Raw genomic sequence first — 56,691 nt, forward strand, 5'->3', positions numbered from 1 at the left:
CACCGCCGCTGGGTCGTGTCCGCAAAGTCACGCCTGCGCCGCGACGCCCGCCCTGCGGGCGAACGACGCGACTTTGCGAACACGACCCAGGGCACGCCCCGTCGCGACAGCCGTCGCGGAGGACATCGACCTCGGCCCGGACGAGGGGGGTAGAGGAGGGCACATCATGGCCATGCTGCGTGAGCGGAAGGAGTACCGCGACAAGATCATGCGGGCGCTGTACCAAGCCGCTGAGGGCAATCGCCTCCTGGGCGTCGACGGGGCGGAGCTCCGCGAGGACCTCGGCATCCCTGAACAGGATCTGGCCGCCGCCTGTACGTATCTGGCGGGCGAAGGCTGGGTCGTCGTCGACTGGGGGAGGGGCAACACGCCCGAAATGATCACGCTGACGCACCTGGGGATCCAACAGATGGAGACAGAGGAGGAAAGCGCCCCTCCCCGCGAAGGACGGGCGACCTCCTGACCGGCTCCGGCAGATGGGCGACCTCCTGACCGGCTCCGGCACCACGCCGACCACGGGCCGCTGCCCGACGCGTCCACAGGTCGAGCCGGTACCTCTGCCCCGTCACCCGCGTCCGTCCGGCGACACAGCTTCTCCGTCGAGCTGACGGCAGCAACGTGGCGAGTTAGCCGACCGCGGCCGCGTCCGCACCACGGCGGGTCCCGGCGACCGGGAGACCGAGGTCTCACGGCCGTCGGGACCCGCCGGTCCGCCGCGCGCGGGCGCACGGCCGACGGCCGCCGTCATCCCCCGCCCCGATCACCAGTAGTGGCGTCGACCGGCGACGGCGTGTCCCATCGCGCCGAGGATCCACAGGACGGCTCCGATGACCAACAGGATGATCCCGATGGTCCACAGGATGGAGATGCCGGTGAGGAAGCCGACGACAAGCAGAATGACGCCCAGGATGATCATGATTTCTCCTTAGCAGGTGCCGACTCCCTCGCGAACTGCGGCAGACCGCGAGGACATCGGTCGGGGGATGGTCGGTCTCCTCCTCACTCCACGCGGTGTGGTCTGTGGCGGGTGACCCGCAGGCGGACCTCGGTGGGCGGGTCAGGGAGGCCGGTGGACCGACGAGCGGTGCTGAGCGGGCCTTCGCAGAGGGCACCGAGAGTGGCGCCGGGCGCGCCCTCGGGGGTGAGTGTGAGCCTGATGCGGGTGCTGTGGCGGGCCGGTCGGCCGGTGATCTGTACGGCCGCGTCATCGACACCTGGCAGGGCGCCGGCCTCGGCCGCAATCGCGTCACTGAGTGCGCGGTCGCGCAGTTCGACGCCCTCCTGCGGTGGTGTGCCGCCGACAGGCAGGGGGCCGGGGCGGCGTCGGCTCAGCTGGGCGAGCAGCCACCACAGGGCGAGCAGGGCGGCGAGGACGAGGGCGGCGATGACCGCCGGCCACCACCAGCCCTGGCTGCTCCAGCGGGCCCGGTCGGCCGGGCCGAGCAGGACGTCGTCCGGGGTGGTCAGGGGCCAGCCCGCGGGCGGGATCAGGCCGTGTCGCCGGTAGAGGTCGAGTCCGGCGAAGAGGACGAGCAGCCCGCCGCCGAGCAGAACCAGTCCGGCAAGGGCCAGCAGACTGCGGTTGGTCGCGGATCGCGGCTTCATGGTGCGGCCTCCAGGTGGTCCGGTTGTCGGTCAGCCGGTGCGTCGCCGCACCCGTACGACGACACGGGGAGGACGGGAGAGGGCCAGCCGGTCGCGTTCCTCGCCGAGGACGGCGGTGAGGTCGTCCTTCACCCGCTGGGGGTCGCGGAAGCGGACGTCCGCGCGGGCCCTGATGCGGCGGCGTCCGACGAGGACACGCGCCGCGCCGACTCCGGGGACCCGCATCGCGGCGTCACGCAGCAGCCCGGCGGCGCCGTCGCGGTCCAGGTGGGCACGCAGCCGGGGGCACCCGGCGGGGGTGCGCAGGGGCAGCCAGCGGCGCTGACCGGGGGTGAGGGCCAGGACGGTCAGCCAGACCCCCACGGCGGCGGCCACGGCGGCTCCCGTCAGCATCCACACGTCGTCCACCGGGCGGGTGGCCAGATCGTCGGTCAGATGCCGTCGCCAGGCCGCCGCCGGACGTCCCGCCCGTACGGCGACGACGTCGACCAGCGCCGCGACCGCGGCCACGAGGATCACAGCGGCGACCAGCGCCGCCGTGAGGCGACGCGTGGACCACGCGCGGTGGGTTCGGTACCCGCTGTCGCGCCCACCGGGAGGAAGGTCCGAGGTGGACGTGTCGCGCTCGGGCGGGCCGGGCTCCTTCGTCAGCGGCACGGCGCCCCGGTGCGCGGTCGATGCGGGGGTGCGGCCCGGAGGACCGGTATCGGATGTCATCGCGATCGCCCTTCCTGTCCGGCGTGCCCGGCGATCCGGCCCGCGTCGCCGCTCACCGGACCCGCCCCCGGCTCACGTCGGCGGCGGTCACCAGCCGCCGGACGGTGAGGAGGACCTCTCCCACCCGCAGCCCGGTCAACTCGGCGACCCGTTCCGCCACGTCCTGCTGGATCCGCTCGCAGACCCGGGGGACGTCGGTCGGGTAGGGCAGGTCCATGGTCAGGTGCAGGCGCACCGATCCGGTACGGACCGCGGCGGAGGCACTGGGCGCCGCCGCGGCGCCCCGATCGGGCGGGACGGCGGCGCGCCGGGACTGGGCCGTGCGTGCGGCCTGGGCGGCGATACGTGCGACCACCCTGTCCGGAATGACGGTGGCGCCCCGTTCGGCCGGGGGCGGCAGCCCGGCGGCCGGCGCCGGCGGGCTCGAGCCCTCGCCCGGGGGAGCGGGCCGGGTACTCACCGCTGCCTCCGTGTCCGGAGGTCGAGGTCACCCTGGACGACGAGGCCGACGACCAGCCCCGCCGCGCCCAGGACGAGCACCAGCAGAAAAGCCCAGAAGCCGCCGAAGTAGCCGGCGAAGCCCAGGGCCATACCGGCTGCGAGGCCCGTCGTAGCTGTGTTCATCTCGCACTCACCCGTCCCGCCTACGCACGCCACCGTGCGCGCGATCGCCCGCGCCCGCTCGGTGCGCGGTGGTGGATCACCTCACGCGGCCCTCGTCCGGTTCGGCCTCTTCCTCCTCGTCGGGCAGGTGGATGTCGCCGACGGCGATGTTCACCTCGACGACCTCCAGGCCCGTCATCCGCTCCACGGCGCTGATGACATTGGTGCGCACGTCGCCGGCGACGTCGACGATGGAGACGCCGTACTCGACGACGACGTCCAGGTCGACCGCGGCCTGCCGCTCACCCACCTCGACCTTCACTCCTCGCGTGACGGCCCCGCCTCCGCCCGCGCCGGGCACGCGTTCGCGCATGGCGCCGAAGGCACGGGCCATTCCCGCGCCGAGGCTGTGGATGCCCGGTACCTCGCGGGCCGCCATGCCCGCGATCTTGGCCACCACACCGTCCGCGATGGTGGTCTTCCCCCGTGTCTCGGCCGGAGCCCCCGCCCCGGTGCGGCCCTTGAGCGCGCTCACGCCCGCCTCGGGCCGGCCGCCCCCGCCGACGCTGGTGATGTTGTCCGTCATGGCGGTCGCCTCGATCGGTCGCTGGGACACCGGTGCGGTGCCTTCTAGACGTTGGACATATCGGACGCCCCATTCATCACGGACATTGAGTGTGACGTGCATCACACATGACGCGTCGGGTACCCGGCCGGTCCGAGCCTTGTGTGGGGTCGCCATGATCGAAAGCGCTGTCTCCCCGTCGCCGGGCCGCGACCTGACAGGGCGCGACCTGCCGGGGCGCGACCTGCCGGACGGCCTGCTGGCCGTACGGGCGGCCGAGGGGGACGAGGAGTCCTTCGCCGTTCTCGTCCAGCGGCACGGCCGGCCTCTCCTCGCCCTGGCCCACTGCATGCTCGGCAATCCCCAGGACGCCGAGGAGGCGGTTCAGGACGCCTTCGTCAGTGCCTGGCGGCGACTGCCGGAATACCGCCACAGCGCGGAGTTCCGTACCTGGATCTACCGGATCACCGTCAACCGCTGCCTGACCATGCGCCGTCGCCGGCCGCCGCCCCTTTCGCTGGACGCCGTCGCCGAGCCCGCGGCGGGAGACGCCTGGAGCCAGCCCGCCCGGTCCGCCGAGCAGGAGGCGGCCACCGCCGCGCTGTCCCGCGCACTCGGCGATCTCGACGCCGGACAGCGACTCTGCTGGATCCTGCGAGAGGTGCAGGGCTTGTCCTACAAGGAGATCTCCCATGTGACGCGGACCAGCGAACCCACGGTGCGCGGCAGACTGTTCCGGGCGCGCCGGTCCCTGCAGGAGGCGATGGGCCCATGGCGCTAGACGACCCGCACGCGTGGCCCCACGGACCTCTCGGAGCCCACGGGACCGTTTCCGAGCCGGGTGCCGCCGACGTCCCCCCGTTCGCGGGTGACGAGGCCCTGCCCTGCGGCCGGCTGCTCAGCCGGGTCTGGGAACGGACCCGGGACGCGTCGCCGGCCGCGGACCCGCACACCCTCTCCTGCCCTCACTGCCGCGAGGCGGCCGAAGGGCTGGCCGCGGTGGACGCGGCCAGCCGAGGGCTGCGCTTCGAGGACACGCCCGGCCCCCGCGCACTCACCGACCGCGTCATGAACATCGTCAGGGCAGAGGTACGGCTCGGGCGGCTGCTGCCCCTCGCCGACCCGGACCGGGAGCTGCGCATCGCCGAGAGCGCCGCGGCGAAGGTACTCCGGCGGGCCGCGGACACGGTCCCCGGTGCCAGGGCCGCGACGTGCAGGCTCGCACTCGTGGGCGAAGGCGCCGACGTGCGGGTGACCATGACCCTGGCCGCCGCCCTCGACCGCCCCCTGCCCGACCGGGTCCGCCAGGTGCGCCGATCGGTCCTGCACTCGGCCGGACAGGACCTGGGTCTGGCCGTGACCGCCGTCGACATCGCCGTGATCGACGTCCTGGAGCCGGAGCCGGAGCCGCTCCCGCGTCCCGGCCTCCCGACCGTCGGCGGCACGTGATGACCGTCGTCGGCGCGACCACACTTCCCGGTGCCGCGGTCGAGGCGGCCCTCGCGGTTCCCGGCGTGGTGGGCCTGCAACCCCGTCTGTCCCATCGCCTGGCGGCAGCCGCGGAGTCCGCGCGGCCGGGTGCCCCGCCGCACCGGACGCCCGAGGCAGGCGTCCGCGCGTGCCGGTCGCCGGACGGTTCGGGATGGCACATCGAGGTGCGCTGCGTCCTGTCCGGGGGCCGGCGGGCGCTGGACGTCGCCCGGAACGTCCACGACCGGGTGGCGGAGGCCGTCATCTCCCACCTCGCCGCCCTCGATGCCGTGGAACGGGTCACCGTCGAAGTCACCGTGACCGGAATCGCCGCCCGGCTCGACGTGGGGTGAACGAGAGGATCTCGGCGGGGCGCGCTCGGCGCCGCCGGGTTCCCGCCGGGCGCCGGCCGTGGCGCGCGGAGCGCGGCGGGCGAGGGCGGCCGGACGAAAAGGACCGCACCCGGACCGTCATGGACGCCGTGCTCGGCGGCCTGCGGACCGGGTGCGGCCAGGGAGACGCTGCAATGAAAGAACAAGCAGGTCAGAGGGCGTAAAAGGAGATCACGCCTTCTTGGTCTCCCAGAAGATCTTGTCGATCTGCGCGATGTAGTCCAGCGCCTTCTGGCCCGTCGCCGGGTCGGTGGACGCCTTGGCGGCCGAGAGGGCCTTCAGGGTGTCGTTGACCAGCTGGTGCAGCTCCGGGTACTTCTCGAAGTGCGGGGGCTTGAAGTAGTCGCTCCACAGCACGGAGACGTGGTGCTTCGCCAGCTCGGCGCGCTGCTCCTTGATGACGGTGGCACGCGCCTGGAAGTGCGGGTCGTCATTGCCGGCCATCTTCTCCTGGACGGCCTTCACCGACTCCGCCTCGATGCGGGCCTGGGCCGGGTCGTACACGCCGCAGGGCAGGTCGCAGTGCGCGCTGACCTTGACCTTGGGGGCAAACAGGCGGGAAAGCATGGAGCATTCCTTCCTCGTGATCGTCTTCTCAGGTGCGACATTACTCCCTGAGGGACCTGTTTTCGTGAGTGCCCCCTAGGGCTTAGGACAAAAGTCCAGGGTCACACTGGGACTGGTGGAGGAACGGACCGGGGAGGTGCCGGGATGCCGGAGCTGTCGCAGGAGAGCGAGCGGGGGAGGACCGGGGCGCCCTTCGGGCTGGCCGAGGTGACGGGTCCGTCCATGGTGCCCACGCTGCATCACGGGGACCGGCTGCTCCTGCAGTACGGGGCGGCGGTCCGGCCGGGGGACGTCGTGGTGCTGCGGCACCCCTTCCAGCAGGACCTGCTCGTCGTCAAGCGTGCCGCCGAGCGGCGCGAGGGCGGCTGGTGGGTGCTCGGGGACAACCCCTACGCCGGTGGCGACAGCACCGACTACGGAGTGGTGCCCGACGAACTGGTCCTGGGCAGGGCGAGGCTGCGGTACCGGCCGCCGCGGCCGGGTCAGCGTTCGCCGCTGGCGCTCGCTCGCTGGGCGTTCTCCGCGGTGCGGCCGCTGTTCGCCGACCGGTCGGCCTCCAGGCGTTTGCGGGCCCGGTAGGCGGCCACGTTGGCGCGGGTCGCGCAGCGGTCGGAGCAGTAGCGCCGGGATCGGTTCGTGGAGGTGTCGAGGTAGGCGTTGCGGCACGGGGCCGCCTGGCACAGGCCCAGCCGGTCGACGCCGTACTCGGTCAGGTGGAAGGCGAGGCCCATCGCCGCGATGGCCGCGTAGCCGGCGGTGGCGTTGGAGGGGTGGTCGGCCAGGTGCATGTGCCACAGCGGGCGGCCGTCCTCGTCGCGGTGGTCGTGGCCGGAGATCTGCGGGCTGACCGGGAACTCCAGCAGCAGTGAGTTGAGGAGGTCGACCGCCAGGGTCTCGTCGCCCTCGTCGGCCGCCTCGAAGACCGAACGCAGCCGGGCCCGCACCGAGCGGAAGCGGGTGACGTCGGCGTCGGCGGCCCGGCGGGCCGCCGAGGCGTTGGCGCCGAAGAGGTCGCGGACGGCCTCGACCGACGTCAGGGAGTCCTTGCCCCGGACCGGCTCCTCGCTGTTGACGAGACGTACGGCGTAATCCGAGTAATAGGCCAGTTCCACTTGTAGTCCTTACGGAGGCGCTCTATGGTCGTGTCTGCGGTCGGGTAACAGCCGGTCGTGCTTCCAGGGTATTACGCGTGCGTGAGGAGACGGGGCTTCCATGACCACCAGTACCAGTACCAGTAGCGGAACCGACTGGGCCGCCTGGCAGGAGAGCTGGGACCGGCAGCAGGAGTGGTACATGCCGGACCGCGAGGAGCGGTTCCGGATCATGCTCGACATGGTGGAGGCGCTCGTCGGCACCGCGCCGCGCGTCCTCGACCTCGCCTGCGGCACCGGCACCATCACCGCCCGGCTGCTGGCCCGCTTCCCCGACGCCACCAGCACCGGGGTCGACCTCGACCCGGCCCTGCTCGCCATCGCCCGCGGCACCTTCGAAGGCGACGACCGCGTCTCCTTCGTCACCGCCGACCTCAAGGACCCCGACTGGGCGGCTCGGCTGCCGTACGACTCCTACGACGCGGTGCTGACCGCCACGGCCCTGCACTGGCTGCACAGCGAACCCCTCGCGGCACTCTACGGACGGCTCGCGGAGCTGGTGCGCGCCGGTGGTGTGTTCATGAACGCGGACCACATGATCGACGAGAGCACCCCGCGGATCAACGCGGCCGAACGCGCCCTGCGGCACGCCCGCATGGATCAGGCCAAGCGGGACGGCGCGCTGGACTGGGCCGACTGGTGGCGGGTGGCCGCCGAGGACCCGGTCCTGGCCGAGCCGACCGCCCGCCGCTTCGAGATCTACGGCGAGCACGCCGACGGCGACATGCCGTCCCCGGCGTGGCACGCGCGCGTACTGCGCGAGAAGGGCTTCGACGAGGCCCGCCCGGTGTGGAGCTCGCCCTCGGACACGCTGCTGCTCGCGGTGAGGTGAGGCCATGCCGAACGGCGGAAGAGGGGCGGTACGGAGAATTCCGTACCGCCCCTCTTCCGGTGAGACTCCGCCGAGTCTCAGAGCACCTTGGACAGGAACGACTGGGTCCGCTCGTGCTGGGGGTTGGTCAGGACGTCGCGTGGATGGCCGGATTCGACCACCACGCCTCCGTCCATGAACACCAGGCTGTCGCCCACCTCGCGGGCGAAGCCCATCTCGTGGGTGACGACGACCATCGTCATGCCGGACTCGGCGAGGTCGCGCATGACGTCAAGGACGTCACCGACCAGCTCCGGGTCGAGGGCCGAGGTCGGCTCGTCGAACAGCATCAGCTTCGGGTCCATGGCCAGCGCCCGGGCGATCGCCACCCGCTGCTGCTGGCCACCGGAGAGCTGCGAGGGGTAGTTCCCGGCCTTGTCGGCGAGGCCCACCCGCTCCAGGAGCTGCATCGCACGCTCCTTGGCCTGGGCCCTGCCGACGCCCTTGACCTGGACCGGCGCCTCGATGACGTTCTCCGCCGCCGTCATGTGCGGGAACAGGTTGAAGCGCTGGAAGACCATGCCGATGTCCCGGCGCTTGAGCGCGACCTCGCTGTCCTTCAGCTCGTACAGCTTCTCGCCCTTCTGGCGGTAGCCGACCAGCTCGCCGTCCACGTAGAGACGGCCCGCGTTGATCTTCTCCAGGTGGTTGATGCACCTCAGGAAGGTCGACTTGCCGGAGCCGGAGGGGCCGATGAGGCAGAACACCTCACCCTGCTTGACCTCCAGGTCGATGCCCTTGAGCACCTCCACGTGGCCGAAGGACTTGTGAACGCCCTCCGCCTTGACCATCGAGGCCGTTCCCGTGGGGACGGCGTCACTCTTGCTCAGCTTGTCGGTCATGCGCCCACCGCTCCCCTCGGGCCGCCCAGCGACAGCACGTTCGCCCGCACCTTCTGCCACGGGGTCGGCGGCAGCTGGCGGCTGGAGCCGCGGGCGTAGTAGCGCTCGATGTAGTACTGACCCACGCTCAGCACCGAGGTCATGATCAGGTACCAGGCCGCGGCCAGGAAGTACATCTCCACCGGCGCACCGGAGTTCTGGCCGATGTCCTGGGCGAAGCGGAACAACTCGGGATACTGGACGGCCGCCACGAGCGAGGTCGTCTTCAGCATGTTGATCACTTCGTTGCCCGTGGGCGGCACGATCACGCGCATCGCCTGCGGGATGACGATCCGCCGCAGCGTCTTGCTGTGGCTCATACCGAGGGCGTGCGCCGCCTCGGTCTGGCCCTCGTCCACCGCGAGCAGGCCGGCCCGGCAGATCTCCGCCATGTACGCCGCCTCGTTCAGACCCAGGCCGAGCAGCGCCGTCAGCAACGGCGTCATGAAGTTCGACCAGTAGTCCTTGTAGAACGGCATCAGGTTGATGTACTCGAAGACCAGGCCCAGGTTGAACCAGAGGAAGAGCTGGACCAGGACCGGGGTGCCGCGGAAGAACCAGATGTAGAACCAGGCGATCGACGAGGTCACCGGGTTCTTCGACAGCCGCATCACCGCGAGGACGATGCCGCCCACGATGCCGATCAGCATCGACAGGACCGTCAGCAGAAGGGTCTTGCCGACACCCTTCATGATCCGGTCGTCGAAGAAGTAGTCCGGAACCGCGTGCCAGTTGATCTGGCCCTGGCTGAAGGCGTAGATGATCGCGACGAGGAGCGCGATGGCGATGACGGCGGTGACGTACCGCCCGTAGTGCCGGACCGGGATCGCCTTGATGGCCTCCGGGCCGACCGGGGGAGTGTGCTGCCCCCCGGCCGCCGACTTGTCGATGTCAGTCACGGGTGTTGCCTCTCAGTGGCCGCTTCGGGTCCGCGGGTCACTTGCCGCCGTTGATCACGGACTGCTTGACGGCGCCGTCCTGCGCGCCCCACTTCTCCAGGATCTTGCCGTACTCGCCGCTCTTGATGACGGCGTCCATCGCGGCCTTGAGAGCGTCCCGCAGCTGGGTGTCCTTCTTGGCCACGGCGATGCCGTACGGCGCGGCCTCGACCTGGTCGCCGACGACCTCGAAGTCCTTGCCGCCGCCGGAGGTCTTGACCGCGTACGCGGCGACCGGGAAGTCGGCGGACACGGCGTCCGCGCCGCCCGAGCGCAGCCGGGTCTGGGCCTGCTGGTTGTCGTCGAAGGCCTCGATGGCGAGCTTCTTGCCGCTCGGACACTTCTTGGCCTGCTCCTTGGCCAGGTCCTCCGAAGTGGTGCCGCGCTGCACGGCGAGCTTCTTGCCGCAGAGGTCTTCCCAGGTGGTGATGCCCTTGGTGTCGCCCTTGCGGGTGTAGATGGAGACACCGGCGGTCAGGTAGTCCACGAAGTCGACGCCCTCGCCGACCTTCTTGCCGGTGTCCGGGTCGACGCCCTCCTGACGGTTCTTGTTGTCCGTCATCGCCGACATCGCGATGTCGTAGCGGTCCGAGCGCAGACCGGTGAGCAGACCGTCGAAGGTGCCGTTCTCGAACTGGAACTTCACCCCGAGCTGCTTGCCCAGGGCCGCCGCCAGGTCGGGGTCGAGACCGACGACGTTTCCGGAGTTGTCCTTGTACTCGACCGGGGCGTAGGCGATGTCCGACCCGACCCGGACGACGCCGCTGCTACGGATGTCCTTGGGAAGCTTGTCGGCCAGCGGGGCGCTGCCGGCGGACGAGCTGCCGGAGTCGTTGCCGCTGTCCTTGGTCTGGTCACCGCAGCCGGTGAGCAGCAGGGCGCCTGCGACCGCGATCGCACCGACCGCAGCTAGCCGGGAGTGCGCGGCGGTCGTACGACGGGTGGAGCTTGCGGTCATGGTGGTTCCTCCGGCGGGTGGAGAGAGGTGCCGATGGGTCGACGGAAACACACACCTTCGGGTGTCGCGACCTCGTGGGTTTACGGCATCTTGCCATTCGGGTTAGCCCATCCAGGGGAGTCGCAATGTCAAAATCGGATAACGGGTGATCCCTCCACCACGTCAGGACGGGCCCTCCCCGGCCCCGCACCCCGGACCATCTGCGGGGATCCGGGCCTCCGGCCGCAAAAACTTCTACCCGTCTCACCATGTGGTCGGCGAAGATCGTGGTTTTTCCCATCCAGCAGGGCTCTTGCCAACGGTGTGACCGTCCTGTCAGCCGCGTGTCACCCCTGTGTGGCTTTCTGGTTCCCAGATGTGACCTTGCACCTAATGGACTCGTCGTCAGCACCGTCCGTCCGGTAAGAAGGTTCTTTACACCCCTCATCCGGGGCTCAGGGCGCGTGTGCGGCGCGCCCGTCGCGCAGCTGCTCGTACGTATCGGTAACCGGGCCTGCGCGGTGCCCGCCCACCCCTCACCAGGAGTGGTCGACCCTCAAACCATGCATACCTAAGGGGTAAGACAAAGTGGCAGCGGAGATCGTCAATCCTCGCAGCGACAACACAACGGATCAGGACGGGGCCGAGCCCCTCGATTCCTTCGATCCGGCGTTCGCGCTTCATCGCGGCGGCAAGATGGCCGTGCAGGCCACCGTTCCGGTCCGCGACAAGGACGACCTTTCCCTCGCGTACACGCCCGGCGTCGCGCGCGTGTGCACCGCGATCGCGGAGCAGCCGGAACTGGTCAACGACTACACGTGGAAGTCCTCGGTGGTCGCCGTCGTGACCGACGGCACGGCCGTGCTGGGACTCGGGGACATCGGCCCCGAGGCCTCCCTCCCGGTGATGGAGGGCAAGGCCATCCTGTTCAAGCAGTTCGGCGGAGTCGACGCGGTGCCCATCGCGCTCGACTGCACGGACGTCGACGACATCGTCGAGACCGTGGTCCGGCTCGCTCCCTCCTTCGGCGGAGTGAACCTGGAGGACATCTCGGCGCCCCGGTGCTTCGAGATCGAGCGCCGGCTGCAGGAGCGCCTGGACATCCCGGTCTTCCACGACGACCAGCACGGCACGGCCGTCGTGACGCTCGCGGCGCTGCGGAACGCGGCCCGGCTGAGCGGCCGTGAGATCGGGCAGCTCCGGGCCGTCATCTCGGGCGCCGGCGCGGCCGGTGTCGCCATCGCCAGGATGCTGGTCGAGGCCGGCATCGGGGACGTGGCGGTGGCGGACCGCAAGGGCGTCGTGTCGGTCGGCCGGGAGGACCTGACGCCGGTCAAGCGCGAGCTGGCCTCCTTCACCAACAAGGCCGGCATCACCGGTTCGCTGGAGGACGCCCTGGCGGGTGCGGACGTGTTCATCGGCGTCTCCGGCGGCACGGTCGCGGAGGCGGCGGTCGCCTCCATGGCCGAGGGCGCCTTCGTCTTCGCGATGGCCAACCCGAACCCGGAGGTGCACCCGGAGGTGGCGCACAAGTACGCGGCGGTCGTCGCGACCGGGCGCTCGGACTTCCCGAACCAGATCAACAACGTGCTGGCCTTCCCCGGGATCTTCGCCGGCGCGCTGCAGGTGCGGGCCACGCGGATCACCGAGGGCATGAAGATCGCCGCCGCTGAGGCGCTGGCCGCCGTCGTGGGCGACGACCTCGCCGCCGACTACGTCATCCCGTCGCCGTTCGACGAGCGGGTCGCTCCCGCGGTGACGGCGGCGGTGGCGGCCGCCGCCCGCGCCGCGGGTGTCGCCCGTCGCTGACGTCGCGCCGGACAGCTCCACTCGAACGGCCCCGCCCGACCCGGCGGGGCCGTTCTTTTCGACCGGTCACCTGACCGTCCGCCCTTGTTGCACGGGCAGGAGCCGGGGCGGTGTACGGAGCCGTGCGCCGGGCTGCGCCGGTCGGGTGCCCTTGCGCAAGAGGGCATGTGTCACAGCCCCCCGCGGTTCCGCCCGCTGCACGGCGCACCTATCGTCGAGCCCATGTTCGCTGCCTACGCCGCCCGAATCGACCGCGACCAGCCGCTCACCGGACTCGAGTTGGGGGAGCGTCCGGCCCCCGAGGCCCGGCCCGGCTGGAGCACGGTGAACGTCCGCGCCGCCTCCCTCAACCACCACGACCTCTGGTCCCTGCGCGGTGTGGGCCTCGCCGAGGACAAGCTGCCGATGATCCTCGGCTGCGACGCCGCCGGGATCGACGAGGACGGCAACGAGGTCGTCCTGCACTCCGTCATCGGGCAGAGCGGCCACGGCGTCGGCCCCAAGGAGCCCCGCTCCATCCTCACCGAGCGCTACCAGGGCACGTTCGCCGAGCAGGTCGCCGTGCCGACCTGGAACATCCTGCCCAAGCCCAAGGAACTGTCCTTCGCCGAGGCCGCGTGTCTGCCGACGGCCTGGCTGACGGCCTACCGGATGCTGTTCACCAACGCCGGGGTGCGGCCCGGCGACTCGGTCCTCGTGCAGGGCGCGGGCGGCGGTGTCGCCACCGCCGCCATCGTGCTGGGCAAGGCGGCCGGACTGCGGGTCTTCGCGACCAGCCGGGACGAGGCCAAGCGGAAGCGGGCGCTGGAGCTCGGCGCGGTCGAGGCGGTGGAGTCGGGAGCCCGGCTGCCGCAGCGGGTGGACGCCGTCATCGAGACCGTGGGCGCCGCCACCTGGTCCCACTCGGTGAAGTCCCTGCGGCCCGGGGGCACGCTCGTGATCTCCGGCGCCACCAGCGGTGACCGTCCCACGCACGCCGAACTGACCCGGATCTTCTTCCTCGAGCTGAAGGTCGTCGGCTCGACCATGGGCACCAAGGACGAGCTGGAGGACCTGCTGTCCTTCTGCGCCGCCACCGGCGTGCGCCCCGTCATCGACGAGATCCTGCCCCTGGACCGGGCCCGTGAGGGCTTCGAACGGCTGGCGTCCGGCGAGCAGTTCGGGAAGATCGTCCTGACCAGCGAGTAAGGCTGCCCGCGGGCGGCGTGCTCCGGTGATGGCCGGAGCACGCCACCGCGCGGACCGCGGCCGCCGGCGGGTCAGACCTTCGGGCGGCGCAGTATCGCGCCGATGTGCGCCGCCGCCGCCGAAAGGTGCCCGCGGGCTTCCTGGAGCTGGCCGGCGGTGACGCCGTGGTCCCTGGCCGCGTCGCGGATGTCGTCGCGGAAGCGGTCCAGCAGCCGGTCCAGGTCGCGGGCCGGCTCGCCGGTGGGCGCCTCGTGCGCCCAGGACGGTTCGTACTCGGCCGGGAAGTCCTCCGGGGGCACGGAGTACTCCGGCGCCGCGGCGGCCGGTTTGTGCGGGGCGGTGCCCGCACCCTCGGCGGCGCGGCCGAAGCCCCGGTCCTTGCCGAACTCCTTGCCGTACTCCTTCCCGAACTCGCCGAACTCCTTGGCGAGTTCGGTCAGGCCCTCGCGTACGCCGGTCGGCCAGTCGCCGCGGGTGAAGTGGTCCTGCACGCGCTCCTGGACCCGATGGGCGATGCGCTGCATCTCCTCCTGCGCCTGGGCCCGCGCCCGCGTCTGGGCCTCCTGCGCCTGGTGGCGGGCCCGCTGGGCCTCCTCGCGGGCCCGGCGGCTCTCGTCCTTGGCGCGGCGGGCCTGTTCCTTCCACTCCTGCTTGACCCGGCGCATCTCCTCCTTGGCGGCGCGCCAGGACTCCTTGTCACCGAGGTCGCCGCTCTCCCCGGGGGGCCCCGCCTCGCCGCCGTTCCTCCCGGAGCCCCGGCGGGCCTCGGAGGCGGCGGCGCGCATCTCGCGCCGCAGATCGCCGGCCGCGCCGCGCACGTCGGCCTTCATCTCGGCGGCGAGCTCCGCCACGGACTCGCGGATCTCCAGCTCCAGGTCGGCCAGCTCGCCGCCGCGGTCGGCGAGTTCGGCGCGGCCGGCGTCCGTGATGGCGTAGACCTTGCGGCCGCCCTCCGTGGTGTGCGTGACCAGGCCCTCGGCCTCCAGCTTGGCGAGCCGGGGGTAGACCGTGCCCGCCGAAGGGGCGTACAGGCCCTGGAAGCGCTCCCCGAGGAGCCTGATCACCTCGTATCCGTGGCGCGGGGCCTCGTCGAGCAGCTTGAGCAGGTACAGGCGCAGGCGCCCGTGGGCGAAGACGGGAGGCATGTCAGAGCACCTTCTTGTCGGTCGTGCCGTCGGTCGGGCCGTCGGCCGGGGAGCCGGCACGGGCCTCGTGGGCGTCGTCGGGCTCGTCCTCGCCCGGCGGGCGGCGCAGCAGGGCGATGGAGCCGGACACCGTCGTGGCCCTGAGCTTTCCGTTGCCCGCGCCCAGCCGGCCGGTGATCTTGTGTGCGCCCCACTGGCCCTGCACCCGCAGTCCGTCGAAGGCGTTGGAGATCGTGCCGCTCGCGGTGTTGGCCTCCACCTCCGCGTCCGCCGGGTGCGGCAGGCGGATCGCGATCTCACCGGAGACGCTGGTCAGGCCCACGTCGGTGGGGCCGTCCGGATCCAGGTCGATGATCATGGAGCCGCTGACCGAGTCGGCCCGGACGGAGGAGCCCGAGCCCTCGACCACGGTCAGGTCCCCCGAGACGGAGTGGAACCGCAGGTCGCCCGTGACGGCCTGGGCCTCCAGGTTTCCGGAGACGGTGTCGGCGCGGACCTGGCCGGAGACGCCGACGAGGGTCGTGTCGCCGGTCACGCCCTTGATCACCGAGGAGCCGTTGATCCCGGAGACGACGGCGCCGGCGCCGACCACGCCCACCTCGACGCGGGTGTCGGCGGGGACCGCGAGGGTGACGACCGCGCTGCGGCGCCAGCCCTTGCGGTCGAGCCACTTGAGGAAGCCCTTCCACGGCAGGTCGTCGTAGGCGACGGTGAGGGTGCCGCCCTGGTGGGTGACGATCAGGGGTGGGCCCTCGATGTCCGTGACCTCCAGGCGTGCGGAACCCTCGTCCGTGCCCACGACGTTCACCGTTCCGTTGACGATGCGGACGTGCAGGTCGTGCACCGGGGTGTCGAAGGTGAGCTTCTGGGGGTCGGCGATGGACCACTCGGACATGGGGCCTCCTTGGCCGGACACGGACACGCCATATCGCGTCTTCTGGGAAACACGATATATCGCGGATGGGGAAAGTCAAGGCGTCTCTGCATAGGCTGTAGGCGGGCCCACAGGGGCCGGGTGGATTCGCAGGAGAGGCAGTTCATGTACTTCACCGACCGGGGGATCGAGGAGCTGGAGAAGCGGCGCGGCGAGGAAGAGGTCACCTTCGAGTGGCTCGCCGAGCAACTGCGCACGTTCGTCGATCTGAACCCGGACTTCGAGGTGCCCGTGGAGCGGCTCGCGACCTGGCTCGCCCGGCTCGACGACGAGGACGACGAGTAGGGCGAGCGGCGCGACAAGGGCGAAACGGGGCGACGGGCGGACCGTGCGGTCCGTTTCGCCCCTCCCCCTCACCTGTCACCGGAGTTAGCCTTCTTCTCCCATTCGGTGAACGGGGGCGTCATGGGTGGAGGAGTCGAACGCGTACGGCTCGACGACGGAACGGTCGTCTGGGCCAGGATCGGCGGACGGGACGGGGAGGCGCTCGACGAGGGCGGCTACTGGGACACGGGACTCGGTGACCGCGTCGTCGACATGGCGGGCGGGCTGGCCGGCACGGTCGGCGGCGTCGTGCGCTCCTTGCGCGCCGGTCTCGACACGCCCGCCGCGGTCGAGGTGTCCGTCAGCTTCGGGATCGAACTGACGGCGCAGTCGGGCAGGATCGTGAGCGCCATAGCGCAGGGCGGCGGCACGTCGTCCCTGACGGTGTCCCTGACCTGGACCGAACCGGCGACGGCCGCGGACGGCGCGGATCCCGCGGCACCCGGCGCCGCGGCCGCACCGCCTCGCCCGCCGGCCACCGGCTCCGCATGAGCGCCTTCGACGAGATGGTGCGCCCCTCGCTCGCGCGCATCGGCGCGATGGGTGACGGGTATGCAACGGACCGTGACCCGTACTGGGGATCGGGGTTCTTCATAGCCCCGGGCTGGCTGTTGACCTGCGCCCACGTCGTGGGGAAGGGGGGGGCCGCGGTGTGCCGAGGACAGCGCGCCTTACGCGTGACCTGGCAGGAACGCACCACCGAACCCACCGCCACCGACGCCTGGGAGGAGCGCTCGGGCACCGGGACGGCCGTACTCCTGGCCCCCCGGCCCGAGGAGCCGGAGTCGCTCCGTGACCCCTGGCCGTTCCCCGACCTCGCGCTCGTCCGGGTGGAAGGCGCGGACGACGTGCGGTGCCTCTGGCTGGGCGACCGCGAGCCCGGCGCCCGCACCCCGATCGGGCTGTACGGCTGGTCCCTGCAGACAGGCGAGCTGGGCGTCCGGCACGGCACCGGCGAACTCGCGGGTTCCGACGCCCGCGCGCTGCTGCTCGGCGGCAGCCTGCCGATCGGCGGCCTGTCCGGCGGGCCCGTGCTCGACCTGCGGCTCGGCTCGGTCGTCGGCGTGATCAAGGGCCGCCGACGGGAGGAGGGCGTCGCCGTCCCGGTCACCGCGCTGCACGAGCTGCTGGACCGGCGCGACACGTCCGGCGTCCTGCGCGAGGTGCTGCGTGCGCACGACCGGCACCATCTCCGCCTCCTGGACGACCCGTCGCCGTACGCGAACTGGACCACCCTCCAGGCCACGCTGCCCGCGCTCGCGCCGCCGGTCTCCGGGATCACCGCCGAACTCCGCGCCCGGCTCTACGGCCACCTCGCCGAGCTGCCGCCGCCCGCCGGAGCCGGCGAGATCGTCCACCTGGTGGAGGAGGTCAAGGAGCGGGTGCGCGGTGAACGGCTGCGCTCCCTGGTGCCCCGGAACGTGCGGACCTGGCGGGAGGGCGCGGCCCTGCTGTACGGACTGCGCACCCTGGACGAAGAGGGCGGCGGGACGCTGGTCGATCTCGACGCCGTCCTGCTGTACGCGGCGAAGGTCGTGCGGAAGGCGGCGCGGGAGCGTCCCGGTGAGATCGACCCGGCCCGGCTCGGCGCGTTCACCGACTGGCTCGGCGCGCAGGCCGGCCGGCACCGGCACTGGGCGGTGAGCGGTGCCATCAGGGGACTGCTCAGCGGGATCGACGGCCGGGAGGCGGACGAAGGGCGGGAAGGAGTCACGGACGGAGGGCGGGAAGGAGTCACGGACGGAGGGCCGGACGGAGGGGCGGGCGTCGGCCGCACCGCCGCCATCACGCCCGTGACCGCTGCCGCGACCGCCCCCGCGACCGTGCCGCCCCCCGCCGTCGAACTCCAGGCCCCATCCGCGCCCTCGGTCGCGCCCGCGCTCCCGGCCGTGTCAGTGCCCCGGGCCGTGTCGGAGCCCCCGTTCATCCCGGAACCCCGGGCCGCCCCCGACGCTCCGGCCGTCACCGCCGACGTGGTGGCCACCGGCCGTACCGACGTGCTCGTCCGGATCGGCGCGTCCATGTACGGCGGTCTGCACCCCTGGAGCGTGGAGCTGATCCACGACGGCCTCGACGTCACCCCGGTCGCCGCCGACGACCGGGGGGTGCGCGTCGACGAGCTCGCGGCGGTGCTGCGCGAGCCGCTCGACCGTGCGCTGGACCTCGGGGACCACGGCGAGCACCTGGCCGGGATCGAGATCTTCCTGCCGCGCAAGCTGTTCGACCTGCCGGTGGACGAATGGCAGTTGCTGCCCGATCACCCCGGAGCCCTACGCGACGGCCACGGCGGCCTCGACCGCGGCCACGGCGGCGCCCGCGGCCCCGACGACCGGAACGTCGAGGGCCACGAGGACGATGACGACGAGGACGACGACTTCGTGGACGAGCGGTCCATGCCGCTCGGGATGCGCCGGACCGTCGTCATCCGGGACCTGCGGCGCAGTGAGCGCCCGCCCTCCCCGGAGTGGCGCAGGCGCTGGCGGGGGGTGACCCGGGGGCCGCTCACGCACGAGCCGCTGCACGGCCGGGCCCCGGCCGACGGCCACGTCGCCGCGCCCCGCTCCGGAAGCCGGTACCTGTACTACGGCACGCTGTCGGCGCTGGACGACACCTGTGTCGCGGTCTACTGCGGCCCGGTGGCGAGCGGGGAGGGGCAGGCGGCGATGAGGGACGCGCTGATGGCGGGCCATCCGGTGGTGCTGTGGCGCCGGGACCGGCACGATCACGACGAATGCAAGGACTTCTACGAGCAGGCCGCCCATGCGGTGGGCGCCGCCCGGCACGCCGAGGGCCTGCACGAACCGGTGCGTGACCTGCGCATCCGGCTGTACGACCCCGAGTCGGCCCGGGCCCGGGGCCTGCGCGGGAAGCTGGCCGTGCTGGTCGATCCGCCGGACCGCCCGCCGCGTGCCGCCGGGACGATGCGGCCACCGCCGCTGGCCGCTCCCGACGGCTGACCCGACGGCAGACCCGGCGCACGGATCCGCCGGGTGGGTCCGGCGGACGGCCGGGCGGCCGGACCCCGGGCGGCCGGACCGCCCCCGGACCGGCCCGGCCGGAGGCCGACCCGACGCCCGACCCGGGCGCCCGCCTCGCGGCCGATCCGTCCGCCACTCCCGGACCCCCCGTCAAACCCTGTTCGCGACAGAGCTGTTGGGAGGCCCGAAGTGAACGCCGGGCCGCTCGAACCTCGGCAGACACGGCCGCCTGACGGTAGCCTCGTGGGTCAAATGACCGGGCCCGCTGCATGATCACCGGATTTGGGAGGAGCCCAAGGTGAACGACTGGCGGATCTACAGCGGAGTGGGTCAGCCGCACGACGGCATGCGGCGGTTGCCGCCCCCGCCGCCCTGGCGTGACTTCACGGCCTCCCGGCGCGATGACACGGGGGATGGTTCCGAGGACCCCAGCAGCGCCCGCCGGCTCGGTGTCCGCCGCCGTCTGGTGGAGAGCTACGCGCCCCGGCCGGCCGAGGTGGACGCGGTCAACGCGGCCCTGTACCTGCGTCGGCCGCTCCTGGTCACCGGCAACCCGGGCACGGGCAAGTCGACCCTGGCGTACGCCATCGCCCATGAACTCGGGCTGGGCAAGGTGCTGCGCTGGCCCATCGTCAGCCGCACCGGCCTCCAGGACGGGCTGTACCGGTACGACGCCATCGGCCGCCTCCAGGACGTCCAGCTCGAACGGGCCCGCGGCGGCGAGGGCGACACGGCCGCGCCCGGCATCGGCTCCTACATCCGGCTCGGCCCGCTCGGCACCGCCCTGCTGCCCGCCGGGCAGCCCCGCGTGCTGCTCATCGACGAACTGGACAAGAGCGACCTCGACCTGCCCAACGACCTGCTCAACACCCTGGAGGAAGGCGAGTTCTCCATCCCCGAGCTGGAGCGGCTGGCCGACCGCGAGCCCGTCGTCGAGGTGCTCACCCACGACGGCGACCGGGTCGCCGTGCACGGCGGGCGGATCGCCTGCACCGCCTTCCCGGTGATCGTCCTGACCTCCAACGGCGAGCGCGACTTCCCCGCCCCGCTGCTGCGGCGCTGCATCCAGCTGGAGCTCGACCCGCCCGGCGAGGAGCAGCTCACCGCCATGGTCGAGGCGCACCTCGGCACGGACGGTGTCGCCGGCGGTGCCGATCTCATCCGCAGGTTCCTGGAGCGCGAACCCGGCGAGGTGCTCGCCGCCGACCAGCTCCTCAACGCCCTCTTCCTCACCCGCCACGACCCGCGCGCGCAGAGCCTCACCCGGGAGCGGATCGCCGAGATGCTCATGCAGCCGCTCGACCGTACGAGGTGAGGGGCGGATGCCCGGGATGCACCTGGACGAGCTGATCGGCAAGCTGCGCCAGGGCGGGCTCGACCTCACCGCGGAGGACGTGGCCGACGCCCTCTGGCTGGCACGGCGGCTCGGCGCCGCCCCGCCCCGCGACGCGCCCGCCCGGCAGCCCGGCACCGGCCCGGCGGACCCGCCGGCCGCCGGGCCGGAGGCGGCACCCGCCGCGGCCGGCGCGGAGACGCCGGCCGCCGAACCGTCCCGGCCCCGGGCGGACGCCCCCGCCGCCCCGGTGCCCCTGCTCACCCCCGGCCTCCCGGCGCGCCCGCACGGCGACGGCCGCACGCCCACCCGCCTTCCCGTCCGGGCTCCCGCCGCCGGCGCCCTGCCCGGGCTGCTCGGCCTGGAGAAGGCACTGCGCGCCCTCGGCCGCTACCAGGTCGCCGCGGCCCCGCCCCGGGACGAGCGGATCGACGAGGAGGCCACCGCCGAGCGGGCCGCCGCCAGCGGCATCCTGCTCCCGGTCACCCGGCCCGGCCGCCGCCGGCGCTGCGACGTCCAGCTGCTCATGGACACCGGCCCCAACATGGCCGTCTGGGGACAACTGGTCGAGGAGCTGCGGCAGGCCTGCCAGCAGTCCGGCGCGTTCGCCTCGGTCCGCGTCCACCACCTCTACGCCGACGACTCCGGTGCGCTCCTGGTCGGTACGACCGCCGGTCCCGGACGGCACACCCGGCTGCGCCCGGCGGACGAACTGCACGATCCCACCGGCCGCCGGCTCACCTTCGTCATCAGCGACTGCGTGGGCCCGCTGTGGCAGAACGGCAGCGCGCAGCGGCTGCTGCACCAGTGGCCGCGCACCGCCCCGCTGGCCGTCGTCCAGCCGCTGCCGCCCCGGCTGTGGGGCCGTACCGGGTTGCCCGCCGAGCCGGGCCTGCTGATGCGCCCCGCCGGGGTGGCCGGGCGGCTGGCCTTCGAACCCGACGACGAACCCTGGGAGGAACCGGCGCCGCGCGCCAGGCCGGTACCGGTGCTGCAGCCCACCCCGGAGGCCTTCGAGGCCTTCGCCCGGCTGCTCGGCGGCAGCGGCCCCGTCACCGAGCGGGCCTGGGCGGCGCTCACCCAGCCGGCTGCGGCCCCGGCGCCCACGGCCTCCGCCGGCGCGGCCCCGCACGGCGACGGCGATCCGCACGCCGACGGTGATCCGCACGGCGGCGACCGGGCGCACGCGCACGACGAGCCGCTCAGCGACGACGAGTTGCTGCGGGCCTTCCGCGCCGGAGCCTCGCCCGGTGCCGTACGACTGGCGGTCTATCTGGCCGCGGCCCCCCTCACCCTGCCCGTGATGCAACTGGTCCAGCGGGCGATGCTGCCGGACACCGGGCCCATGGAGCTGGCCGAGGTGCTGCTCGGCGGGCTGCTCAGGCAGCTCCCCGGCACCGGGGAACAGCCCTGCTTCGCCTACTCGGGCCGGGTGCAGAACCTGCTGCTGTCCTCCCTCGACCAGGACACCGCCGGGCTCGTCCTCAAACACTGCTCGGCCTACGTGGAACGGCACTTCGGCCGGGGCACCCGCAACTTCGCCGCCCTCGCCGCCGCCCGGCTCGCCGACCACGACCCGTCCGCGGGCGCCGGCCGGCTCTCACCGGACGGCGTCCCGCCGGAGGAGGGCGGCAGTGTCGAGGCCGAGCTGTTCGCCCGGATCCCGGCCCGCGTCCTGCGCTTCTACCTGCCCGACCTCGTCACGCCCGACCCGCTCACCGAGGCCGAACGGCTGCTCGACCAGTGGCACCACCTGGCCGACCCGGAGGTGCTGCGCCGCGCCCGCGAACAGGCCCGGGCGGCGACCGCCCCCGCCCCCACGGGCCTCCCGGGCACCGGCGCCGCCGTCCGGCCCCACCTGGTCCTCGGCCGCATCCTGCGCGCCGAGGCGGGCACGGCGGCCGCGCGCACGGCCGGACGCCGCGCCGAGCTGCTGCGCGAGGCGGCGGCCGAACTCGCCGCCGCGCACGCCGCGGCCGGCGCCGGCAGCCGCGAACGTGCCGACGCCGCCCTGGAACTGGCCTCCTGTCGCCGGGAGTTGTGGCGACTGACGGCGGAGAGCGGGCAACTCGGCGCCGCCCTGGACGTCCTGGACGCCGAGGCCGCCCCCTGGCCGTTCCTGACCGAACGGGCACGTGCCTGGTCCCGCGCCGCGCATCCGGACGACCAGGACGCCTCCGCCCCGCCCGACGGCAGCGGAGAGAGTGCCCGGCCCGGCCCGGACACGCGGGACGGGGCGGCGGACGGTACGGACCCGGGTGCGGCGGCTGACGCGGACGGGACGGCTCGTGGCGCGATCGCGACACCGCACCGCGCGCCCGCGGACGCCGGCCAGGTGCCCTGGCCCGTCACCGCCCACCGCTCCCGGCTGCTGCTGCGCGGCCGGATCCTGCTCGACCTGCGGCACCCCGCCGCCGCCATCGGCGAACTCCGGGAGGCCTGCGCGACGCTGGACCTGGAGCGGGCCCCCGACACCGTGCGCGCGCCCGCCCTGCTCGACCTGGCACGGGCGTCGCGGGAGGCCGGGGCCGAGGACGGCGAGACCCGGCAGGCACTGCTGCGGGCCCGGCGGGCCGCCGGGGACGACCCCGCTCTGCTGCTGCCCAGCCTCGCCGCGCTGGCCGCCTTCCACGACGCGGCGGGCGAGGCCCCGGAGGCCGACGAGGCCTACGAGCGGGCCGCGCTGCTCGCCCCCGCCGACGGCGCCCTGCGCTGCCGGCTCCTCACCTCCTGGGGCGAGTCACTGCTGCGGCGGGCCTCGGCGCGCGACGGCGCGACGATCGTGGACCGGGCCGAGTACGTACTGCGCGAGGCGCTGCAGGCGCTGCCCGCCCGGTCCGCGCACCGCGGACGGCTGCAGGGCCTGGTCGGCAGCGCGCTCGCCCAGCGCTTCCGCCACCTCGGTTTCCTGCCCGACCTGTTCGAGAGCCGGCACCTGCTCGGCCAGGCGGTGCGCGCGGCCGCCGACGCCGCCGTACGGGCCGAGGTCTGGCTGCAGTTGGGGCGGGTGCGGCTGGAGGGCTGGCGCCGGGCCGGGGCACCGGTGCTGGTGGACGCCCTCCAGGCGTACGAGAACGCGGAGCGGGAGGCGCGGGCCGCGTACGGGGAGGACCCGGGCTCGGTGACCTCCGCCCGGGCGCGGCACGGCAGCGGAGCGGTGCTCGCCCTGATGGGCCGGCCCGCCGCGGCGCGCGGGGCCTACCAGGCGGCCCGGGAGCAGTGGCAGCGGCTGGCCGGCGCGCTGCGCCCGGTCGACTGGGCGGACGTCGAGCTGACCCGGCGGGCGCAGGCGGAGCCGACGACGGGGGAGGGACCGGCGCGTGCGGTACGGGGACTGCCGGACGAGGAATGGGAGCGGGTCGCTCCGCCCTGGTGGCCGTGGACCGAAGAGTGGGCGAACTGGTCAGAACTTGACCGGAGTTGATCTGGTCAGGGTTTCCACTTCCGGGCTGTCGGGAAGAACTGGGCAGCCATGGCGACGGAGCGGGCCGTTCGCGGGCGGGGAGGAGCCGAGTGTGGCGGAGCAGTGGAGCGGGGTGGCCGCCCCCGGTCGGGACACCGGGCGTGCCGCGCGCCTGCCCGACCTCACCGATGTCGACCTGCGTACCCTGCGGTTTCTCGATGATCCCGCCCTGACCGCCGCCGTCGACCGGGTCCTGCGCGATGCCACCGGGTGCCAGCAGGTCTGGCACAGCGGAGAGGGCGAGGGCGAGGTGCAGCCGTCCGCCGTGGATATGTTTTCGGCCGGACTCGCCGAACCCGGCCGGCTCCCGGACGAGCGGAGATGACCCCGGCGCCGATACCCGCCGAGGTCCTCGGGGCGCTCGCCGGCACCCGCCCCGCACCGCGGAGCACGCAGACACTGCGTGCCGCCATCCACGCGCGTCGCATGCTGCTCCTCAAGTCCCTCCTGGTGCGCACCGACCGGCAGCGCGGGCTCCTCGGCCCCGTCGCCCGCCGGGACTTCGAACGGGCCTGGGCGCTGCTGGCGGCCGCGGAACGGACCGGCCCCGCCGAGGTGCGCGAGGTGCTCGACTACCCGACGACCGGCACCTGGCTGGCCGCCGCGCTCGCCGCGCCCCAGGGCGCCGCGTTCGAACGGCAACTGGCCCACCTGGCCGGAGTCGCCGTCGCCGCGGCCGTCCGCGCGGGCCACACCGTGACCGGGACGCTGACCGTGCCCACCGGGCTGCTGGTGCTGCCCGGCCTCGGCGTGCTGCGCTGCCCGTCGGGCCGGGTCCGGCTGGGCGGCGGACCGGGCGGGACGCGGATCGCGGACGACGGCGGGCACGCCGAGGCGGTGCTGCCGCACCCGGCGGCGCGGCCGGGGCCCGGCGCGTCCCGCGCCACCGGCGACGGGACCGGCTGGAGCGCGCTGCGCACGCTGCCCGGCGGCACCGTACGCCTCGACGACCTCGACCCCTACCGGACGCCCTCACCCGGTACCGGACCGGGATCACTGCGTGCCGCCGACCGCCCCGACTGCCCCTGGGGCACCTGGGCCCGGCGCTGGCGTCGCGCCCGCGACCTGCTGACCGCGGTCGACGGGCGGCGTGCCGTCGAGACCGGCGCCGTGCTGCGCGCCGTCGTACCGCTGGCCGCCCCGGACACCGGTGCCACCCCGATGGGAGCCACGCTGAGGTCCGCGCCCGGCGCCGCGCTGATCCGGCTCCCGGGCACGGCGCGGGAACTCGCCGAGTCACTGGTGCACGAGACCCACCACACCAAGCTGGCGGCCCTGGACGAGCTGGTCCCGCTGTGCGGGCCGGGCGGGAGCGCGGTGCACCGGGTCGGCTGGCGCCCCGACCCCCGTCCGGTCCCGGCCGTGCTGCAGGGCGCGTACGCCCATCTGGCGCTCACCGACCTGTGGTGGAGGGTGCGCACCGGCGCCGGGGCCGCCCCGGCGTGGCGGCGCCGGGCCGGCGAGCGGTTCGAGGCGCTCCGCGAGGAGGTGGGGCAGGCCTTGTCCCTCCTGCTGGAATCCGATGAACTGACCCCAGCGGGAAGGGAGTTCGTCCAGGGCATGGAACGCCACCACGCCGGTCTCGGGGTGACGGCCCAAAATGCGCTGTGACGCTCCGCAGGGGCGTAATTTCTGTGCGTTAGCGTGTGCCGTGAGAGTGCGGTGGCGGGAACAGGGAGCGTGCGATGGCGGAACAGCGGCGGTCGGGCGGCGACGGGGCTCCGGCATCCGAACGCATCCTGGTGGTCTTCCCCGGTTACCACCGGGCCTGGGCGGCCTGGATCGCCCAGTGCCTGGAGAGCCACGGGCACCAGGCCACGCTGCAACGCTGGGACCCCCCGCGCGAGATCCCGCTGGAGGACTCCCTCGCCGACCTGCTGCTGGCCTCCGGACCGGTGCTGCTCGTCCTCGACGACTGGTTCTTCGAACTCGGACCGCGTCCGGCGGGGGAGTGGAACGACGCCCTGCGCGGCTTCGTCGCGGCGAACGCCGTCCGGTTCGCCGCCGTCAACCTCACCAACCGGTCGCTGCTGCCGGCCACCGCGGTCCTCGAACCGGCCAGCCTCTGGGGCCTGAGCGAGGAGGCCGCCGAGGAGCGGCTGCTGCGCCGGCTCGGCCTGGAGCGCCGCCGGGTGCCCCGGCCCACCGCCCACCGGGCCCGCTACCCAGAGAACCGGTGCGAGATCTGGGGCGAGATCCCGCGCCGCAACCCGCGCTTCACCGGCCGGGACGACCTGCTCACCAGCCTCCACCAGCAGCTCGCCGACGCCGACCGGGGCGCCGCCGTCTGCACCCTGCTCGGCATGTCCGGCATCGGCAAGACCCAGCTCGCCGCCGAGTACGCGCACCGGTTCAGCACCGACTACGACGTGGTGTGGTGGGTCAACTCCGACGACCGCAACATCCAGCGCGACCGGCTCGGCGAACTCGCCGTGGAGTTCGGCCTGCGGGTCGGCAACGAGCCCGGCGAGCGCATCCGGGCCGTCCGGGAGGCGCTGCGCCGGGGCGAGCCCTACGGCCGCTGGCTGCTGATCTTCGACGGCTGGGACGACACCGAGGGCGTCGACACGCTGCTCCCGCAGGGCGCGGGCCACGTCCTCGTCACCTCCCGCAACCGCGGCTGGGGCGAGCACACCGACATCCTCGAGATCCCCGCCTTCCTGCGTGCCGAGTCCACCGCCTACCTGCTGCGCCGCGCACCGCACATCAGCGCCGCCGAGGCCGACGAGGTCGCCGCCGAGTTCGGCGACGTGGCACTGCCGCTCGTCCAGGCCGCCTCCTGGCTCGGCGAGTCGCGCATGGAGGTGCCCGAGTACCTGCGCATGGTCCGCGAGCGCCGGCTGTCCACCGTGGACGAGCCCGCCACCGGCGAGGGCTTCCCGCGGTCGTCCATGACGTCCTGGTCGATACTGCTCAACCGGCTGCGCGGCGCCCAGCCGCAGACCATCGACATCCTCGGCCTGTGCACCTCGTTCGCCCCCGGACGCATCCCGCTCGGCCTCATCCGCGCCTACCCGCACGCCGACCTGCCCGAGCAACTGCGCTGGATGTCCGGCGACCTGACCGCCTGGACCCGGGCCCTGGACACGCTGGTCAACTACTCGGTGCTGACCCGGGAGACCCGCGGCCCGGTCGGCGTCGAGATGGGCCCGCACCAGGAGTCGGTCCACATGCACCGGCTGGTCCACGACATCGTCTCCAAGCTGACCAGCGAGGAAAGCCGGGTGGTGCACCGCCAGGCGGTCCGCACCCTGCTGGCCCAGGCCGACCCCGGCAACCCGCTGGACAGCCGCAACTGGCCCCGGTACGCGGAACTGCTGCCCCACCTCGAGCCCTCCGGCGCCCTCGGCAGCGCCCAGCCGCGCGTCCAGGAGACCGTGCTGAACTGCCTGCGCTACTGCTACCGCAGCGGCGAGTACAAGGGCGGCCTCGACCTGGCCCGGCGGATCCGCGACCACTGGTCCCGGATCATGGACCCGCTCGCCCAGCCCATGCTCGACCTCACCACGCAGGAGAGCAACATCCTGCGGGCCAGCGGCCGGTTCCGCGACGCCTACGAGCTCGACCGCGCCGTCCACCAGCGCCTCGGCGCCGCCGAGTCGCCCTCCGAGCTGGCCGAGCTGTCCACCAAGGGCGCCATGGCCGCCAGCCTGCGCCACCTGGGCCGTTACGACGACGCGCACGAGCTGCAGAGCGAGGTACTCGACGGCTACGGCAGACTCCTCGGTCCCGACGAGGGCCCCGCCCTGATCGCCCGGCACAACCACGGCGTCGGACTGCGGCTGCTCGGCCGCTACCAGGAGGCGTACGAGCTCGACCTGGACACGCTCGCGCGACGGGACAACGTGCTGCGCGCCCGGCACATCAGCACCCTCAACTCCGGCGGCGCCGTCGCCCACGACCTGCGGCTGCTGGGCCGGTACCGGGACGCGCTGGCCCGTCAGGAGACCGTGGTCAGGCTGAGCCTGCAGGTCCTCGGCGCACGGCATCCGCAGACCCTCTCGGCCCGCGGCCAGCTCGTCATGTGCCGCCGCCGGGAAGGCGGCCACACCCAGGACCTGGGGCCCGAGATGGCGAACCTCCTGGAGCAACTGGCACAGGTGCACGGCCGTGAGCACTACCGGACCCTGGCCTTCACCACCAACTACGGCAACTACCTGCGGGAGCACGGCGACCTCGCGCAGGCCCGGGAGCTGATCGACCGGGCCGAGGCCGGCTACCGCGCGCTGCTCGGCCCAGCCCACCCGGTCGCCACCGGCATGCTCTCCAACACCGGTCTCGTCATGCAGGCCGCCGGTGAACGCGCCGAGGCCCTGTCCATGTTCGAGGCGTCCTTCGCGGGCCTCACCGCCACCCTCGGCGCCGACCACCCCTGGGTCCTCGGCTGCGCCCTCAACGCGGCCAGCGCCCGCAACCTGGGCGACCGGATCACCGACGCCGTGGAGCTGAGCCGGGAGACCCTTCGCCGGGCCCGGCACACGCTGGGGCACGAGCATCCGCTCACGCTCTCCTGCCAGGTGGCGCTGGCCTCCGACCTGCGGGCCGCGCGGGAGCACGAGGAGGCCGGAAAGCTGGAGGACGACGGCCTCCTGGGCCTCACCCGCACCCTGGGCGCCCAACACCCCCACACCATCTCGGCCCGCCAACGAACCCGCCCCTACTGGGACTTCGAGCCCTACCTGGGCTGAGCGCCCCAAGGGGCGCGGGGAACTGCGCGACCTGCTACGACCAACCCGCAGCCGCGCACAAGCCCAACCACCCCCCCCCGAAAAGGCGAAAAGGGCCCGGTGCCGAGTCGAAACTCGGCACCGGGCCCGATCACGGCTGAACCGCCGGAGGCCTACGCCTCGAACACCTCACGCACGAGCTGCTCCTGCTCGGCCTGGTGCCGCTTCGCGGAGCCCACCGCCGGGGACGAGCCGTGCGGACGCGAGATGCGCCGCAGCCGCTCGCCGGCCGGGATGTCCGCGCCGACCGCCAGGTCCAGGTGGTCGATCAGGTTGAGCGCGATGAACGGCCAGGCACCCTGGTTCGCCGGCTCCTCCTGCGTCCACAGGTACTTCTCGGCGTTCGGGTACTTGTTGACCTCCGCCTGGAGCTCCGCACCCGGCAGCGGGTACAGGCGCTCGATGCGGATGATCGCCGTGTCCGTGGCGCCGCGCTTCTGCCGCTCGGCCTCCAGGTCGTAGTAGACCTTGCCGGCGCAGAAGACGACCTTGCGGACCGCCGCCGGGTCGACCGAGCTGTCGCCGATGACCGGACGGAACTCGCCCGAGGTGAACTCCTCCGCCTTCGAGGCCGCCGCCTTCAGGCGCAGCATCGACTTCGGGGTGAAGACGACCAGCGGCTTGTGGTGCGGGTTGTGCACCTGCCACCGCAGGAGGTGGAAGTAGTTCGCCGGCGAGGTCGGCATCGCGACCGTCATGTTGTTCTGCGCGCAGAGCTGCAGGAACCGCTCCGGGCGGGCCGAGGAGTGGTCCGGGCCCTGGCCCTCGTAGCCGTGCGGCAGCAGCAGGGTGACGCCGGACGTCTGGCCCCACTTCTGCTCGGCCGAGGAGATGAACTCGTCCACGACCGTCTGGGCGCCGTTGACGAAGTCGCCGAACTGGGCCTCCCACATCACCAGCGCGTCGGGACGGGCCAGCGAGTAGCCGTACTCGAAGCCCATCGCCGCGTACTCGGAGAGCAGCGAGTTGTAGACGTTCAGGCGGGCCTGGTCCTCGGAGAGGTACTGCAGCGGCGTGTACTCCTCGCCGGTGCTCCGGTCGATCAGGACCGCGTGACGCTGGCCGAAGGTGCCGCGCTGGGAGTCCTGGCCCGCGAGGCGGACCGGGGTGCCGTCCAGCAGCAGCGAGCCGACGGCGAGGGTCTCGCCCATGCCCCAGTCGATCGTGCCGTCCTCGACCATCGCCGCACGGCGCTGGAGCTGCGGCTGCAGACGCGGGTGCACGGTGATGTGGTCGGGGACGTTGACCTGGGACTCGGCGATCCGCTTCACGACCTCGGCGGAGATCGCGGTCGGGACCGCGACCGGGAAGCCGTCCTGCGGCGCCTGGGTGTCACCGGCGGCCGGCTGCGAGGTGGCCTCGCGGACCTCGGTGAAGACCTTCTCGAGCTGGCCCTGGTAGTCCTGCAGCGCCTGCTCGGCCTCTTCCAGGGTGATGTCGCCGCGACCGATCAGGGACTCGGTGTAGAGCTTGCGCACCGAGCGCTTCTTGTCGATCAGGTCGTACATCAGCGGCTGGGTGAAGGCCGGGTTGTCCGACTCGTTGTGACCGCGGCGGCGGTAGCAGATGAGGTCGATCACCACGTCCTTGTTGAACGCCTGGCGGAACTCGAAGGCGAGCCGCGCCACGCGCACGACGGCCTCCGGGTCGTCGCCGTTCACGTGGAAGATCGGGGCCTCGATCATGCGGGCCACGTCCGTCGCGTACATGGAGGAACGCGAGGACTCCGGGGCCGCGGTGAAGCCGACCTGGTTGTTGATGACGATGTGGACCGTGCCGCCGGTGCGGTAGCCGCGCAGCTGCGACATGTTCAGGGTCTCGGCCACCACGCCCTGGCCCGCGAAGGCCGCGTCGCCGTGGATCGCCACCGGCAGGACGGTGAAGTCCGTGCCGCCCTTGTTGATGATGTCCTGCTTGGCGCGGGCGACGCCCTCGAGGACCGGGTCGACGGCCTCCAGGTGCGAGGGGTTCGCGACCAGCGACACCTTGATCTGCTCGCCGTCCAGGCCGGTGAAGGTGCCCTCGGCGCCCAGGTGGTACTTCACGTCGCCGGAGCCGTGCATCGACTTCGGGTCGAGGTTGCCCTCGAACTCGCGGAAGATCTGCGCGTAGGACTTGCCGACGATGTTGGCGAGGACGTTCAGGCGGCCGCGGTGGGCCATGCCGATGACGACCTCGTCCAGGCGCGACTCGGCGGCCGAGTCGATGACCGCGTCCAGCAGCGGGATGACGGACTCGCCGCCCTCCAGCGAGAAGCGCTTCTGGCCCACGTACTTCGTCTGCAGGAAGGTCTCGAAGGCCTCCGCCGCGTTCAGCCGGCGCAGGATGCGCAGCTGCTCCTCGCGCTCCGGCTTGGAGTGCGGGCGCTCGACGCGGTCCTGGATCCACTTGCGCTGCTTGGGGTCCTGGATGTGCATGAACTCGATGCCGGTGGTGCGGCAGTACGAGTCGCGCAGCACGCCGAGGATGTCGCGCAGCTTCATCATCGACTTGCCGGCGAAGCCGCCGACGGCGAACTCGCGCTCCAGGTCCCACAGGGTGAGGCCGTGCTCGGTGATGTCCAGGTCGGGGTGCTTGCGCTGCTGGTACTCCAGCGGGTCGGTGTCAGCCATGACGTGGCCGCGGACCCGGTAGGAGTGGATCAGCTCGAAGACCCGGGCGGCCTTGGTGACGTCGTCGTCGTGCGAGGCGTCGATGTCCTTGAGCCAGCGGACCGGCTCGTAGGGGATGCGCAGCGCCTCGAAGATGTCGTCGTAGAAGCCGTTCTCGCCGAGCAGCAGGTTCGCGACCTGGCGGAGGAACTCGCCGGAGGCGGCGCCCTGGATCACCCGGTGGTCGTAGGTCGACGTGAGCGTCATGACCTTCGAGACGCCGAGCTTGTTCAGCGTGTCCTGGCTGGTGCCCTGGAACTCGGCCGGGTAGTCCATGGAGCCGACGCCCATGATCACGGACTGGCCGGGCATCAGACGCGGCACGGAGTGGACGGTGCCGAGGCCGCCGGGGTTGGTCAGCGAGACCGTCACGCCGGTGAAGTCGTCCATCGTCAGCTTGCCGTCACGGGCGCGGCGGACGATGTCCTCGTAGGCCTGCCAGAACTCGAAGAAGTTCAGCGTCTCGGCCTTCTTGATGGCGGCCACGACGAGCTGGCGGTCGCCGTTGGGCTTCACCAGGTCGATGGCCAGACCGAGGTTGACGTGCGGCGGCTTGACCAGGGTCGGCTTGCCGTCCTTCTCGCCGAACGCGTAGTTCATCGACGGCATGGCCTTGATGGCCTGCACCATCGCGAAGCCGATCAGGTGCGTGAAGGAGATCTTCCCGCCCCGGGCCCGCTTCAGGTGGTTGTTGATGACGATCCGGTTGTCGAACAGCAGCTTCACCGGCACCGCGCGGACCGAGGTGGCCGTCGGCAGCTCCAGCGAGGCGTTCATGTTCTTCGCGACGGCGGCGGACGGACCGCGCAGCGTCACGTACTCCGGGCCCTCGGGGGCCTCGGCCGCCGGGGCCGCCTTCGGCTTCGGCTGGGCCGGCGCCTGTGCGGGCGTCGCCGGCTTGGCCGGAGCGGGGGCCGGCGCCTTCGCCGCGGGGGCGGGCGCGGGCGCCGGAGCGGCGGCCGGGGCCGCGGCGGGCTTCGGAGCGGCGGCCGGCGCCGGCGCGGGAGCGGCCTTGGCCGGCGCGGGCTGCTGGGCCTGGGGAGCCGGAGTGGTGGTCCCTGCGGCCCCCGCGGCCGCAGTACCCGCCGGAGCCGACGCGGCAGGCGCGCCCGGCTTGTAGTCGGCGAAGAAGTCCCACCAGGCTCGGTCTACCGAATTCGGGTCCTGGAGGTACTGCTGATAGATCTCGTCGACGAGCCACTCGTTGGGACCGAACGCCGCGGCGGGGTTCTTCCCGGCTTGGTCGTCGGTCGAGATGCTCGAGTTACTGGGGGACTGTGGCGACACGGCGGCAACCGCCCTCTTCCGCTTCACAAGGTTATGGACAGCGGGAATAAAGGCTACGCCTCCAAGACCGTGAAGGTCAGGTCGGGCCCGTCCATCGTCGCGTAAGTCACATCAGAAATCTTGTTTCAGGGCTTGATATGGCGGGAAACAAGTGTGGTTCCGGATGCGCGAGTGGGTGTGCGGGATCGCCGAGCGGGGCCCGGCGCCGCAGGTCGGCGTGCGTCTTCGGGACCCGCCCCTGATCACACGTGTCCGGCTGCGCGGACGCTCGTGGATCTTGAGGTTCCGGTTCGGACCCTACGTCAACTTCGGACGGAAGTCTCTCCCGGAAGAGTGACGATGATCCTGCAGCCCCGCTCGGATTCGGCCACTCCGATCCGGCCGCCGTGGAGATCGACGGCCCACCGCGCGATCGCCAGGCCGAGGCCGGTGCCGCCGTCGCTGCCCGGACCGTGCGGCCGGGTCACCGCGCCGCGGTTGAACCGCTCGAACACGCGATGCCACTCCGACCGCGGGATGCCGGGGCCCTCGTCCAGGATCTCCAGCTCCAGTGAGTCCGGCACCGGGCCGGACCGCGCCTTCACGGTCACCCGCCCGTGCGGCGGGCTGTGCTTGACCGCGTTGTCGATCAGGTTCGCGACCACCTGGTGGATGCGCTCGGGGTCCGCGAGCGCGGTCAGCTCCGGCGGGGAGACATCGAGGTGCAGGTGCACGTCCGTACGGGTGTGGCTGCCGGAGCCCGAGGCGATGCCCGCGCGCGCGGAGGCGACCATGTTGGCCTCCTTCAGCACGCCGGACAGGTACGGCCACACCTCGAAGCGCCGCGTCTTCAGCGGTACGACGCCGTTGTCGAGCCGGGACAGGTCCAGCAGGGTCTCCACGAGCCGGCCGAGCCGCTCGGTCTGCTTCAGGGCCGTCCGCATGGTCTCCGGATCGGCCTCGGTGACCCCGTCGACGATGTTCTCCAGCACGGCGCGCAGACCCGCGATCGGGGTGCGCAGCTCGTGCGAGACGTTCGCCACCAGCTCCTTGCGCTGGAGGTCCTGGGCCTCCAGCTCGTCCGCCATGGCGTTGATCGTCACGGCGAGGTCGCCCAGCTCGTCCCGGCGGCCCTCGCTCACCCGGCGGGTGTAGTCACCCTGCGCGATCGAGCGGGCCACCGTGGTCATCTCGTCCAGCGGGGCGGTGAGCGAATGGGCCACGAACTGCGTTATCAGCAGTGTGGCGATCATCGAGAAGACCGTGATGAAGCGCAGCTCCGTCTTGGTGTGCACCGCGATCATCGACAGACCTGTGGTGATCAGCACCGAGATGACGACCAGCGCGCCCAGCTTGGTCTTGATCGAGAACGGGCGTACGCCGCCCCAGGGTTCCTCCGTGGGGTTCCCGGGGCTCCTCCGTGCGGCCTCCCGCCCGTCGCTCATGGCGTCGGCGTCTCCAGCGCGTACCCGACACCGTGCACCGTGCGGATGCGCTCGGCGCCGATCTTCCGGCGCAGCGCCTTGATGTGGCTGTCCACGGTCCGGGTGCCGGAGGCGTCCGCCCAGTCCCAGACCTCGGCCAGCAGCTGCTCCCGGGAGAGCACCGCGCGCGGGGTGTTGGCCAGGCAGACCAGCAGGTCGAACTCGGTGGGCGTGAGGTGGACGTCCTCGGAGCGCACCCGTACCCGGCGCTGCGCGTGGTCGATCTCCAGCTCGCCGAGCCGCAGGATGCCCGAGCGGGGCGTGGAGGCGGCGACGGCCGCCCGCTCCACCCGCCGCAGCAGGACGTGCACCCGCGCGGCCAGCTCCCGCATCGAGAACGGCTTGGTCATGTAGTCGTCGGCGCCGACCCCGAGTCCGACCAGCATGTCGGTCTCGTCGTCGCGCGCGGTGAGCATCAGCACCGGCACCGGGCGCTGGGCCTGCACGCGGCGGCAGACCTCCAGGCCGTCGAAGCCGGGCAGCATGATGTCGAGGATCAGCAGGTCGGGCTGCCAGGCCTCGGCCGTGTCCACCGCGGCCGGTCCGTCGGCCGCGGTCTGCACGAGGAATCCCTCCGCGCGAAGCCGGGCCGCGATGGCGTCGACGATCGTGGGATCGTCCTCGACCACCAGCACCCGGCGCTGTGCGCCGGGGGTGGTCGTGGTCGCGCCGGTCTGGGAGGTGTGTGTCTGCTCCATCGCCCGCCCCTGTTGCTTTCCGGAATCAGTGGGGTGATCCCATGACTGCGATTGACGCTTGAATGATCCGCGTCAGGGCAGCACATTACGGGGACAGGCCGCGCCGTCGCTATCCAGGGCGGACGGCTAGGTGCACGGCGTCCGGAACGCCCCGGGCAACGGGGACCTCTTCGGTACGCACCTGACGGAATCCGGCATTCCGCAAGGTTCCTTCAAATTCCGGAGAGGGCTCGGCCGACCATACTGCAAACACCCCGCCGGGCTTCAACACCCTTGCGCACGCGGCGAGTCCGGCCGGTGCGTAGAGGCCGCCGTTGTCCTCGGTGACGGTCCAGCCCGGCCCGTTGTCGATGTCGAGGCACAAAGCGTCGAACGTGTCCGATGTCTCCTCCAGGTAAGTGAGGAGATCCGCCTCGACGATCCGGGTGCGCGGATCGGCGAGCGCCTCGGCGGACAGTTCCGCCAGGGGGCCGTCGCGGTGCCAGTCGATGACGGCGGGCTCCCGTTCGGCGACCGTGATCCGGCCCCACCGTCCGTCGGCCGCCGCGTGGGCGAGCGAGAACCCCACGCCCAGCCCGCCGATCAGCACCTCGGGCGCCGGGCGCCCGTCCAGCGCGTCGTACGCGGCGTCCACCAGCAGCCGCTCGGAGCGGCCGTCGGAGGTGTCCATCAGGAAGCAGCCGTTGGCGATGATCTGCAGCAGCCGGCCGTGCCTGCGCAGCACCACCTCGCCGTAAGGGCCTTCGCGGCGGTCCAGGACCACGGGGGAGTCGTGCACGGCAGTCATGCGCCCATCCTGCTCCGAAGCGGCGCCGGGGGCACCGCATTTCCGGTGATCGCTCACAGCGAACGGTGCGCCGGGAACAACCGCGGGGCGTCGGACATTGAGTCGGCATAGCTCAAGTTGACTGCCTAAGGGGAGATCATGGCTGCTGAGTCCACGGCGTTCACGCTCGTACTGCCGGTGCTGCCGCTCGACGACGAGGTCGTGCTGCCCGGCATGGTGGTTCCGCTGGATCTGAGCGACGCCGAGGTGCGGGCCGCGGTGGAGGCGGCACAGGCCGCCGCGCGTGCGGAGCCCGGCAAGCCCAGGGTCCTGCTGGTGCCGCGCGTCGACGGCACCTACGCGAAGACCGGTGTGCTCGGAACCGTCGAGCAGGTCGGCCGGCTGGCCGACGGCGACCCCGGCGCGCTGATCCGCGGCCGCGGGCGGGTGCGCATCGGCGCCGGTACGACGGGCCCGGGCGCGGCCCTGTGGGTGGAGGGCGCGCGGATCGACGAGACCGTGCCGGAACCCCTGCCCGGCCAGGTCGCCGACCTGGTCAAGGAGTACAAGGCCCTGGCCACCGCGTGGCTGCGCAAGCGCGGCGCCTGGCAGGTCGTAGACCGGGTCCAGGCCATCGACGACGTCTCCGCGCTCGCCGACAACTCCGGGTACTCGCCCTTCCTGAACACCGAGCAGAAGGTCGAGCTGCTGGAGACCGCCGACCCGGTGGCCCGGCTGAAGCTCGCCACCCAGCAGCTGCGCGACCACCTCGCCGAGCAGGACGTCGCCGAGACCATCGCCAAGGACGTCCAGGAGGGCGTCGACAAGCAGCAGCGCGAGTTCCTGCTCCGCCGCCAGCTCGAGGCCGTCCGCAAGGAACTGCGCGAGCTGAACGGCGAGAACGACGGCGAGGAGTCGGACGACTACCGCGCCCGCGTCGAGGCCGCCGACCTGCCGGAGAAGGTCCGCGAGGCCGCCCTGAAGGAGGTCGACAAGCTGGAGCGTTCCAGCGACCAGTCGCCCGAGGGCTCGTGGATCAGGACCTGGCTGGACACGGTCCTGGAGATGCCGTGGAACGAGCGCACCGAGGACGCCTACGACATCCAGGGCGCCAAGGCCGTGCTCGACGCCGAGCACGCGGGGCTCGAGGACGTCAAGGAACGCATCACCGAGTACCTGGCCGTGCGCAAGCGGCGCGGTGAGCGCGGCCTGGGCGTGATCGGCGGGCGGCGCGGGGGAGCCGTGCTGGCGCTCGTGGGCCCGCCCGGCGTCGGCAAGACCAGCCTCGGCGAGTCCGTCGCGCACGCCATGGGACGGAAGTTCGTCCGGGTCGCCCTCGGCGGCGTACGGGACGAGGCCGAGGTCCGCGGCCACCGGCGCACGTACGTCGGCGCGCTGCCCGGCCGGATCGTGCGCGCCGTCAAGGAGGCCGGGTCCATGAACCCGGTGGTGCTGCTCGACGAGATCGACAAGGTGGGCTCCGACTTCCGCGGCGACCCGGCGGCGGCCCTGCTGGAGGTCCTCGACCCCGCGCAGAACCACACCTTCCGGGACCACTACCTGGAGGTCGAACTCGACCTGTCCGACGTGGTCTTCCTCGCCACCGCGAACGTCCTGGAGGCCATCCCGGAGGCGCTCGCGGACCGTATGGAGATCGTCCGCCTGGACGGCTACACCGAGGACGAGAAGGTCGTCATCGCCCGGGACCACCTGCTCCCGCGCCAGCTGGAGCGGGCCGGCCTGGACCGGGACGAGGTCACGATCGACGAGGGCGCGCTGCGCAGGCTCGCCGGCGAGTACACCCGCGAGGCGGGCGTGCGGACCCTCGAGCGGTCCCTGGCCCGGCTGCTGCGCAAGGTGGCGGCCCAGCACGAACTCGGCGAGCGGGAGCTGCCGTTCACGGTCCGGGACGAGGACCTGCGCGCGCTGATCGGGCGCCCGCACCACGTGCCCGAGTCCGCCCAGGACCCGGCCGAGCGCCGGACCTCCGTCCCGGGCGTGGCGACCGGCCTCGCGGTCACCGGCGCCGGCGGCGACGTCCTCTTCGTGGAGGCGTCCCTCGCCGACCCGGAGACCGGGGCGGCCGGGCTGACCCTGACCGGCCAGCTCGGCGACGTGATGAAGGAGTCGGCGCAGATCGCGCTGAGCTTCCTGCGCAGCCACGGCGCCGAACTGGAGCTGCCGGTGGGCGACCTGAAGGACCGGGGCGTGCACATCCACTTCCCGGCGGGCGCGGTCCCGAAGGACGGGCCGAGCGCGGGCATCACCATGACCACGGCCCTCGCCTCGCTGCTCTCCGGCCGGCTGGTCCGCACCGACGTGGCGATGACCGGCGAGGTCTCGCTCACCGGCCGGGTGCTGCCCATCGGCGGGGTGAAGCAGAAGCTGCTCGCCGCCCATCGCGCCGGGGTGACCACCGTGGTCATCCCCAAGCGCAACGAGCCCGACCTGGACGACGTCCCGGCCGAGGTGCTGGACCGGCTCGACGTCCACACCGTGACCGACGTCCGCCAGGTCCTGGAGCTGGCCCTCGCGCCCGCCGCCAGCGGCGCGGAGCCGGAGGTTCCGGTGGCGGCGTGACGGACGCCCCCGGATGAGGGAGGGCCCGGGTCCCGTACAGGACCCGGGCCCTCACCGCGCCCGCAGGGCGGGGCGGCGCCGTCTCAGCCCGCGGCGAGCGACTGCTCCGCCCACACCGTCTTGCCCACCCGGTCGTGCCGGGTGCCCCAGCGCTCCGAGAGCTGGGCGACCAGCAGCAGGCCCCGGCCCCCCTCGTCGTAGATACGGGCGCGCCGCATGTGCGGGGTGGAGCCGCTGGCGTCGTAGACCTCGCAGATCAGGGTGGAGTCCTGGTGGATGAGCCGCAGCCGGATGGGCGGCCGGCCGTAGCGGATGGCGTTGGTGACCAGCTCGCTCACCACCAGCTCGGTGGTGAAGACGGCCTCCTCCAGCCGCCAGGCCGAGAGCTGGTCGCTCGCGTACTTGCGGGCCCGGCCCACCACCGTGGGATCGCTCGGCAGCTCCCAGGAGGCCACCCGGTCGGTGTGCAGGGCCCGGGTGCGGGCCACGAGCAGGGCGACGTCGTCGTCGGGGCGGTGGCTGAGCAGTTCGGTCAGGACCCGGTCGCAGACCGCGTCCAGCGTCGGCGCGGGCCGGCCGAGCGCGTCGAACAGCTGGTCCAGCGCCTCGTCGATGTCGTGGTCGCGGGCTTCGAGCAGTCCGTCGGTGTAGAGGGCGAGCAGGCTGCCCTCGGGCAGTTCGGTCTCCAGGGCCTCGAACGGCAGCCCGCCGAGGCCGAGCGGCGGACCGGCGGGCACGTCGAGGAAGCGGACGGCGCCGTCCGGGGTGACCACGGCGGGCGGGGGATGGCCGGCCCGGGCGAGGGTGCACCGGCGCGAGACCGGATCGTAGACCGCGTACAGACAGGTGGTGCCGATGCCGCCCGCCGCATCGGCGGCCGGGTCCGCGCTGCCCTCGTCCGCGGCCAGCCGCAGCACGAGGTCGTCGAGATGGGTGAGCAGCTCGTCCGCGGGAAGGTCGACGTCGGCCAGGGTGCGCACCGCCGTGCGCAGCCGGCCCATGGTGGCGGAGGCCCGCGTCCCGTGACCGACGACGTCGCCGACGACCAGGGCGACCCGCGCCCCGGACAGCGGGATCACGTCGAACCAGTCGCCGCCCACCCCGGCGCGGGTGGCGGCGGGCAGGTAGCGGCCGGCGATGTCCAGCGCCGCCTGGTCGGGCAGGGTGTGCGGCAGCAGGCTGCGCTGCACGGCCGTGGTGGTGACGTGCGTCCGGGAGTACCGCCGCTCGTTGTGCAGGCCGGTGGCCGCCCGGGCGGTCAGCTCCTCGGCGAGCCGCAGGTCCTCCGGGCCGAACGGCTCGGTGCGCCGGTCGCGGCCGAACAGGGCGACGCCGAGCGTGCTGCCCTCGGCGAGCAGCGGCACCACGATCAGCGAGTGGGTGCCGGACGTGCTCAGCCACGCGGCCCCCGGGTCCACGGCCGCCCACCCCGAGATCACCGGGTCCGACGTGTCGTGCAGGGCGGACCGGCCGGTGGCCAGGGACTCGGCGGGCGGCGTCCCCGGCTCGTAGGCGACCGTCCCGCCCACCCCGGGCCCGGCCGGCGGGCCGCCGTTGTCGGACTCGGCCCGCACCGCGGCACGGCGCAGGACGAGCGGGCGGGTGCCGGTCGCCTCCTCCGGCCCGCCCGGTCCGCGTGGTGAGTCGAAGAGGTCGACGGCCGTGAAGTCCGCGAGCCGGGGGACCGCGGCGTCCGCCAGTTCCCGCGCGGTGCGCTCCAGACCGGGGGCGATGGGATCGCGCGCGGCGGCCTCGTCCGGGGCGCGCTGCCGGGCCGCGGGATCGGGGTCGTGCCGGTGGGTCGCGAGACAGACCGCGCGCACCGCGCCGGTCCCGTCCTTGAGCGGGGTGAGGACGGTGGGCCGGTCGAGGTCGGGGCCGAGGACGGCCTGCACCTCGCGCGGCTCCCCGGTCTCCAGCACCTGGCGCATGGTCCGCTCGGCCTCGTCCCGCGCCGGCCCCGGCGCGATGTGCGTCAGCCGCAGCCCGCGCATCGCCGCCTCGGGCAGGGACAGCGCCCGTTCCAGCCTGCGGTTGGCGCGCATCAGCCGCAGTTCGGTGTCGAAGATCGCCAGCGGGAAGGGGGACTGGATGAAGGTCCACTCCTCCAGCGGCTCGCCGCGGGGCGGCTGCGGCCGGTCCGCCACGGCGGTGACCACGAGCCAGTCGGACTCCCCGGCGCGCCGGGTCCGGCGGTGCGCGAGCAGGCCCTGCTCCATAGGCCGGCCGTCCTGGTGCAGCAGCGCGACCATGCCGTGCCAGCGGTCCCGGCCGGCCAGGGTGTGCCGGACCGCCGCCCGGTCCGCGGTGGCGAGCAGCGCGGCGGCCGGCCGGCCGACGACCGCCGCGGCCTCGTAGCCGAGCAGGCGGCGGGCGCCCTCGCTCCAGCCGGTGAGGACGCCCTGCTCATCGATGGTGGCCGTGGCCGTGTACGTCGACTGTCGCTCCATCGCCGCTCATCTCGCCCTTGTCCGGCAGGCTCTCCCTGACCAGCATGATCCCGGGCGGCGCGGAGCACCAACGCAGCGGGACGGCGGCCGTCCGCGGGGACGGCCGCCGTCCCGGAACACGGGGAGGATCAGCCGTTGGCCAGTGCCTGCACCCGGTCCAGTGCGCCGTTGAACTTGTCGTGGTCACCGACCGTCGGGCCGGACGAGGTGTACTGCCACATCGTGTAGTACGACCATCCCGCCGGCAGTGTCCCCACGGTCGAGGCGTAGCGGGCGATCCACAGCGGGTTGTTGGCGGCGAAGCCGCCGTAGTTGCCGGTGCAGTCGGTCCACCAGCTCGTCGCCGTGTAGATCACGGCGTCCCGGCCGGTGCGCGCCTTGTAGGTGTTGAGGAAGTCGGCGATCCAGCTGACCATCCCGCCGGCGGTCTTGCCGTAGCAGGCCGCGCCGTACGGGTTCCACTCGATGTCGAGCACACCGGGCAGGGTCTTGCCGTCCCGCGACCAGCCGCCGCCGTGGTCCACGAAGTAGTTGGCCTGGGTGGCGCCGCTCGTGGTGTCCGGGGTGGCGAAGTGGTAGGCGCCGCGGATCATGCCGACGTTGTACGAGCCGTTGTACTGCTGGGCGAAGTACGGGTTCGTGTAGTACGTGCCCTCCGTGGCCTTGGTGTAGGCCCAGCGCACGCCGCTGTTCCAGAGGGTGGACCAGGCGACGTTGCCCTGGTAGCCGGCGACGTCCACGCCCTCGGTCTGGGTGGCGTCACCGGTGGTGGGGGTGCCGTGCTGCCCGTCGTGGGCGGCCACCCCCATGCCCATGGACGCCGAGCCGCGGCCGGGGGTGGTCGCCGCCTGGGCGGCGGTGAGCGGAAGGGCGAGGCCGAGCGCCATGAGCAGGGCCGTGACGAGGACGGCGAGCGGGCGCGGACGGAAGGAACCGGGTCTGTGCACGGGCATGACGTGCCTCCGGGGAGAGGGGTGGGGGGGTGGGGGGATCGTGGGGTGACCGCTTGACCACTGGCGTGGGCATGTCATTGCTTGCCTGTCACAGAAGCTACGCACGTAGATGACATCGTGGGAAGGGGATCCGGATGCTGCCGTTGGTCTAAGCCTGCGAAATACTTGAAGAGCTGCGGCTATGACGGCGGTTGGCGAAAACTTTCAGGACGGCGAAACCGATCAGGGGTGCTGACGTGCACGAGGACGGAAACGGCGACGGACGCCGTGTCACCGCACAGGTGACGCCCAGTGGTGCAGACCAGGAATTCCTGGCACTGGAACGCGAGTTGACCGTGCTGCTCAGGCGGGCCCGGGCCAACCAGGGTGAGATGGCCCGCGAGGTCCACCCCGACCTGGAGTCCTCCGCGTACGGGCTGCTCATCCGCCTCGACGAGCTCGGCGGCCAGCGCGCCACCGAGCTCGCCGCCTACATCGGCGTCGGCAAGGCGACCATGTCCCGCCAGCTCCGCGCCCTGGAGGAACTGGGGCTGATCGCCCGCGAGCCCGACCCGGCCGACGGCCGCGCCTGGCTGGTCACCCTGACCGACGAGGGCCGCGGCCGCGTCGGCACGGTCCGCGAGGCCCGCCGCGCCCGCTACGTCAGCCAGCTCGCCCACTGGGACCGCCGCGAGGTGTCCGAACTGGCGCGGCTCCTGCACGAGTTGAACGGTGTCATGGAGCGCTGAGCCCCTCCGCTCACAGCTCGGCGTACACCACCGTCGCGTCGTCGTGCGTCTTGCCGCGGCCCAGGAACGCCCGCTCCTCCCGGTCCGCCGACTCCAGCGCGCGCACCCGGTCCACCAGCGAGCGGGCGCCCTCCTTGGCGACGAGGGCGAGCAGGTCCGCCCAGTCGCCCTCCCGGAACAGCTCCGTCCAGCGGGTCGCGCCGTCCGACAGGGCCGCCAGCGCGCGGACCCGGTCGCGGGGAAGGGTGCCGGCGACCGCGCGGGCGGCGACCGAGGGGTCGGCGGCGGCCGTGAAGAAGCCGCCCTCCCGGTTGCGGAGGTTGGCGTCGACCAGCGCGTCGGTGGCCAGGGCGGAGCGGGGCAGCCGTGCCAGCCGGTCGTCCAGCACCGCGGTGACGGTGCCGTCGGGCGCCCGCAGGAGCAGTGCCGCGTCGGACAGCACCAGGTACTCCACCAGGTCGGCGGACCAGCGGACCAGGGCCACGGTTGCCTGCGGGGTGCGCGGGTGAGAAAGGTCACAGGTGCCCGCGTGGGCCTCCGCCGTCCGCGCGATGCCCCGCGACAGGACCTCCGGCAGGGTCAGATCTCGGCCGGAAACGGCCAGTTCGGTCAGTGCCCCGCCGAGCCGTGACGTGAACCAGGGCACGGAGTGTGCACAGCCGGTGGCGCCGCGCGGCGGAGTCACTCCGTCCAGCAAGATCACACAACCACCCTGACCGGAAGCGGGTAGTCCGACGCCCGCGAAGTCCTCGTTGGGGCGGTTCGCGTCGCCGGATTCCGAAACGAGATCTGTGCGCATCCGGCCAGTCTGCACCAGGCCTTCACAGCCTTCGCCAAAGGCTGGCAACGGCCGCCGAATTGGCACGGCCCCCCAGGTCAGGTGCCTGCTTTGGGGGTAATTGACGCACTCCGGCAACGCGTGGTGGCGAATACTGCCAAAGCCTGCCGCGCGCGTCCAACCGGCCCGCCGCGCCCCCGTGGCGCAGGCCCCGCCGGAACTTGCCCGCCAACTCCCCTCCGATGTTCACTCCTTCGAGTGGCGGGTCAGGTGATGGGCGACCACTGCCCACCGGCGCTGGGAGGGTCGGAAACCGTATGAACCGGGTGTACGCACCACTTGGCCCCGAGACGACGGGCCGCCACCCGGGCCCTTGAGCAGACGAGTTCAGGAATGCGAGCACCGGTGCAGAAGAAGTGGCCTCGGCGCACAGGCAGGCAGACGGCTCCCGAAGGGGGCGTCGAACAGACCCCCGTGGGCACCGGCCGCCCCCGCCACGTGCGGACCCGGCTGATCGTGGCCGTGACCGTGGTGGCCGCCGCCATCGCCGGAGCGGGAGCACCCTCGCTGCTCACCGCCTCCCAGGACGTCAGTGAGTCCCAGGACCTGGTCACCCTGTCCGCCCGCACCCAGGACGCCCTCGCGCTCGCCCACTCGCTGGCCGACGAGCGCGACGAGGTCACCTCCTACATAGCCGCGGGCCGCCCCAAGTCCAAGGCGCCCACCGAGCAGCGCAGCGCCCGCGTCGACCGCCAGGCCGAGGACCTGCGCGCCGACCCCGACACCCCGGCCGCCCTGCGCACCGCCCTCGACCGGATCGCCGCCGTCCGGCACGCCGCGCTCACCGGCAAGTCCGACGCCCTTCAGACCCACCAGGCGTACTCGGGAACCATCACGGAACTGCACCGGCTCGCCGGCGAACTGGCCGACCGGATGCCCCCGCGGGCCGGCTCCGGCGGCCACGCGCTCGCCGAGCTGGACTCCGCCGTCCAGCAGTCCGCCGCCGCCCGGGGCCTGCTGCTGGCCGCGCTCGGCATCCCGTCCACCACCCGGACGGTGATCGACCCCGCCACCGGTCTGCCCAGCACCACCAGCGAGCCCACCGCGGAGGGCCGCAAGCAGCGCGACGCGCTCACCGCCGCCGCCCAGCAGGCCCGGCTGCGCGCCGACGCCGCCCTCGCCGACTTCCGCGGGACCGCCCCCAAGGCGTCCGTCGCCTCCTACGACTCCACGGTCACCGGCCCCGAGGTCAACTCCGCCGACAAGTACCTCGCCGCCCTCACCGACCAGCCCGCCTTCACCGGCAGCGACACCGCCACCGACCCCAGGAAGCTGGACGCGGCCCTGTCCGCCCGGGTGGACCTGATGCGCGGCGCCGAGTCGGCCCTCTACGACCACCGCACCAAGGACCTCGAGAAGCTCCGGGACGACGACGTCACCGCCCTGGAGATCCGCATCGCCGTCCTCGGCGCCCTGATGCTCCTCACCGTCGGCATCGCCACCGCCATGGCCCGCACCCTCACCCGCCCGCTGTCGGTGCTGCGCCGCGGCTCGGCACGGCTGGCCGAGGCGGAGGACCCGGCGGGCCAGGAGCCCGTCGCCTTCACCGGCCGCAACGACGAGTTCGCCCAGGTCGTCCGCTCGGTCAACGCCCTGCACGCGCGCGCCGCCGCCCTGCAGGAGCGGGTGGCCACCCTGGAGACCGACCGCAAGCACCTGGTCGGACAGCGGCAGAAGATGGCCGACGCCCGCGAGGAACTGCGCGCCGAACTCGACGCCTCCGCCGCCCAGCTGGAGCGGCTGCGCACCAGCATCGGCGGCACCTTCGTCAGCCTCGCCCTGCGCACCCTCGGTCTGGTCGAGCGGCAACTGGCCGTGATCGAGGGCCTGGAGGAGCGCGAGCAGGACCCGGAGCGGCTCGCCACCCTCTTCAAGCTCGACCACTTCGCCACGGTCATGCGCCGGCACAGCGAGAACCTGCTGGTCCTGGCCGGCACCGAGCACGTCCAGCAGTCCCACGGCCCGGTCCCGCTGGTCGACGTGGTCCGCGCGGCGGTCAGCGAGATCGAACGCTACGAGCGTGTCCGCATCGCCGCCCTGCCCCCGCACGCCCACGTGGTCGGCTTCGTCGCCGACGACCTCTCCCACCTGCTCGCCGAACTCATGGAGAACGCGGCCTCGTTCTCCCCGCCGGACCTGCCCGTCGAGGTCTCCGGCTGGCTGCTGGAGTCGGGCGAGGTGATGCTGTCCGTCCAGGACGGCGGCATCGGCATGACCGGCGACCGCCTGGACCGCCTCAACGCCCGCCTCGGCGAGTTCGACCCCGAGTCGGCGTACGACCAGGAGGGCGACGACGGCCTGGGCCTCGGCCTGTACGTCGTCGCCCGCCTCGCCCAGCGCCACGGCATCCGCGTGCAGCTGCGCGAGCAGAAGCAGGGCGGGGTGGCGGCGGTCGTCGTGCTGCCCCGGACCCTGCTCGCCGAGGCCCCCGCGGCGACGGCCCCGCGCCCGGCCACGCTCTCGGACACCCAGAGCTTCTCCCTCCCCGGCGCCAACGCCGAGGTCAACTCCAACGTGCTGCACGCCCGCACCAAGGACAACGACCCCCTGGTAGCCCTCGCCGAGAAGGCGGCCCGGGAGGCCGGGGCCGGGGCGGGCCCGGCGGAGGACACCGAGGTCCACGCGCGGTCGCGCGCGGAGGAGCCGACCGCCGAGGAGGCCGCGACCCGGCCGAAGGCACCCGCGGAGACCTTCGCCGAGACGACCATGGAGCTGCTGCTGCCGGAGGTCGCCACGCGACCCGCGGCCGCCGACGGCGAGGACGCCCCGCCGGTGGCACCCGCGCCCGACGACGAGAGCCGCACGGCTGGTGGCGCGGGTGAGGACGAGTCCGCGGACACCGAGGACGAGGCGCTCACCAGCAAGGGCCTCCCCAAACGCACACCCAAGATCACCGCTCCCGCCGCCGCCCAGCCCCGCCGGCGCGGCACGTCCGTCGACGCCGAGGCCCTGCGGCGCAGGCTCGGCGGCTTCCGCCAGGGAGCGCAGGCCGGTTACCGGGACGTCGAGGCGGAGATCACAGAACGTACCGGAGAGACCACGGGGGGCACCGTCGAGGAGGCAAGCAGTTGACCGCGCCCAGTACCTTCGGACTGAGCAGTGAGGCCCGCAACCTGCATTGGCTGCTGACCAACCTGGTCGAGGAAGTGCCCGGCATCCAGTCCGTCGCCGTGGTCTCCTCGGACGGCCTGCTGCTCCTGTCGTCCGACCCCGGACACGCCGAGCAGTCCCGCAGGGCGCGCCCGGTGAGGGGCCCCCGGGGCTCCGCCGCCGACCTCGCGACCATCGTCTCCGGCATCGGCAGCCTCACCATCGGCGCCGCCAAGCTCATGCAGTTCGGCGGCGTCAAGCACACGATGGTCGCGATGGACGAGGGCAGCCTGTTCGTGATGTCGATCAGCGACGGCTCGCTGCTCGGCGTGCACGGCTCCGCGGAGTGCGACATGAGCGTGGTGGCGTACCACATGGCGCTCTTCGTCGGCCGGGCCGGCCACGTCCTGACCCCCGAACTCCGCAGTGAGCTGCGGAAGTCAATGGAAGCCGAGTCGACGGGGAGCGCTCGATGAGCGGTACACCGAAGAAACTTCCCGTGCGCGGCGGCGAGCGCAAACCCGCCCGCGTCCGCCCCTACTCGCTCACCGGCGGTCGCACCCGCTTCGGCCACGTCCTCCTCGTGGAGACCTTCGTGGCCGCGCTGGAGGCCCCCGAGGAGCGCAAGGAACTGACGAATGGTTCCCTCGCCACCCGGGTCATGCCCGAGCTGCGGGCCATCGTCGAACTGTGCCGCCGTATGCGCACGGTGGCCGAGATCGCCGCGCTGCTGAAGATGCCGCTCGGCGTGGTCCGCGTGCTGCTGAGCGACCTCGCGGACCAGGGAAAGATCCGTGTGTACGGCACCGGCACCGGTCACGGCACCGGCCGTCCGGACCGCGCTCTGCTGGAAAGGGTGCTGAGTGGACTCCGCCGTCTCTGACGCCACGGGCGTCGCCCCCCTCGTCGCCGGGTTCAGCGAACCCGACGAGGACCTGAAGGCCTGGCAGCAGGACCGTGCGCAGGCCCCCGTGGCCACGAAGATAGTGGTGGCCGGCGGCTTCGGCGTCGGCAAGACCACGCTGGTCACGGCCGTCTCGGAGATCACGCCGCTGCAGACCGAGGCGCTGATGACCGAGGCGAGCGAGGGCACCGACGACCTCACCGACACGCCGGGCAAGTCGACCACCACCGTGGCCATGGACTTCGGCCGCCTCACGCTCGACGACGACCTGGTGCTCTACCTGTTCGGTACGCCGGGCCAGCAGCGGTTCTGGTTCATGTGGGACGACCTGGTGCGCGGCGCCATCGGTGCCGTCGTACTGGCGGACACCCGCCGCCTGAAGGACTGTTTCCCCGCACTGGACTACTTCGAGAGCTGCGGACTGCCGTACGTCGTCGCGGTCAACCACTTCGACGACAGCGAGCTGTTCGAGCCGGAGGACGTACGCGAGGCGCTGACCATACCCGCGCACATCCCTGTCATGATCATGGACGCGCGGCGCCGGATCTCGGCCATCGAGACCCTTCTGGCCCTCGTGGGCCACGCGCTGGACGAAACCCCCGAGTAGTCCCGACCTAGGAGCACCACCCGCATGCGGAAGATACTCGTCGTCGGAGCCGGCCAGTCCGGACTCCAGCTCGCCCTCGGCCTGCAGTCGCACGGCTACGAGGTCACCCTGATGTCGAACCGGACCGCGGACGAGATCCGCTCCGGCCGGGTCATGTCGACGCAGTGCATGTTCGACACGGCCCTCGGGCACGAGCGCGACCTCCAGCTCAACTTCTGGGAGTCCCAGGCCCCGAAGATCGAGGGCCTCGGCGTCTCGGTCGCGGCCCCCGGCTCCTTCGACCCGGGCCCCTCCCAGCGCGCGATCGACTGGGTGGGCAAGCTGGACGGGTACGCGCAGTCCGTCGACCAGCGGGTGAAGATGGCCGGCTGGATGGAGACCTTCGCCCAGCGCGGCGGCCAGCTCGTCATCCACGGCGCGGCCGTCGGCGACCTCGACTACTTCTCCCGCGCCTACGACCTCGTGCTGGTCTCCGCCGGCAAGGGCGAGCTGGTGTCGATGTTCAGCCGCGACCCCGAGCGCTCCCCGTACAGCGAGCCGCAGCGCGCCCTCGCGGTGTCCTACGTGCACGGCCTCGGCCCGCGCCCGGAGCACCCGGACTTCGACGCGGTCCGCTGCAACCTCGTCCCCGGGGTCGGCGAGCTGTTCATCATGCCGACCTACACCACCTCCGGCCGCGCCGACATCCTCTTCTGGGAGGGCATCCCCGGCGGTCCGCTGGACGTCTTCAACGGCGTCAAGGACCCGGCCGAGCACCTCTCCCTGACCCTGCAGCTCATGGAGAAGTTCACGCCCTGGGAGTACGCGCGCGCGACGAAGGCCGAGCTGACGGACGCGGGCGGCACCCTGGCCGGCCGCTACGCCCCGACCGTGCGCAACCCCGTCGGGCGCCTGCCCTCGGGCGGTCTGGTCCTGGGCGTCGCCGACGTGGTCGTGGCCAACGACCCGATCACCGGCCAGGGGTCCAACTCCGCGTCCAAGTGCGCCGCCGCGTACCTCGCCTCCATCGTCGAACACGGCGACAAGCCGTTCGACGAGGACTGGATGCGGGCCACCTTCGACCGGTACTGGGCCACGGCCCAGCACGTCACCAAGTGGACCAACGCCATGCTGGCACCGCCGCCGGAGCACATCCTCAACCTCATCGGCGCGGCCGGCCAGCTCCAGCCCGTCGCCGACCGGTTCGCCAACGCCTTCAACGACCCGGCCGACTTCGAGAACTTCTTCTACGAGCCGGAGAAGACGAACGCCTACCTGGCCTCGGTCGCCGGGGCCTGACGGGCCTCTGACCTGGGCTCCGGCCGTCGTCGTCTGTTGTTGTCGGTCGACGTCGGCCGTCCTCGCACGGCCCACAGACGGCCCCGGAGATACCTCTCCGGGGCCGCTGGCGTTACTGGCGTTCAGCCCCTCGATGCGAACCAGCCCTCGCCCAGCCTCTTCGGTCGGGTGCTGCCCGTGGCTTCCCGCTTGGTTGGGCACGCGCGGGGCGCGGCCACCTTGTGATCTCTACGAGGACTCATTTGTCGTCCAGGCTGGCTGGGCGGACGGCCATGACGACGGCTCGGCCACTGCCGAGGATGTCGTAGATCAGGCCGCCGTAGCCGGGGGGCACAGTGCCGGCCGGGTTGGACGGCGGGTAGAAGTCGGATGCGACGAGCAGTTTTCCGGTGCGGGCGTCGCGCCACTGGATCTGGTCCATGTAGTTGGCACCTAGGGGGCCGGGGTTGAACTTGGTGGGATCGGTCTCTTTGGAGCGGGCGTTGGCGTTGACGAACACTCGCTTGTCGGCCGGACCGATCAGCGTGATGTAGCTGTTGCTGCGCTGTTTGACCTTCCAGGCCAGTGACAGGCGGCCGTCTCGGAAGTCGATGGCCGAGGCGGTACCGAGGCCGAAGTCCATCACGTAGATGCGGCTGTTCTCCGGGTCCGCGGAGACCTTGGCGTAGTAGTAGCTGTACTGGCCGGGCTTGAGTGTCGGTGTGGGGTCCAAGCGGGTTACCCGCTTGGAGCCGCTCTGGTGGATAGCGACCACGCTGAGCGGCACCTTGGAGGCGCTGCCATTAGTGGAGAAGACCACCCAGTCGCCCATGATCACCGGAGCGCCTGCCTGGGTCTGGCCGGGCTTGGCGTAAGTGACCGGCCCCCAGGTGGTGTCCTGCTTGATGGTGTGGCCGTCCCAGACGTAGCGGAAGATCTGGGTGGGGGTGGTGGTGTAGGCGTAGTCGTGGCCCTGGTAGCGGCTGGTGGTGACCCGGCCGAGGACGTTGCCCTTCAGCTGGGTCCAGCTGAGCACCTTGAACGTCTTGGGGTCGACTGTGCCGATGATGGAGGGCTTGGCCGAGTTGGGGGCTCCGGGGCATTTGTACGCGGCGGCGCTGTAGCCGTTGAGCGTGCATCCGACCGGCCGGTTCAGCGACCGGACGACGAGGGTGCCGTCAGGAAAGGCGTCGATGCCGTTGAACGCGCTGTCGTTGGTGGGACTCTCACCGGTGGGCATGTCCTGCTTGAGGAGGACCTTCCCCGTGGTGCCGTCGAGCTTGTACAGCGTGTGGTCGGAGATGGCGACGATGTTGCCGTCCGCCATCACGTCCACCGCGCCTGACACGTGCAGCTCGTTGTTCGTCCGGGCGTCCGACAGGGGGGTGCGCCAGATCTGCTTCATCGTGCCGGGCTGGACCTTGGCGACGAAGGTCTGTAGCGCGGGCGGGTTCAGGTCGCCGTTGCCGCCGTAGTAGACGTACATGTCCTTCAAGCCGCGCGTGGCGATGTCGAACTGGGAGTAGTAGATGTTGTCCGAGGTGGGGTGAGCCTCCACCACATTCGGCCCGGTCATCGACCCGGGGAACTGCGCGCAGGGGTGAAGACTCGTGCGTGCGGAGTCATAGTGCTCGAACGGCACGAGAGTCCGGTACCAGGGGCTGTTGGGCTGCTTGGCCGCGCAGGCGGCTTCCTGCTGGGCGATGACCGCCTCACCGATGGGCGGATTGCCCATCATCAGATCCCGGGCCTCCGCGGACGCCGAGGAGGCCGCCGACGGATCGGGGGGTCCCCCTGGTGTTCCCGACAGGTTGGTTGCCGCGAAGGAGCAGCCGGCGGCGACGACCGTCAGCGCAGCCAGGGCCCCGATCACCCGCGTGCGACGTATACCTACCTTCACCCTTTCCTCCTTCTTCTCGGCGCACTGGTGTCCCGGCGGTCCCAGCCGTCCACACACGACAGCGAAACGGAACAAAAGCTGCAAAGAGATGCCATTCGCACACGTAGCGTATGCAGAGTGGGGGGTGAGCAGAGACGTAGGATCCGCCAATCGGGGCAACGGTGCTGACTGGTCCGGAGCCTTCAGGTCTGCCGAGGCCGGCGGAGTCCAACGGCGTGGCCATACGCCGAAGGGGCGGCGCCCGTTGTTCGGACGACGCCCCTCCAGGAGTGGGCTTTGCAGTTTGGCCTGATCCTCATCAGGTCGATCACAGGGGTCGGCCACGTCGACCAACTGCCCCTGTGCCGCGACCGATCGTTCACTGAGGTCCGGCCTCGTCCGCTGCGGTTCGCGCTTGTTGGTGTCAGCCACTGGTGTCAGATCGGCTGTCAGTGCTGCATGGCACTCTGCCGCCATGACGACAACGACAGAGCTGACCCTCTTCGCCGATTACTTTCAGATACATGTATCCGATGCGGATTCGGACGGTGATCTAAGCGACGCGTGGACGGGCCAGGCCGTTGCCGATCACCTCGCGGTTGCACAGGATGCGCTGGGTATCGGCACGGTGGTCAATGTCAACGTATCCGTCACTGTGGTCGTCCTGCCTCAGGAGCCGAGTGATGACAGCGCGGAATTCGATCACGTTGTTGAGGCCAGCCTCGATGTGCCGTCGGGTCGCCTGATGGTTCTGGGCTGCACGGACTACGCCCCCGATGCGGCCACGTTCGAGGTCGCGCCAGGCTGGAACCGCGTCCGCGTATCCCGGAGCAACTTGGCTCGGGCAGCTCAGGCCGACGTCGACTCCGACGAGAGCCCCGAGACGACTGAGAAGATCCGTATCCAGGTGTGGGCGGCCTCGGAGTCTCCAGCAACGATCACCAAGCGATGGTCTTAGTCCGGCGGAGTCTCTGATAGCTGGTTCGTCTGCCCGTCCTTCGAGCCTCACCGTCACCACCATCAGTTACCCACCACTCACCCAGCTCTCGGGCTGGCGGGTAAGGAAGCAGCGGGGCTTAGGCAGAGGGCTGGTCGGTAACCAGGAGTCGGCTGGTGAAGCCCTGGTGGCACAGCCGGTCGCAGGCCTCGAGTACGTTGTCCGGCACGGGCTGGTTGATCATGAAGCCCTGCGCCGGATAGAGCAGCAGTCGCTGCAGCGCCCCCACAAGCATGTCGATCACCAAGCGGCCGTCCCCGATGGAGTCGACGTGCTCCTCCAGCGTCATCGGACTGGACGCGCTGACGATCTCGACTGCGGGCCACAGCTTCCGCGCGGTGGCGTAGGCCCGCCTCTCCTCATACGGCTTGCTGATCAACAGGACACGTCCGCTCGGATCGTTTAAGCCGGAGCACATCCGAGAGTGGGTGGCGGGCCTCGAATCTCGGGTGCCTGGCTCGTACGGTCGGGTTATCTACGCCAACGTGCGAGCGGCCCTGAGTGCGGCTGTTGACGACGGGTACCTGAGCCGCAACCCGGTCTCCGCCCGCTCCGTGAAGCCGCCCGCGCTTGAGCCCAGGCGTGTGGTGCCGTGGACGGTTGAGCGAGTGTTCGTCGTACAGGCAGCAATGCCGGAACGGTACCGACCCGTGGTCGACTTGGGCGCGGGGTGCGGCATGCGACAAGGGGAGATTCTGGGAATCGCCGTGGACGCGGTCGACTTCGATTCCGACACGCTGCATGTGGTGCAGCAGCTCAAGCTCAGCCGGAGTAAGCCCGTGTTCGCGCTGCCCAAGGGCGGCAAGACCAGGAACGTACCGCTCCCCGGTCCCGTGGCCGACGCGCTCAGGGCCCACATGAAGCAGTACCCGCCGGTTGAGATCACGCTGCCGTGGAAGACACCGGATGGGCCGAAGGTGACCCGGCGGCTCATCTTCATGGCGCCTGGGGGCAACCACGTGTGGCGCACCTCCCTGAACGAGGAGGCGTGGAAGCCTGCGCTCGTCGCGGCCGGCGTCATTCCGGAGCCGAAGACCAAGGCGGCCGGTTACGCGGCGGCTCGTGAGCACGGCATGCATGCGCTGAGGCACTTCTACGCGTCCGCGCTCCTGGACGGCGGGGAGAGCATCAAGGCGGTCAGCGAGTACCTCGGGCACAGCAATGCGGCCCTGACGCTGCGGATCTACGCGCACCTGATGCCGAGCAGCCAGGAGCGGACGCGCACGGCGATCGCGACCGTCTACGACAAAGGCCCGTTGACCGGCTGACGGCCCACAGACGGCCCACGGCCCCGTGAAGGCTGACCAGTTCGGTGGAAACCGCTGGTAGAAGCCTCGCGGGGCCGTCGGCTTGCTTCTACGAGCCGGAGAAGACGGCCGCCTACCTGGCCTCGGTGGCCTGATCCCGCGGGGGACCGTCCGGGCGTACGGCGCCGAGGACCGGAGCGGACGCCAGCGGGGAGACCTCGACCCGTCCGCCCGGTCTCGGTGCCTGCACGACCCGGCCGCCCCCGACGTACAACGCCACATGGGTCGCCCCGGGGAAGTAGACCACCAGGTCACCGGGGCGCAGCCCGTTCAGCGGGACCTTCGGCAGCCGGGCCCACTGCTCCTGGCTGGTGCGCGGGATCGGGGTGCCGGCGCGGTCCCAGGCCTGCGAGGTGAGCCCCGAGCAGTCGTACGACGCCGGGCCCTGCGCTCCCCACTGGTACGGCTTGCCGACCTGCGACAGGGCGTAGCGGACGGCCCGGTCGCCCTCGCCGGACGGCGGTCTGTCGTCGCCGAGGGCGCCGGAGGCCGTGAGCCGCTGCTGGGCCTCGCTGACCCCGGTCCGCTCCAGCGCCGCCACCGCGGCGAGCTGCTCGGGGGTCAGTGAGGCGAGGAGCCGCTCGACGTCGCCGAGCCTGGCCGTGACGTCGTCGCGCTGCTTTCGCTGCTTCCCGGTGAGGGTGAGCTGCTCGTCCAGGGCCTTGCGGGCCGCCCTGGCCAGCGCGTCCCGCTTCCGTTCGGTGCCGGTGAGCCGGTCCACGGTCTCGGCGCGTTCGTGGGCGAGCCGGCCGATGACATGGCCCTCGTCCAGCGCGTGCTGCGGGTCGCGGGCGAGCAGCAGGCGCACGTAGGGGGAGAGGTCGCTGCTGTTCTGGTACTGCTGCCGGGCCAGACGCCCGGCGTCGCGCCTGCCGCCCTGCAGCGCGAGCCGGGCACGGGCCAGTTCGCCGTCGAGGCGGGTCACCTCGGCGCGCTGCCGCTTCAGCCGCTCCGCCGTCGCGTTGTAGGACTCGGTGGCCTCCTCGGTCTGCCGGTACAGCCGCTGGAGGTCCGTCAGCAGCTGGGAGACGGTCCGTGGCGGCGCGGGTTCGGCCGCCGCGGGCACGGGCGCGAGGACGGCCTGGGCCGCCACCGCGGCCGTACAGGCCAGGCGCAGGAGTACTGCCGACACGTCATCACCTCCGGTACGGGGCGGACGGCCCCTCCGTCCGCATCCGCACGGTGATATTCAGACGTGTTCATGGGCTTGTGTGCCGATTGTGGGCGAGACGGCCCAACGCTCTCACCCGGTCGTGTCGTCCGGCTTGCGGGACGGCGCGCTGTCCGGCTTGGTCCACGGCCACCTGAGCCGTTCGGTCGGTCCGCCCTCCGGGTCGTACCGGTACTTCCAGCCCCGCACCAGTCCGAGCCGTTTGCTGTGCCCCCTCGGCACGCGCCGGTAGACGTGCACGGCGGGCGGGCCGCCGGCCGCGTCCGGCACCGGCACGCGGTACGACTTCGGGGGGTGGCCGGTCAGGCCCAGCAGCACCGGCAGCACGCGGCCGTCCAGGGGCCCGCCCTCGAACGGGGTGTCCTCACTCTTCACCGGTCCGGCCCTCGGTCTTCCTCGGCGAGCGCGCCGACCACGTCCGCCGTCTGCGGGTCACGTCCGGCGGTCACGGTCAGGACGGCCACGAACTGCTCGACCAGCCAGTCGCGCAGCTCCTCGACCGGCGGCTGCTTGCCTTCGTCCAGCCAGATCAGCGAGGCGGCCTCCACCGCCGTGATCCACGTCCGGACCGTCATGCGCAGCCGCGGTCCCGGCGCGCAGACGCCGAGGTGGCTGTAGATGTGCTCGGCCGCGGCCCGCCGGACGCCGTCCACGATGGCCGTCGTACGGGAGGTCTCCACCACGCTGCCGCCCTGCAGCAGCGCGCTGAAGCCGGTGTCGTGCTGGTCGACGAAGGCGAGGTAGCGGTCGAGCGCCCGGGACAGACGGGGCAGCAGGGGACCGATGCGGGCCTCGTCGAAGCACTGCTGGAGCTCCTCGCCGGCCGACCTGAGCGCGGCCTCGTAGAGCTGCTGCTTGCCACCGGGGAAGTACCGGTACACCAGCGGACGGGAGACCCCGGCCGCCTCGGCCACGTCGTCCAGCGACACGTCCTCCGGCGCACGGTGTGCGAAGAGCGAGAGAGCGGCGTCGAGGAGCTGGCTGCGCCGTTCCTCGACGCTGAGCCGACGATAGGCGGGGGTTGCGGCCTGCGGGGTCATGCCAAGCAGCGTAATCGGACCGTGAAGAAGCCGCGCAGGCACCGCCACACCCGGCCGCGCCCGCGCCCCGCGCGCGAGCGGGCGCGGGGCGCGGGCGCGCCCGGCTCCCGCCCGGGCCGGCCCGGTTCCCGCCTAGGCCAGCAGCCCGGAGGACTTCCACAGCCGGCGGCCCACGCCCCGCAGCACACCGATGTCGTCGAGGAAGTCGGTGAGCCGCTTGGCGCCGGTCTGCATGACCTCCCGCCGGTGCCCGCTCGCCTTCACCTGCGCCATCGCCTCCCGCTTGTCCAGTCCCACGTTCGTGTAGACCTCGGGGTTGATGAACGCCACCGAGAACACCCGCGCGAACTCGCCGGACGTGACCCGGGTGAACTCCTGCGACCACTTCGGCGCCGTCAGCATCTGGCGCCGCAGTTCCTCACGCGCGTACCGCACGTGCCGGGCCTCCTCCACCACGTGGATGCGCGTGACGCCCCGGATCAGCGGCTGCACGCGCTCGTCCGGGAAGGTCAGCCGCTGCATCCAGTCGAGCACCTCCTCACCGAGCAGCGTGGCCGTGAAGGAGCCGGGCGTGGTGGAGATGGTCTTGAACAGCCGGCCCAGGTTCTGGTGGGCCCGGCTCACCGGGTACCAGGGGGTGCCGCCGTGCGAGATCAGCCGCGCGAACATCTTCGAGTGCCGGCACTCGTCCTCGATCTCGGTGAGGGCGTACCGCACGTGCGCGCTCGTCGCCGCCTTGTCGTAGATGTGCCGGACGAGGAGCTGCATCAGGATCAGCTCGAACCAGATGCCGAGCGAGGCGAGCGCCGCGGCCTCGTGCTGGGAGAGCAGGATCCGCTGTTCCTCGCTCATCCGCTCCCAGAGGGGCGTCCCGTACAGCGAGACGAGCTCGGGCGGCCAGAACCACTTGCCCTCCTCGAAGGGCGCGTCCCAGTCCAGCTCCCTGTCCGGGTCGAAGGAGTGCTTGGCGGAAGAGACGAGCAGCCGTTCGGCCACCTGTTCGCGGTCCTTGAGCAGGCCGAGCGCGTCGCGCAGTCCGTCCAGCGCGTCCGCTTCCGTCAGGGTCGTCATGGCTCCCTCACCTCGTTACCCGGGGGTACGTTCCGCTTCTTATGAGACTGCCTGTCAGCAAGCTCGTCAATCCCCCGCGCATGACTTGTTGACTCGGCGTCTACGTGTGAGCCTGCGAAGTATGCCGACGCATGACCTGTACACCGACGAGCCGGGAGACTCCCCCTGGCAGGTGCCCGCGAGCGGGGCGGCCAGGTTCAGCTGGGAGTACGACGAGGGCCGTGACCGCCTGCTCGCCCTGTACCAGAAGGGCAAGGACAAGCAGTGGGACGGGCAGCGGCGCATCGACTGGGAGCTGGAGGTGGATCCGTACGACCCGCTGGGCACCCCCGACGAGGCGATGTCGCTCTACGGCA

General features: G+C 72.3%; 50 protein-coding genes and 2 pseudogenes (1 of these 52 only partly in view). 26 read left to right on the forward strand and 26 right to left on the reverse strand.

Annotated features, from left to right (window positions below; translation table 11 throughout):
• The first annotated feature begins 166 nt into the window (after positions 1–166).
• Positions 167–463: a hypothetical protein gene (locus tag ACWCPN_RS14920; protein WP_451206047.1), complete on the forward strand. Its 297-nt coding sequence runs from the start codon at positions 167–169 to the stop codon at positions 461–463.
• Positions 464–760: 297 nt separating this feature from the next.
• On the opposite strand, the gene ACWCPN_RS14925 is transcribed toward ACWCPN_RS14920, so the two are convergent.
• The 6 genes from ACWCPN_RS14925 to ACWCPN_RS14950 form a co-directional block, all read right to left on the reverse strand.
• Positions 761–916, reverse strand: coding sequence for a DUF6131 family protein (locus ACWCPN_RS14925; RefSeq protein WP_451205678.1), 156 nt, complete (start codon positions 914–916; stop codon positions 761–763).
• An 83-nt stretch (positions 917–999) separates the two neighbouring features.
• A complete protein-coding gene (locus tag ACWCPN_RS14930; protein ID WP_451205681.1) occupies positions 1,000–1,605 on the reverse strand; it encodes an alkaline shock response membrane anchor protein AmaP in 606 nt (201 codons plus the stop codon).
• Between the two features lie 30 nt (positions 1,606–1,635).
• A complete protein-coding gene (locus ACWCPN_RS14935) occupies positions 1,636–2,322 on the reverse strand; it encodes a DUF6286 domain-containing protein (protein WP_451205683.1) in 687 nt (228 codons plus the stop codon).
• 52 nt (positions 2,323–2,374) lie between these two features.
• Positions 2,375–2,782: an Asp23/Gls24 family envelope stress response protein gene (locus ACWCPN_RS14940; RefSeq protein ID WP_451205686.1), complete on the reverse strand. Its 408-nt coding sequence runs from the start codon at positions 2,780–2,782 to the stop codon at positions 2,375–2,377.
• Positions 2,779–2,946 (reverse strand): hypothetical protein, encoded by a 168-nt coding sequence (locus ACWCPN_RS14945; RefSeq protein WP_351495686.1) that lies wholly within the window; start codon positions 2,944–2,946, stop codon positions 2,779–2,781. Before ACWCPN_RS14945 ends, ACWCPN_RS14940 begins: the two co-directional genes overlap by 4 nt.
• Positions 2,947–3,022: 76 nt before the next feature.
• Positions 3,023–3,511: an Asp23/Gls24 family envelope stress response protein gene (locus ACWCPN_RS14950; RefSeq protein WP_451206049.1), complete on the reverse strand. Its 489-nt coding sequence runs from the start codon at positions 3,509–3,511 to the stop codon at positions 3,023–3,025.
• Between the two features lie 154 nt (positions 3,512–3,665).
• Here ACWCPN_RS14950 and ACWCPN_RS14955 point away from each other — a divergent pair, with 154 nt between their 5' ends.
• From ACWCPN_RS14955 to ACWCPN_RS14965, 3 genes are read left to right on the forward strand one after another with little or no spacing between them, the layout of a single operon-like run.
• A complete protein-coding gene (locus ACWCPN_RS14955; RefSeq protein WP_451205689.1) occupies positions 3,666–4,271 on the forward strand; it encodes an RNA polymerase sigma factor in 606 nt (201 codons plus the stop codon).
• The gene (locus ACWCPN_RS14960; protein ID WP_451205692.1) at positions 4,262–4,939 is read left to right on the forward strand and encodes a hypothetical protein; all 678 of its coding nucleotides are present in this window, start codon (positions 4,262–4,264) and stop codon (positions 4,937–4,939) included. Before ACWCPN_RS14955 ends, ACWCPN_RS14960 begins: the two co-directional genes overlap by 10 nt.
• A complete protein-coding gene (locus ACWCPN_RS14965) occupies positions 4,939–5,313 on the forward strand; it encodes a hypothetical protein (RefSeq protein WP_451206052.1) in 375 nt (124 codons plus the stop codon). The genes ACWCPN_RS14960 and ACWCPN_RS14965 overlap by 1 nt, the downstream gene beginning before the upstream one ends.
• A gap of 210 nt (positions 5,314–5,523) precedes the next feature.
• Here the strand turns inward: ACWCPN_RS14965 and sodN are convergent, their stop codons facing one another.
• Positions 5,524–5,919 (reverse strand): superoxide dismutase, Ni, encoded by a 396-nt coding sequence (gene sodN, locus ACWCPN_RS14970; protein ID WP_004983535.1) that lies wholly within the window; start codon positions 5,917–5,919, stop codon positions 5,524–5,526.
• A 144-nt stretch (positions 5,920–6,063) separates the two neighbouring features.
• Here sodN and sodX point away from each other — a divergent pair, with 144 nt between their 5' ends.
• Entirely contained in the window at positions 6,064–6,498 is a 435-nt protein-coding gene (sodX, locus tag ACWCPN_RS14975; RefSeq protein WP_365119863.1) for a nickel-type superoxide dismutase maturation protease, read from the forward strand.
• On the opposite strand, the gene ACWCPN_RS14980 is transcribed toward sodX, so the two are convergent.
• On the reverse strand, positions 6,402–7,031 hold the full coding sequence (locus ACWCPN_RS14980) for a CGNR zinc finger domain-containing protein (RefSeq protein WP_451205695.1): 630 nt from the start codon (positions 7,029–7,031) through the stop codon (positions 6,402–6,404). The two genes, sodX and ACWCPN_RS14980, sit on opposite strands and share 97 nt — an antisense overlap.
• Before the next feature lie 100 nt (positions 7,032–7,131).
• Between ACWCPN_RS14980 and ACWCPN_RS14985 the strand changes: the two genes are divergently transcribed.
• Entirely contained in the window at positions 7,132–7,902 is a 771-nt protein-coding gene (locus ACWCPN_RS14985) for a class I SAM-dependent methyltransferase (protein ID WP_451205698.1), read from the forward strand.
• Positions 7,903–7,979: 77 nt separating this feature from the next.
• On the opposite strand, the gene ACWCPN_RS14990 is transcribed toward ACWCPN_RS14985, so the two are convergent.
• From ACWCPN_RS14990 to ACWCPN_RS15000, 3 genes are read right to left on the reverse strand one after another with little or no spacing between them, the layout of a single operon-like run.
• Complete coding sequence (locus ACWCPN_RS14990) at positions 7,980–8,783, reverse strand: amino acid ABC transporter ATP-binding protein (protein WP_392292250.1); 804 nt, start codon at positions 8,781–8,783, stop codon at positions 7,980–7,982.
• Positions 8,780–9,721 carry an amino acid ABC transporter permease gene (locus ACWCPN_RS14995; RefSeq protein ID WP_451205701.1) on the reverse strand — a complete coding sequence of 314 codons (942 nt, stop codon included), beginning with the start codon at positions 9,719–9,721 and terminating at the stop codon, positions 8,780–8,782. The genes ACWCPN_RS14990 and ACWCPN_RS14995 overlap by 4 nt, the downstream gene beginning before the upstream one ends.
• Positions 9,722–9,758: 37 nt before the next feature.
• A complete protein-coding gene (locus tag ACWCPN_RS15000) occupies positions 9,759–10,718 on the reverse strand; it encodes an ABC transporter substrate-binding protein (RefSeq protein WP_451205703.1) in 960 nt (319 codons plus the stop codon).
• A 567-nt stretch (positions 10,719–11,285) separates the two neighbouring features.
• Here ACWCPN_RS15000 and ACWCPN_RS15005 point away from each other — a divergent pair.
• Together ACWCPN_RS15005 and ACWCPN_RS15010 are read left to right on the forward strand one after the other, a co-directional pair.
• On the forward strand, positions 11,286–12,506 hold the full coding sequence (locus ACWCPN_RS15005; protein ID WP_451205707.1) for an NAD(P)-dependent malic enzyme: 1,221 nt from the start codon (positions 11,286–11,288) through the stop codon (positions 12,504–12,506).
• Positions 12,507–12,728: 222 nt separating this feature from the next.
• Entirely contained in the window at positions 12,729–13,694 is a 966-nt protein-coding gene (locus ACWCPN_RS15010) for a zinc-binding dehydrogenase (protein ID WP_392292251.1), read from the forward strand.
• Between the two features lie 71 nt (positions 13,695–13,765).
• On the opposite strand, the gene ACWCPN_RS15015 is transcribed toward ACWCPN_RS15010, so the two are convergent.
• Positions 13,766–14,839, reverse strand: a complete 1,074-nt coding sequence (locus ACWCPN_RS15015; protein ID WP_451205710.1) for a helix-turn-helix transcriptional regulator — start codon at positions 14,837–14,839, stop codon at positions 13,766–13,768.
• A gap of 1 nt (position 14,840) precedes the next feature.
• Entirely contained in the window at positions 14,841–15,734 is an 894-nt protein-coding gene (locus ACWCPN_RS15020) for a DUF4097 family beta strand repeat-containing protein (protein ID WP_451205713.1), read from the reverse strand.
• A gap of 144 nt (positions 15,735–15,878) precedes the next feature.
• Here ACWCPN_RS15020 and ACWCPN_RS15025 point away from each other — a divergent pair, with 144 nt between their 5' ends.
• From ACWCPN_RS15025 to fxsT, 8 genes are all read left to right on the forward strand, one after another.
• Entirely contained in the window at positions 15,879–16,058 is a 180-nt protein-coding gene (locus ACWCPN_RS15025) for a DUF6104 family protein (protein ID WP_003992906.1), read from the forward strand.
• Positions 16,059–16,178: 120 nt separating this feature from the next.
• A complete protein-coding gene (locus ACWCPN_RS15030; protein ID WP_365119840.1) occupies positions 16,179–16,589 on the forward strand; it encodes a CU044_2847 family protein in 411 nt (136 codons plus the stop codon).
• 47 nt (positions 16,590–16,636) lie between these two features.
• The gene (locus tag ACWCPN_RS15035) at positions 16,637–19,054 is read left to right on the forward strand and encodes a VMAP-C domain-containing protein (protein ID WP_451206055.1); all 2,418 of its coding nucleotides are present in this window, start codon (positions 16,637–16,639) and stop codon (positions 19,052–19,054) included.
• Positions 19,055–19,373: 319 nt separating this feature from the next.
• Positions 19,374–20,390: an AAA family ATPase gene (locus ACWCPN_RS15040; protein WP_392292255.1), complete on the forward strand. Its 1,017-nt coding sequence runs from the start codon at positions 19,374–19,376 to the stop codon at positions 20,388–20,390.
• Between the two features lie 7 nt (positions 20,391–20,397).
• Positions 20,398–23,832, forward strand: coding sequence for an SAV_2336 N-terminal domain-related protein (locus tag ACWCPN_RS15045; protein WP_451205717.1), 3,435 nt, complete (start codon positions 20,398–20,400; stop codon positions 23,830–23,832).
• A gap of 91 nt (positions 23,833–23,923) precedes the next feature.
• Positions 23,924–24,196, forward strand: coding sequence for a hypothetical protein (locus tag ACWCPN_RS15050; protein WP_392292257.1), 273 nt, complete (start codon positions 23,924–23,926; stop codon positions 24,194–24,196).
• A complete protein-coding gene (locus tag ACWCPN_RS15055) occupies positions 24,193–25,482 on the forward strand; it encodes an aKG-HExxH-type peptide beta-hydroxylase (RefSeq protein WP_451205721.1) in 1,290 nt (429 codons plus the stop codon). The genes ACWCPN_RS15050 and ACWCPN_RS15055 overlap by 4 nt, the downstream gene beginning before the upstream one ends.
• A 74-nt stretch (positions 25,483–25,556) precedes the next feature.
• Positions 25,557–28,559 carry an FxSxx-COOH system tetratricopeptide repeat protein gene (gene fxsT / locus ACWCPN_RS15060; RefSeq protein WP_451205724.1) on the forward strand — a complete coding sequence of 1,001 codons (3,003 nt, stop codon included), beginning with the start codon at positions 25,557–25,559 and terminating at the stop codon, positions 28,557–28,559.
• A 152-nt stretch (positions 28,560–28,711) separates the two neighbouring features.
• Here the strand turns inward: fxsT and ACWCPN_RS15065 are convergent, their stop codons facing one another.
• The 4 genes from ACWCPN_RS15065 to ACWCPN_RS15080 all read right to left on the reverse strand — a co-directional run bounded on the left by ACWCPN_RS15065 (position 28,712) and on the right by ACWCPN_RS15080 (position 35,484).
• Positions 28,712–32,536, reverse strand: coding sequence for a multifunctional oxoglutarate decarboxylase/oxoglutarate dehydrogenase thiamine pyrophosphate-binding subunit/dihydrolipoyllysine-residue succinyltransferase subunit (locus tag ACWCPN_RS15065; protein ID WP_451205727.1), 3,825 nt, complete (start codon positions 32,534–32,536; stop codon positions 28,712–28,714).
• A 302-nt stretch (positions 32,537–32,838) separates the two neighbouring features.
• On the reverse strand, positions 32,839–33,960 hold the full coding sequence (locus ACWCPN_RS15070) for a HAMP domain-containing sensor histidine kinase (protein WP_451205730.1): 1,122 nt from the start codon (positions 33,958–33,960) through the stop codon (positions 32,839–32,841).
• Positions 33,957–34,697, reverse strand: coding sequence for a response regulator transcription factor (locus ACWCPN_RS15075; RefSeq protein ID WP_199211973.1), 741 nt, complete (start codon positions 34,695–34,697; stop codon positions 33,957–33,959). Before ACWCPN_RS15075 ends, ACWCPN_RS15070 begins: the two co-directional genes overlap by 4 nt.
• Before the next feature lie 109 nt (positions 34,698–34,806).
• Positions 34,807–35,484: a spermidine synthase gene (locus ACWCPN_RS15080; protein ID WP_199211974.1), complete on the reverse strand. Its 678-nt coding sequence runs from the start codon at positions 35,482–35,484 to the stop codon at positions 34,807–34,809.
• Positions 35,485–35,622: 138 nt separating this feature from the next.
• Here ACWCPN_RS15080 and lon point away from each other — a divergent pair, with 138 nt between their 5' ends.
• Positions 35,623–38,043 carry an endopeptidase La gene (gene lon / locus ACWCPN_RS15085; protein ID WP_451205733.1) on the forward strand — a complete coding sequence of 807 codons (2,421 nt, stop codon included), beginning with the start codon at positions 35,623–35,625 and terminating at the stop codon, positions 38,041–38,043.
• Positions 38,044–38,126: 83 nt separating this feature from the next.
• Here the strand turns inward: lon and ACWCPN_RS15090 are convergent, their stop codons facing one another.
• Complete coding sequence (locus ACWCPN_RS15090; protein WP_451205737.1) at positions 38,127–40,493, reverse strand: SpoIIE family protein phosphatase; 2,367 nt, start codon at positions 40,491–40,493, stop codon at positions 38,127–38,129.
• 128 nt (positions 40,494–40,621) lie between these two features.
• Positions 40,622–41,446, reverse strand: a complete 825-nt coding sequence (locus tag ACWCPN_RS15095; protein WP_451205740.1) for a lysozyme — start codon at positions 41,444–41,446, stop codon at positions 40,622–40,624.
• A gap of 236 nt (positions 41,447–41,682) precedes the next feature.
• Between ACWCPN_RS15095 and ACWCPN_RS15100 the strand changes: the two genes are divergently transcribed.
• A complete protein-coding gene (locus ACWCPN_RS15100) occupies positions 41,683–42,174 on the forward strand; it encodes a MarR family winged helix-turn-helix transcriptional regulator (protein ID WP_199211978.1) in 492 nt (163 codons plus the stop codon).
• Between the two features lie 10 nt (positions 42,175–42,184).
• On the opposite strand, the gene ACWCPN_RS15105 is transcribed toward ACWCPN_RS15100, so the two are convergent.
• Positions 42,185–42,973, reverse strand: coding sequence for a hypothetical protein (locus tag ACWCPN_RS15105; RefSeq protein WP_451205743.1), 789 nt, complete (start codon positions 42,971–42,973; stop codon positions 42,185–42,187).
• Between the two features lie 384 nt (positions 42,974–43,357).
• Here ACWCPN_RS15105 and ACWCPN_RS15110 point away from each other — a divergent pair, with 384 nt between their 5' ends.
• Genes ACWCPN_RS15110 through ACWCPN_RS15130 form a run of 5 tightly spaced genes read left to right on the forward strand, consistent with a single transcriptional unit; the run spans position 43,358 to position 48,891 of the window.
• The gene (locus ACWCPN_RS15110; protein WP_451205745.1) at positions 43,358–46,084 is read left to right on the forward strand and encodes a nitrate- and nitrite sensing domain-containing protein; all 2,727 of its coding nucleotides are present in this window, start codon (positions 43,358–43,360) and stop codon (positions 46,082–46,084) included.
• Positions 46,081–46,578 carry a roadblock/LC7 domain-containing protein gene (locus ACWCPN_RS15115; RefSeq protein WP_365119797.1) on the forward strand — a complete coding sequence of 166 codons (498 nt, stop codon included), beginning with the start codon at positions 46,081–46,083 and terminating at the stop codon, positions 46,576–46,578. The genes ACWCPN_RS15110 and ACWCPN_RS15115 overlap by 4 nt, the downstream gene beginning before the upstream one ends.
• A complete protein-coding gene (locus tag ACWCPN_RS15120) occupies positions 46,575–46,985 on the forward strand; it encodes a DUF742 domain-containing protein (protein ID WP_199211981.1) in 411 nt (136 codons plus the stop codon). The genes ACWCPN_RS15115 and ACWCPN_RS15120 overlap by 4 nt, the downstream gene beginning before the upstream one ends.
• Positions 46,966–47,613, forward strand: a complete 648-nt coding sequence (locus ACWCPN_RS15125; protein WP_451205749.1) for a GTP-binding protein — start codon at positions 46,966–46,968, stop codon at positions 47,611–47,613. Before ACWCPN_RS15120 ends, ACWCPN_RS15125 begins: the two co-directional genes overlap by 20 nt.
• Before the next feature lie 24 nt (positions 47,614–47,637).
• The gene (locus tag ACWCPN_RS15130) at positions 47,638–48,891 is read left to right on the forward strand and encodes a styrene monooxygenase/indole monooxygenase family protein (RefSeq protein WP_451205751.1); all 1,254 of its coding nucleotides are present in this window, start codon (positions 47,638–47,640) and stop codon (positions 48,889–48,891) included.
• 238 nt (positions 48,892–49,129) lie between these two features.
• On the opposite strand, the gene ACWCPN_RS15135 is transcribed toward ACWCPN_RS15130, so the two are convergent.
• A complete protein-coding gene (locus ACWCPN_RS15135; protein WP_451205754.1) occupies positions 49,130–50,770 on the reverse strand; it encodes a hypothetical protein in 1,641 nt (546 codons plus the stop codon).
• Between the two features lie 454 nt (positions 50,771–51,224).
• Here ACWCPN_RS15135 and ACWCPN_RS15140 point away from each other — a divergent pair, with 454 nt between their 5' ends.
• A complete protein-coding gene (locus ACWCPN_RS15140; protein ID WP_451205757.1) occupies positions 51,225–51,707 on the forward strand; it encodes a hypothetical protein in 483 nt (160 codons plus the stop codon).
• A gap of 118 nt (positions 51,708–51,825) precedes the next feature.
• Here ACWCPN_RS15140 and ACWCPN_RS15145 read toward each other — a convergent pair.
• Positions 51,826–52,131, reverse strand: a pseudogene (locus ACWCPN_RS15145) (YdcF family protein); the annotation flags it as partial.
• Here ACWCPN_RS15145 and ACWCPN_RS15150 point away from each other — a divergent pair.
• Positions 52,130–53,014, forward strand: a pseudogene (locus ACWCPN_RS15150) (tyrosine-type recombinase/integrase); the annotation flags it as partial. The pseudogenes ACWCPN_RS15145 and ACWCPN_RS15150 sit on opposite strands and share 2 nt — an antisense overlap.
• A 112-nt stretch (positions 53,015–53,126) precedes the next feature.
• Here ACWCPN_RS15150 and ACWCPN_RS15155 read toward each other — a convergent pair.
• The 4 genes from ACWCPN_RS15155 to ACWCPN_RS15170 form a co-directional block, all read right to left on the reverse strand.
• Positions 53,127–54,185 (reverse strand): C40 family peptidase, encoded by a 1,059-nt coding sequence (locus ACWCPN_RS15155; protein ID WP_451205759.1) that lies wholly within the window; start codon positions 54,183–54,185, stop codon positions 53,127–53,129.
• 111 nt (positions 54,186–54,296) lie between these two features.
• Positions 54,297–54,599, reverse strand: a complete 303-nt coding sequence (locus tag ACWCPN_RS15160; protein ID WP_451205761.1) for a hypothetical protein — start codon at positions 54,597–54,599, stop codon at positions 54,297–54,299.
• The gene (locus ACWCPN_RS15165) at positions 54,596–55,264 is read right to left on the reverse strand and encodes a TetR/AcrR family transcriptional regulator (RefSeq protein WP_451205764.1); all 669 of its coding nucleotides are present in this window, start codon (positions 55,262–55,264) and stop codon (positions 54,596–54,598) included. The genes ACWCPN_RS15160 and ACWCPN_RS15165 overlap by 4 nt, the downstream gene beginning before the upstream one ends.
• A 132-nt stretch (positions 55,265–55,396) precedes the next feature.
• A complete protein-coding gene (locus tag ACWCPN_RS15170; protein ID WP_451205767.1) occupies positions 55,397–56,335 on the reverse strand; it encodes an AurF N-oxygenase family protein in 939 nt (312 codons plus the stop codon).
• A 121-nt stretch (positions 56,336–56,456) separates the two neighbouring features.
• Here ACWCPN_RS15170 and ACWCPN_RS15175 point away from each other — a divergent pair, with 121 nt between their 5' ends.
• Positions 56,457–56,691, forward strand: partial view of a ferritin-like domain-containing protein gene (locus tag ACWCPN_RS15175; RefSeq protein ID WP_451205770.1) — the beginning only. The gene runs 875 nt beyond the window's last position; only the first 235 of its 1,110 coding nucleotides appear in the window; its start codon is at positions 56,457–56,459; its stop codon lies off the right edge, out of view.

It is taken from the genome of Streptomyces sp. NPDC002386 (assembly GCF_053593175.1).

Coding starts and splice junctions, on each gene's coding strand:
- ACWCPN_RS14920 (WP_451206047.1), top strand. CDS start 167: ATGGCCATGCTGCGTGAGCGGAAGGAGTACCGCGACAAGATCATGCGG.
- ACWCPN_RS14925 (WP_451205678.1), bottom strand. CDS start 916: ATGATCATCCTGGGCGTCATTCTGCTTGTCGTCGGCTTCCTCACCGGC.
- ACWCPN_RS14930 (WP_451205681.1), bottom strand. CDS start 1,605: ATGAAGCCGCGATCCGCGACCAACCGCAGTCTGCTGGCCCTTGCCGGA.
- ACWCPN_RS14935 (WP_451205683.1), bottom strand. CDS start 2,322: ATGACATCCGATACCGGTCCTCCGGGCCGCACCCCCGCATCGACCGCG.
- ACWCPN_RS14945 (WP_351495686.1), bottom strand. CDS start 2,946: ATGAACACAGCTACGACGGGCCTCGCAGCCGGTATGGCCCTGGGCTTC.
- ACWCPN_RS14950 (WP_451206049.1), bottom strand. CDS start 3,511: ATGACGGACAACATCACCAGCGTCGGCGGGGGCGGCCGGCCCGAGGCG.
- ACWCPN_RS14955 (WP_451205689.1), top strand. CDS start 3,666: ATGATCGAAAGCGCTGTCTCCCCGTCGCCGGGCCGCGACCTGACAGGG.
- ACWCPN_RS14960 (WP_451205692.1), top strand. CDS start 4,262: ATGGCGCTAGACGACCCGCACGCGTGGCCCCACGGACCTCTCGGAGCC.
- ACWCPN_RS14965 (WP_451206052.1), top strand. CDS start 4,939: ATGACCGTCGTCGGCGCGACCACACTTCCCGGTGCCGCGGTCGAGGCG.
- sodN (WP_004983535.1), bottom strand. CDS start 5,919: ATGCTTTCCCGCCTGTTTGCCCCCAAGGTCAAGGTCAGCGCGCACTGC.
- sodX (WP_365119863.1), top strand. CDS start 6,064: ATGCCGGAGCTGTCGCAGGAGAGCGAGCGGGGGAGGACCGGGGCGCCC.
- ACWCPN_RS14985 (WP_451205698.1), top strand. CDS start 7,132: ATGACCACCAGTACCAGTACCAGTAGCGGAACCGACTGGGCCGCCTGG.
- ACWCPN_RS14990 (WP_392292250.1), bottom strand. CDS start 8,783: ATGACCGACAAGCTGAGCAAGAGTGACGCCGTCCCCACGGGAACGGCC.
- ACWCPN_RS15000 (WP_451205703.1), bottom strand. CDS start 10,718: ATGACCGCAAGCTCCACCCGTCGTACGACCGCCGCGCACTCCCGGCTA.
- ACWCPN_RS15010 (WP_392292251.1), top strand. CDS start 12,729: ATGTTCGCTGCCTACGCCGCCCGAATCGACCGCGACCAGCCGCTCACC.
- ACWCPN_RS15015 (WP_451205710.1), bottom strand. CDS start 14,839: ATGCCTCCCGTCTTCGCCCACGGGCGCCTGCGCCTGTACCTGCTCAAG.
- ACWCPN_RS15020 (WP_451205713.1), bottom strand. CDS start 15,734: ATGTCCGAGTGGTCCATCGCCGACCCCCAGAAGCTCACCTTCGACACC.
- ACWCPN_RS15025 (WP_003992906.1), top strand. CDS start 15,879: ATGTACTTCACCGACCGGGGGATCGAGGAGCTGGAGAAGCGGCGCGGC.
- ACWCPN_RS15030 (WP_365119840.1), top strand. CDS start 16,179: ATGGGTGGAGGAGTCGAACGCGTACGGCTCGACGACGGAACGGTCGTC.
- ACWCPN_RS15035 (WP_451206055.1), top strand. CDS start 16,637: ATGGGTGACGGGTATGCAACGGACCGTGACCCGTACTGGGGATCGGGG.
- ACWCPN_RS15045 (WP_451205717.1), top strand. CDS start 20,398: ATGCCCGGGATGCACCTGGACGAGCTGATCGGCAAGCTGCGCCAGGGC.
- ACWCPN_RS15055 (WP_451205721.1), top strand. CDS start 24,193: ATGACCCCGGCGCCGATACCCGCCGAGGTCCTCGGGGCGCTCGCCGGC.
- fxsT (WP_451205724.1), top strand. CDS start 25,557: ATGGCGGAACAGCGGCGGTCGGGCGGCGACGGGGCTCCGGCATCCGAA.
- ACWCPN_RS15070 (WP_451205730.1), bottom strand. CDS start 33,960: ATGAGCGACGGGCGGGAGGCCGCACGGAGGAGCCCCGGGAACCCCACG.
- ACWCPN_RS15075 (WP_199211973.1), bottom strand. CDS start 34,697: ATGGAGCAGACACACACCTCCCAGACCGGCGCGACCACGACCACCCCC.
- ACWCPN_RS15080 (WP_199211974.1), bottom strand. CDS start 35,484: ATGACTGCCGTGCACGACTCCCCCGTGGTCCTGGACCGCCGCGAAGGC.
- lon (WP_451205733.1), top strand. CDS start 35,623: ATGGCTGCTGAGTCCACGGCGTTCACGCTCGTACTGCCGGTGCTGCCG.
- ACWCPN_RS15090 (WP_451205737.1), bottom strand. CDS start 40,493: ATGGAGCGACAGTCGACGTACACGGCCACGGCCACCATCGATGAGCAG.
- ACWCPN_RS15095 (WP_451205740.1), bottom strand. CDS start 41,446: ATGCCCGTGCACAGACCCGGTTCCTTCCGTCCGCGCCCGCTCGCCGTC.
- ACWCPN_RS15105 (WP_451205743.1), bottom strand. CDS start 42,973: ATGCGCACAGATCTCGTTTCGGAATCCGGCGACGCGAACCGCCCCAAC.
- ACWCPN_RS15120 (WP_199211981.1), top strand. CDS start 46,575: ATGAGCGGTACACCGAAGAAACTTCCCGTGCGCGGCGGCGAGCGCAAA.
- ACWCPN_RS15130 (WP_451205751.1), top strand. CDS start 47,638: ATGCGGAAGATACTCGTCGTCGGAGCCGGCCAGTCCGGACTCCAGCTC.
- ACWCPN_RS15140 (WP_451205757.1), top strand. CDS start 51,225: ATGACGACAACGACAGAGCTGACCCTCTTCGCCGATTACTTTCAGATA.
- ACWCPN_RS15165 (WP_451205764.1), bottom strand. CDS start 55,264: ATGACCCCGCAGGCCGCAACCCCCGCCTATCGTCGGCTCAGCGTCGAG.
- ACWCPN_RS15170 (WP_451205767.1), bottom strand. CDS start 56,335: ATGACGACCCTGACGGAAGCGGACGCGCTGGACGGACTGCGCGACGCG.